At 64.2% G+C, this 54525-nt stretch carries 64 protein-coding genes (2 of these 64 cut by a window edge); 34 read left to right on the top strand and 30 right to left on the bottom strand.

Features of this window, described 5'->3' with window-relative positions:
• The 7 genes from parC to flgA form a co-directional block, all read right to left on the bottom strand.
• Positions 1-759: the 5' end (the start) of a DNA topoisomerase IV subunit A gene (gene parC, locus FHP91_RS10570; RefSeq protein WP_144309556.1), read on the bottom strand. The gene continues 1614 nt to the left of window position 1, outside the view; 759 of the gene's 2373 nt are visible here — the first part of the coding sequence; it begins with the start codon at positions 757-759; its stop codon lies beyond the left edge, outside the window.
• Between the two features lie 15 nt (positions 760-774).
• Positions 775-1911: an ABC transporter substrate-binding protein gene (locus FHP91_RS10565; protein WP_144309555.1), complete on the bottom strand. Its 1137-nt coding sequence runs from the start codon at positions 1909-1911 to the stop codon at positions 775-777.
• A 30-nt stretch (positions 1912-1941) separates the two neighbouring features.
• Positions 1942-3921 carry a DNA topoisomerase IV subunit B gene (locus tag FHP91_RS10560; protein WP_144309554.1) on the bottom strand — a complete coding sequence of 660 codons (1980 nt, stop codon included), beginning with the start codon at positions 3919-3921 and terminating at the stop codon, positions 1942-1944.
• Positions 3922-4002: 81 nt separating this feature from the next.
• Complete coding sequence (locus tag FHP91_RS10555) at positions 4003-4689, bottom strand: HD domain-containing protein (protein WP_222105166.1); 687 nt, start codon at positions 4687-4689, stop codon at positions 4003-4005.
• On the bottom strand, positions 4682-5158 hold the full coding sequence (locus FHP91_RS10550; protein ID WP_144309553.1) for a flagella synthesis protein FlgN: 477 nt from the start codon (positions 5156-5158) through the stop codon (positions 4682-4684). The genes FHP91_RS10555 and FHP91_RS10550 overlap by 8 nt, the downstream gene beginning before the upstream one ends.
• Positions 5155-5451, bottom strand: coding sequence for a flagellar biosynthesis anti-sigma factor FlgM (gene flgM, locus FHP91_RS10545; protein WP_144309552.1), 297 nt, complete (start codon positions 5449-5451; stop codon positions 5155-5157). The genes FHP91_RS10550 and flgM overlap by 4 nt, the downstream gene beginning before the upstream one ends.
• 125 nt (positions 5452-5576) lie before the next feature.
• Positions 5577-6260, bottom strand: a complete 684-nt coding sequence (gene flgA, locus FHP91_RS10540; protein WP_144309551.1) for a flagellar basal body P-ring formation chaperone FlgA — start codon at positions 6258-6260, stop codon at positions 5577-5579.
• A gap of 263 nt (positions 6261-6523) precedes the next feature.
• On the opposite strand from flgA, the gene flgB reads away from it, so the two are divergent.
• From flgB to FHP91_RS10465, 15 genes are all read left to right on the top strand, one after another.
• Positions 6524-6928, top strand: coding sequence for a flagellar basal body rod protein FlgB (flgB, locus tag FHP91_RS10535; RefSeq protein ID WP_144309550.1), 405 nt, complete (start codon positions 6524-6526; stop codon positions 6926-6928).
• 14 nt (positions 6929-6942) lie between these two features.
• On the top strand, positions 6943-7347 hold the full coding sequence (gene flgC / locus FHP91_RS10530; protein ID WP_144178941.1) for a flagellar basal body rod protein FlgC: 405 nt from the start codon (positions 6943-6945) through the stop codon (positions 7345-7347).
• Between the two features lie 14 nt (positions 7348-7361).
• Entirely contained in the window at positions 7362-8033 is a 672-nt protein-coding gene (locus FHP91_RS10525; protein ID WP_144309549.1) for a flagellar hook assembly protein FlgD, read from the top strand.
• Between the two features lie 15 nt (positions 8034-8048).
• On the top strand, positions 8049-9272 hold the full coding sequence (flgE, locus tag FHP91_RS10520) for a flagellar hook protein FlgE (RefSeq protein ID WP_144309548.1): 1224 nt from the start codon (positions 8049-8051) through the stop codon (positions 9270-9272).
• A gap of 21 nt (positions 9273-9293) precedes the next feature.
• The gene (gene flgF, locus FHP91_RS10515) at positions 9294-10034 is read left to right on the top strand and encodes a flagellar basal-body rod protein FlgF (protein ID WP_144309547.1); all 741 of its coding nucleotides are present in this window, start codon (positions 9294-9296) and stop codon (positions 10032-10034) included.
• Between the two features lie 136 nt (positions 10035-10170).
• Positions 10171-10953, top strand: a complete 783-nt coding sequence (flgG, locus tag FHP91_RS10510; protein WP_144309546.1) for a flagellar basal-body rod protein FlgG — start codon at positions 10171-10173, stop codon at positions 10951-10953.
• A gap of 21 nt (positions 10954-10974) precedes the next feature.
• On the top strand, positions 10975-11643 hold the full coding sequence (locus FHP91_RS10505; RefSeq protein ID WP_144309545.1) for a flagellar basal body L-ring protein FlgH: 669 nt from the start codon (positions 10975-10977) through the stop codon (positions 11641-11643).
• A gap of 109 nt (positions 11644-11752) precedes the next feature.
• Positions 11753-12826, top strand: a complete 1074-nt coding sequence (locus tag FHP91_RS10500) for a flagellar basal body P-ring protein FlgI (RefSeq protein WP_144309589.1) — start codon at positions 11753-11755, stop codon at positions 12824-12826.
• Positions 12826-13785, top strand: a complete 960-nt coding sequence (flgJ, locus tag FHP91_RS10495; RefSeq protein WP_144309544.1) for a flagellar assembly peptidoglycan hydrolase FlgJ — start codon at positions 12826-12828, stop codon at positions 13783-13785. The genes FHP91_RS10500 and flgJ overlap by 1 nt, the downstream gene beginning before the upstream one ends.
• Before the next feature lie 302 nt (positions 13786-14087).
• Positions 14088-16025: a flagellar hook-associated protein FlgK gene (gene flgK / locus FHP91_RS10490; RefSeq protein ID WP_144309543.1), complete on the top strand. Its 1938-nt coding sequence runs from the start codon at positions 14088-14090 to the stop codon at positions 16023-16025.
• Positions 16026-16050: 25 nt separating this feature from the next.
• Positions 16051-17214: a flagellar hook-associated protein FlgL gene (flgL, locus tag FHP91_RS10485; RefSeq protein ID WP_144309542.1), complete on the top strand. Its 1164-nt coding sequence runs from the start codon at positions 16051-16053 to the stop codon at positions 17212-17214.
• A 1-nt stretch (position 17215) separates the two neighbouring features.
• A complete protein-coding gene (locus FHP91_RS10480) occupies positions 17216-17686 on the top strand; it encodes a hypothetical protein (RefSeq protein ID WP_144309541.1) in 471 nt (156 codons plus the stop codon).
• 123 nt (positions 17687-17809) lie between these two features.
• On the top strand, positions 17810-18211 hold the full coding sequence (locus FHP91_RS10475; RefSeq protein ID WP_144309540.1) for a hypothetical protein: 402 nt from the start codon (positions 17810-17812) through the stop codon (positions 18209-18211).
• Between the two features lie 33 nt (positions 18212-18244).
• Positions 18245-18460, top strand: coding sequence for an RNA-binding S4 domain-containing protein (locus FHP91_RS10470; RefSeq protein ID WP_246116276.1), 216 nt, complete (start codon positions 18245-18247; stop codon positions 18458-18460).
• Positions 18461-18469: 9 nt separating this feature from the next.
• The gene (locus tag FHP91_RS10465; RefSeq protein ID WP_144309539.1) at positions 18470-18925 is read left to right on the top strand and encodes a YaiI/YqxD family protein; all 456 of its coding nucleotides are present in this window, start codon (positions 18470-18472) and stop codon (positions 18923-18925) included.
• Positions 18926-18927: 2 nt separating this feature from the next.
• Here the strand turns inward: FHP91_RS10465 and FHP91_RS10460 are convergent, their stop codons facing one another.
• Positions 18928-21537, bottom strand: a complete 2610-nt coding sequence (locus FHP91_RS10460; RefSeq protein ID WP_186301509.1) for a TRAP transporter permease — start codon at positions 21535-21537, stop codon at positions 18928-18930.
• A gap of 300 nt (positions 21538-21837) precedes the next feature.
• Here FHP91_RS10460 and FHP91_RS10455 point away from each other — a divergent pair, with 300 nt between their 5' ends.
• The 3 genes from FHP91_RS10455 to FHP91_RS10445 are packed head-to-tail and all read left to right on the top strand — an operon-like array spanning position 21838 to position 23766.
• Entirely contained in the window at positions 21838-22332 is a 495-nt protein-coding gene (locus FHP91_RS10455) for a DUF302 domain-containing protein (protein ID WP_186301508.1), read from the top strand.
• Positions 22316-23491, top strand: a complete 1176-nt coding sequence (locus FHP91_RS10450) for a YeeE/YedE family protein (protein WP_144309537.1) — start codon at positions 22316-22318, stop codon at positions 23489-23491. The genes FHP91_RS10455 and FHP91_RS10450 overlap by 17 nt, the downstream gene beginning before the upstream one ends.
• Positions 23488-23766, top strand: coding sequence for a putative signal transducing protein (locus FHP91_RS10445; RefSeq protein ID WP_144309536.1), 279 nt, complete (start codon positions 23488-23490; stop codon positions 23764-23766). Before FHP91_RS10450 ends, FHP91_RS10445 begins: the two co-directional genes overlap by 4 nt.
• Positions 23767-23769: 3 nt before the next feature.
• Here FHP91_RS10445 and FHP91_RS10440 read toward each other — a convergent pair whose 3' ends face one another.
• Entirely contained in the window at positions 23770-24966 is a 1197-nt protein-coding gene (locus FHP91_RS10440; protein WP_144309535.1) for a YbfB/YjiJ family MFS transporter, read from the bottom strand.
• 103 nt (positions 24967-25069) lie between these two features.
• Between FHP91_RS10440 and FHP91_RS10435 the strand changes: the two genes are divergently transcribed.
• Positions 25070-25921, top strand: a complete 852-nt coding sequence (locus FHP91_RS10435) for a LysR family transcriptional regulator (protein WP_144309534.1) — start codon at positions 25070-25072, stop codon at positions 25919-25921.
• A gap of 6 nt (positions 25922-25927) precedes the next feature.
• On the opposite strand, the gene fliR is transcribed toward FHP91_RS10435, so the two are convergent.
• The 5 genes from fliR to FHP91_RS10410 form a co-directional block, all read right to left on the bottom strand.
• Complete coding sequence (gene fliR, locus FHP91_RS10430; protein WP_144309533.1) at positions 25928-26719, bottom strand: flagellar biosynthetic protein FliR; 792 nt, start codon at positions 26717-26719, stop codon at positions 25928-25930.
• A gap of 14 nt (positions 26720-26733) precedes the next feature.
• Positions 26734-27003: a flagellar biosynthesis protein FliQ gene (gene fliQ, locus FHP91_RS10425; protein ID WP_144178923.1), complete on the bottom strand. Its 270-nt coding sequence runs from the start codon at positions 27001-27003 to the stop codon at positions 26734-26736.
• A 34-nt stretch (positions 27004-27037) separates the two neighbouring features.
• A complete protein-coding gene (gene fliP / locus FHP91_RS10420; RefSeq protein ID WP_144309532.1) occupies positions 27038-27793 on the bottom strand; it encodes a flagellar type III secretion system pore protein FliP in 756 nt (251 codons plus the stop codon).
• On the bottom strand, positions 27790-28224 hold the full coding sequence (gene fliO / locus FHP91_RS10415; protein ID WP_246116275.1) for a flagellar biosynthetic protein FliO: 435 nt from the start codon (positions 28222-28224) through the stop codon (positions 27790-27792). Before fliO ends, fliP begins: the two co-directional genes overlap by 4 nt.
• Positions 28225-28339: 115 nt before the next feature.
• Positions 28340-28894 carry a DUF1415 domain-containing protein gene (locus FHP91_RS10410; RefSeq protein WP_246116274.1) on the bottom strand — a complete coding sequence of 185 codons (555 nt, stop codon included), beginning with the start codon at positions 28892-28894 and terminating at the stop codon, positions 28340-28342.
• Positions 28895-29208: 314 nt separating this feature from the next.
• Here FHP91_RS10410 and FHP91_RS10405 point away from each other — a divergent pair, with 314 nt between their 5' ends.
• Together FHP91_RS10405 and FHP91_RS10400 are read left to right on the top strand one after the other, a co-directional pair.
• Positions 29209-29748: a phasin family protein gene (locus FHP91_RS10405; RefSeq protein ID WP_144309530.1), complete on the top strand. Its 540-nt coding sequence runs from the start codon at positions 29209-29211 to the stop codon at positions 29746-29748.
• A gap of 169 nt (positions 29749-29917) precedes the next feature.
• Positions 29918-30424, top strand: a complete 507-nt coding sequence (locus tag FHP91_RS10400) for a hypothetical protein (protein WP_144309529.1) — start codon at positions 29918-29920, stop codon at positions 30422-30424.
• Between the two features lie 62 nt (positions 30425-30486).
• On the opposite strand, the gene FHP91_RS10395 is transcribed toward FHP91_RS10400, so the two are convergent.
• A complete protein-coding gene (locus FHP91_RS10395; protein WP_222105165.1) occupies positions 30487-31824 on the bottom strand; it encodes a mechanosensitive ion channel family protein in 1338 nt (445 codons plus the stop codon).
• A 193-nt stretch (positions 31825-32017) separates the two neighbouring features.
• Here FHP91_RS10395 and FHP91_RS10390 point away from each other — a divergent pair, with 193 nt between their 5' ends.
• The 3 genes from FHP91_RS10390 to FHP91_RS10380 all read left to right on the top strand — a co-directional run bounded on the left by FHP91_RS10390 (position 32018) and on the right by FHP91_RS10380 (position 34252).
• Positions 32018-32713 carry a hypothetical protein gene (locus tag FHP91_RS10390; RefSeq protein ID WP_144309528.1) on the top strand — a complete coding sequence of 232 codons (696 nt, stop codon included), beginning with the start codon at positions 32018-32020 and terminating at the stop codon, positions 32711-32713.
• Between the two features lie 18 nt (positions 32714-32731).
• A complete protein-coding gene (locus tag FHP91_RS10385; RefSeq protein WP_144309527.1) occupies positions 32732-33706 on the top strand; it encodes a DUF6976 family protein in 975 nt (324 codons plus the stop codon).
• Positions 33707-33823: 117 nt separating this feature from the next.
• Positions 33824-34252 (top strand): GFA family protein, encoded by a 429-nt coding sequence (locus tag FHP91_RS10380; RefSeq protein WP_144309526.1) that lies wholly within the window; start codon positions 33824-33826, stop codon positions 34250-34252.
• A gap of 48 nt (positions 34253-34300) precedes the next feature.
• Here the strand turns inward: FHP91_RS10380 and FHP91_RS10375 are convergent, their stop codons facing one another.
• Positions 34301-36130 carry a gamma-glutamyltransferase family protein gene (locus FHP91_RS10375; protein ID WP_144309525.1) on the bottom strand — a complete coding sequence of 610 codons (1830 nt, stop codon included), beginning with the start codon at positions 36128-36130 and terminating at the stop codon, positions 34301-34303.
• Positions 36131-36197: 67 nt separating this feature from the next.
• Entirely contained in the window at positions 36198-37739 is a 1542-nt protein-coding gene (norR, locus tag FHP91_RS10370; RefSeq protein WP_144309524.1) for a nitric oxide reductase transcriptional regulator NorR, read from the bottom strand.
• Positions 37740-37893: 154 nt separating this feature from the next.
• Between norR and FHP91_RS10365 the strand changes: the two genes are divergently transcribed.
• From FHP91_RS10365 to FHP91_RS10350, 4 genes are all read left to right on the top strand, one after another.
• Positions 37894-38835 carry a multicopper oxidase domain-containing protein gene (locus FHP91_RS10365; RefSeq protein WP_144309523.1) on the top strand — a complete coding sequence of 314 codons (942 nt, stop codon included), beginning with the start codon at positions 37894-37896 and terminating at the stop codon, positions 38833-38835.
• Positions 38836-38872: 37 nt separating this feature from the next.
• Positions 38873-39565 (top strand): c-type cytochrome, encoded by a 693-nt coding sequence (locus tag FHP91_RS10360; RefSeq protein ID WP_186301507.1) that lies wholly within the window; start codon positions 38873-38875, stop codon positions 39563-39565.
• Positions 39562-39909: a c-type cytochrome gene (locus FHP91_RS10355; protein ID WP_144309521.1), complete on the top strand. Its 348-nt coding sequence runs from the start codon at positions 39562-39564 to the stop codon at positions 39907-39909. Before FHP91_RS10360 ends, FHP91_RS10355 begins: the two co-directional genes overlap by 4 nt.
• An 86-nt stretch (positions 39910-39995) precedes the next feature.
• A complete protein-coding gene (locus tag FHP91_RS10350) occupies positions 39996-41060 on the top strand; it encodes a multicopper oxidase domain-containing protein (RefSeq protein ID WP_222105164.1) in 1065 nt (354 codons plus the stop codon).
• Positions 41061-41102: 42 nt separating this feature from the next.
• On the opposite strand, the gene FHP91_RS10345 is transcribed toward FHP91_RS10350, so the two are convergent.
• From FHP91_RS10345 to FHP91_RS10330, 4 genes are read right to left on the bottom strand one after another with little or no spacing between them, the layout of a single operon-like run.
• Positions 41103-41906 carry an ABC transporter permease gene (locus FHP91_RS10345; protein WP_144309519.1) on the bottom strand — a complete coding sequence of 268 codons (804 nt, stop codon included), beginning with the start codon at positions 41904-41906 and terminating at the stop codon, positions 41103-41105.
• Positions 41897-42526 (bottom strand): ABC transporter ATP-binding protein, encoded by a 630-nt coding sequence (locus FHP91_RS10340; RefSeq protein ID WP_222105163.1) that lies wholly within the window; start codon positions 42524-42526, stop codon positions 41897-41899. Before FHP91_RS10340 ends, FHP91_RS10345 begins: the two co-directional genes overlap by 10 nt.
• 56 nt (positions 42527-42582) lie before the next feature.
• Positions 42583-42948, bottom strand: coding sequence for an antibiotic biosynthesis monooxygenase family protein (locus FHP91_RS10335; RefSeq protein ID WP_144309518.1), 366 nt, complete (start codon positions 42946-42948; stop codon positions 42583-42585).
• A gap of 2 nt (positions 42949-42950) precedes the next feature.
• Positions 42951-43286, bottom strand: coding sequence for an NIPSNAP family protein (locus tag FHP91_RS10330; RefSeq protein WP_144309517.1), 336 nt, complete (start codon positions 43284-43286; stop codon positions 42951-42953).
• A 76-nt stretch (positions 43287-43362) separates the two neighbouring features.
• On the opposite strand from FHP91_RS10330, the gene FHP91_RS10325 reads away from it, so the two are divergent.
• Positions 43363-44046 carry an ArsR/SmtB family transcription factor gene (locus FHP91_RS10325; RefSeq protein ID WP_144309516.1) on the top strand — a complete coding sequence of 228 codons (684 nt, stop codon included), beginning with the start codon at positions 43363-43365 and terminating at the stop codon, positions 44044-44046.
• Here FHP91_RS10325 and FHP91_RS10320 read toward each other — a convergent pair whose 3' ends face one another.
• The 6 genes from FHP91_RS10320 to FHP91_RS10290 all read right to left on the bottom strand — a co-directional run bounded on the left by FHP91_RS10320 (position 44047) and on the right by FHP91_RS10290 (position 47947).
• The gene (locus tag FHP91_RS10320) at positions 44047-44289 is read right to left on the bottom strand and encodes a hypothetical protein (RefSeq protein ID WP_144309515.1); all 243 of its coding nucleotides are present in this window, start codon (positions 44287-44289) and stop codon (positions 44047-44049) included. It lies immediately after the preceding gene.
• Between the two features lie 229 nt (positions 44290-44518).
• The gene (locus FHP91_RS10315) at positions 44519-44896 is read right to left on the bottom strand and encodes a hypothetical protein (RefSeq protein WP_246116273.1); all 378 of its coding nucleotides are present in this window, start codon (positions 44894-44896) and stop codon (positions 44519-44521) included.
• A gap of 183 nt (positions 44897-45079) precedes the next feature.
• Positions 45080-45439: a hypothetical protein gene (locus tag FHP91_RS10310; protein ID WP_186301506.1), complete on the bottom strand. Its 360-nt coding sequence runs from the start codon at positions 45437-45439 to the stop codon at positions 45080-45082.
• 185 nt (positions 45440-45624) lie between these two features.
• The gene (locus tag FHP91_RS10305; protein WP_144309513.1) at positions 45625-46059 is read right to left on the bottom strand and encodes a hypothetical protein; all 435 of its coding nucleotides are present in this window, start codon (positions 46057-46059) and stop codon (positions 45625-45627) included.
• A gap of 147 nt (positions 46060-46206) precedes the next feature.
• A complete protein-coding gene (locus FHP91_RS10300) occupies positions 46207-46539 on the bottom strand; it encodes a YnfA family protein (RefSeq protein ID WP_144309512.1) in 333 nt (110 codons plus the stop codon).
• Positions 46540-47038: 499 nt separating this feature from the next.
• Positions 47039-47947, bottom strand: a complete 909-nt coding sequence (locus FHP91_RS10290) for a LysR family transcriptional regulator (RefSeq protein ID WP_144309511.1) — start codon at positions 47945-47947, stop codon at positions 47039-47041.
• 130 nt (positions 47948-48077) lie between these two features.
• On the opposite strand from FHP91_RS10290, the gene FHP91_RS10285 reads away from it, so the two are divergent.
• From FHP91_RS10285 to FHP91_RS10265, 5 genes are all read left to right on the top strand, one after another.
• The gene (locus FHP91_RS10285; RefSeq protein ID WP_144309510.1) at positions 48078-48968 is read left to right on the top strand and encodes a pirin family protein; all 891 of its coding nucleotides are present in this window, start codon (positions 48078-48080) and stop codon (positions 48966-48968) included.
• An 87-nt stretch (positions 48969-49055) separates the two neighbouring features.
• Positions 49056-49682, top strand: a complete 627-nt coding sequence (gene ycaC / locus FHP91_RS10280; protein ID WP_144309509.1) for an isochorismate family cysteine hydrolase YcaC — start codon at positions 49056-49058, stop codon at positions 49680-49682.
• A gap of 99 nt (positions 49683-49781) precedes the next feature.
• Entirely contained in the window at positions 49782-50360 is a 579-nt protein-coding gene (locus FHP91_RS10275) for an antibiotic biosynthesis monooxygenase (protein ID WP_144309508.1), read from the top strand.
• Positions 50361-50399: 39 nt separating this feature from the next.
• On the top strand, positions 50400-51314 hold the full coding sequence (locus FHP91_RS10270; protein WP_144309507.1) for a pirin family protein: 915 nt from the start codon (positions 50400-50402) through the stop codon (positions 51312-51314).
• 110 nt (positions 51315-51424) lie between these two features.
• Positions 51425-51613: a hypothetical protein gene (locus FHP91_RS10265; RefSeq protein WP_144309506.1), complete on the top strand. Its 189-nt coding sequence runs from the start codon at positions 51425-51427 to the stop codon at positions 51611-51613.
• A 409-nt stretch (positions 51614-52022) separates the two neighbouring features.
• Here the strand turns inward: FHP91_RS10265 and FHP91_RS21455 are convergent, their stop codons facing one another.
• The 3 genes from FHP91_RS21455 to fliM form a co-directional block, all read right to left on the bottom strand.
• Positions 52023-53417 (bottom strand): alkaline phosphatase PhoX, encoded by a 1395-nt coding sequence (locus FHP91_RS21455; protein WP_144309505.1) that lies wholly within the window; start codon positions 53415-53417, stop codon positions 52023-52025.
• A 170-nt stretch (positions 53418-53587) separates the two neighbouring features.
• Entirely contained in the window at positions 53588-54112 is a 525-nt protein-coding gene (gene fliN, locus FHP91_RS10255; RefSeq protein WP_144309504.1) for a flagellar motor switch protein FliN, read from the bottom strand.
• Positions 54105-54525, bottom strand: partial view of a flagellar motor switch protein FliM gene (fliM, locus tag FHP91_RS10250; RefSeq protein ID WP_144309503.1) — the end only. Its footprint extends 590 nt past the window's final position; the window shows 421 of its 1011 coding nt (coding positions 591-1011); its start codon lies beyond the right edge, outside the window; the stop codon is at positions 54105-54107. The genes fliN and fliM overlap by 8 nt, the downstream gene beginning before the upstream one ends.

Here is a 54525-nt window from a genome sequence, read left to right as displayed (position 1 = left end):
GCCGCCGCCGGGGTAGTCCGGGCCGGGCAGCACTTCCAGCACCTCGTCGAGCGTGGCCTCGGGCTGGCGGATCAGCAGGCAGGCGGCCTTGGCGACTTCGCGCAGGTTGTGCGGCGGGATCTCGGTGGCCATGCCCACGGCGATGCCGGAGGCGCCGTTCATCAGCACAAAGGGCAGGCGCGCCGGCAGCAGCGCGGGCTCCTTGAAGGCGCCGTCGTAGTTGGGGCGGAAGTCGACTGTGCCGCGGTCGAGCTCGGACAGCAGTAGATCGGCAATCGGCGTCAGGCGGCATTCGGTGTAACGCATGGCGGCGGCGGAGTCGCCGTCGCGCGAGCCGAAGTTGCCCTGGCCGTCGACCAGCGGGTAGCGCAGCGAGAAGTCCTGCGCGGTGCGCACCATGGCGTCGTACACCGAGCTGTCGCCGTGCGGGTGGTATTTGCCGATCACGTCGCCGACCACGCGGGCCGACTTCACATGCTTGCTGCTGGCCGACAGGCGCATCTCGTTCATGGCGAACAGGATGCGGCGCTGCACCGGTTTCATGCCGTCTTCGACCTGCGGCAGCGCGCGCGACTTGACCACGCTCATCGCGTAGGCCAAGTAGGCGCGCTCGGCGAAGAGGTCGAGCGGCAGGGCGTCGTCGCCCATCGGGGGCGGGGGGGCGGCGGGCGGTGGGGCGGGCGGTGGTGCCTCGGCGGCGGGCGCGGGGGCCTCGTCTACGGGCAGCGGGGCAAACAGATCGAGAGAATCGTTACTCATGAAATCGGGTCGGTCTCAGTACATCATGCGGCCACTGCCACCGATGACGCCAATGTCGCGGTAGGTCGAGCCGTTGTGGCGGGTGGGCGAATAGCTCAGGATAAAGCCGGACAGATTGGCCGGGTTGAGTGCTTCAAGCGCATCGCGCAGCTTGGCCCGGGTCACCGGTGCGCTGGCGTTGTTGGCGGCGAGCAGCATCAGCCGCGCCGAAATGAAGCCTTCCATGGTGTTGGGCGACAGTTGCTCGGCGTTGTCGCCGTGCGCTTCATGCAGCGCGCGCAGCTCTTCGCAGATCTTGAGTGTGCACGAGCCCGGGTCGGGCATGACCGACACCATGCCAAAGCCGCGGGCCGCGTCGATGCCGGCGGTTTTGACGATCTGGGTGGCGTCGTTCACCGAGATGCCGATGCGCGGTGCGAACAGGCCGGCCGCGTGCGTCGCCTTGACGACGACGGCGGTCGGCGCCCCTGCGGTGCCGATCAGCACGCCTTGCGGGTCGGCAGCCATGACGGTGGCCACGGCCGCAGAGACATCGACGCTGCCGCGCGGGCTGATGCCGCGGCCGGCCGCTTCGAGACCGTGCGCCTTCAGTGCCTCGACATAGGCGCTGTGGATCGATTCGCCGAAGGGATCGTCTTCATGCAGGATGCCGATGCGCTTGATGCCTGAGTTGGCAAAGTGCAGCACGATGCGCTCGACCTCCTCGGCATAGCTGGCGCGCACATGGAACACCTGCGGATGCAGCGGCGTGCGCAGATGGTCGGCGCCGGTGTAAGGGCCGATCAAGGGAATTTTGGCCTCGTCGAGCAAGCCGCTCTTGAGCACCGCGGCGGTGTTGGCGGTGCCCAGGATATTGACGATGGCCACAGGACTGTGGGTGTCGATGCCTTCCTTGAGCAGCCGGACGGTGTCCTCGACTTCATAGCGGTCATCGAGCGCGACCAGTTTGATCTTCTGACCATGGACGCCGCCTTTGCGGTTGGCCTCGTCAATGGCCAGACTGGCGCCGTAGCGCACGGCGCGCCCCAGGCTGGCGCGTGAGGCGGAATAGTCGGCCACCTGCAGCACGGTCAAGTCGGCAGCATGCGTGGGGGGTGTTGCCAGGCCCAGGGCGGCGGTGAGGCACAGCGAGCTCAGGATGCGTTGGATCATGGTGCGGTGTCTCAAGTCAAAGTCGTGGGTTTAAAGATCGGCATCGACGGTGTCTCCCTTGGCTTCCATCCAGGCGCGGCGATTGCTCGCCTCACCTTTGCCCATCAACAGGGTAAACATACGCAAGGTGTCGTCGAGCGCGTCGGCGCGAACGTGCACCGGCAAGACGCGCCGGGTGGCCGGGTCCATGGTGGTTTCGCGCAGCTGCTCGGGGTTCATCTCGCCCAGGCCCTTGAAGCGGCCGATCTCCAGCGCCTCGGGCTTGAAGCCCTCCTGGATCATGCGGTCGCGGATTGCGGTCAGCTCGCCGTCGTCGAGCGCATACAGGCGGCGCGCCGGGCGTTTCTTGCCCTGCGCCGGTACGTCCACGCGGTACAGCGGCGGCTGCGCCACATAGATGTGGCCGGCCTCGATCAGCTTGGGGAAATGGCGGAAGAACAGCGTCAGCAGCAGGGTCTGGATGTGGGCGCCGTCGACGTCGGCATCCGACATGATCACCACCTTGCCGTAGCGCAGGCCGGACAGGTCGGGCGTGTCGTTCGGGCCATGGGCATCGACGCCGAGGGCCACGGCGATGTCGTGGATCTCGTTGTTGGCGTAGAGGCGGTCGGGGTCGATCTCCCAGGCGTTCATGACCTTGCCGCGCAGCGGCAGGATGGCCTGAGTTTCCTTGTTGCGGGCGAGCTTGGCGCTGCCACCGGCCGAGTCGCCCTCGACCAGAAAAAGCTCGTTCTGGTCGATATCTTCGCTTTCGCAGTCCGACAGTTTGCCGGGCAGCACCGCGACGCCGGAGGTCTTCTTCTTCTCGACCTTCTTGGCGTTTTTCTGGCGCGCGGTGGCGGCGCGGATGGCCAGTTCGGCGATGGCTTTACCGGCTTCGACATGGTTGTTGAGCCAGATTTCGAAGGGGTCGCGCACCATGCCGGAGACCAGCTTGACCGCTTCGCGCGAGTTGAGCTTTTCCTTCACCTGGCCCTGAAACTGCGGGTCGAGCAGGCGCGCCGAGAGCACGAAGCTGAGCCGGCTGCAGGCGTCGTCCTGTTGCAGCTTGAGGCCGCGCGGCAGCAGTGCGTGATGCTCGATGAAGCTCTTGACCGCCTCGAACACGCCGGCGCGCAGGCCAGACTCGTGGGTGCCGCCGGCGACGGTGGGGATCAGGTTGACATAGGATTCGGCCGGCACGGCGGGGTCGAACCAGCCAAAAGTCCAGGCCGCGCCTTCGCCGCTGGCAAAGGCTTCGTCGTCGCTGGCAGCGTATTTTTCGCCGGTGAACAGCGGCGCGACCGGTTCCTGATCGCCGGCCAGCTCGGACAGATACTGGGCCAGGCCGCCGGGGTAGTGCCATTGCTTGCTGCTGACGCTGCCGTCGGCTTGTTCGACATCGAGCTGCACGGCCACGCCGGGCAGCAGCACAGCCTTGGAGCGCAGCAGGCGCTCCAGTTCGTTCATGGGCACCTTGGGCACGTCGAAATATTTCGGATCGGGCCAGACCTTGACCGTGGTGCCGGTGTTGCGCTGGCCGCAGGTGCCGATCTCTTCGAGCGGGCCGATGCGCTCGCCGCCGTTGGCGAAGACGATGCGATGGACCTTGCCGTCGCGCTTGATCTCGACCTCAATGCTCAGCGACAGCGCATTGGTGACGGCGACGCCGACGCCGTGCAGACCACCCGAGAAAGCGTAGGCGCTGTTGCCTTCGCGCTTGTTGAACTTGCCGCCTGCGTGCAGGCGGGTGTAGGCCAGCACCACGACGGGCACGCCTTCTTCGGGGTGCAGCCCGACGGGGATACCGCGGCCGTCGTCGGCCACGGTGATCGCGCCGTCGCGATGGGCGGTGACCTGGATCTTCTTGGCTGAGCCGGCGAGGGCTTCGTCGGCCGCGTTGTCGATCACTTCCTGGATGATATGCGCGGGCGAATCGGTGCGGGTATACATGCCCGGCCGCTCGCGCACCGGCTCCAGGCCTTTGAGGACGCGGAAGGAGGACTCGTCGTAGTTTGTGGTGCTTGCCATGCGGGTTCCGTTGGATGCCGTCCGCCGCGGGGGCGGAACACGGGTCGAAAGGATAGCGGCTTTGCCGAAGCCTGTGTGTGTCTAGCCGTCAGCCTCGGGTTTGTGGGCGGTTTCGGTGCCAAGCTGGGCCAGAAATGCGCGCATGAATTCGATACGTGCCGCCGCTTCGCACCGGGCGGCGTTGGTGTGCAGCGTCTCGCCGACATGAAACAGCTTGCGGTAGAAGTGGTCGATGGTGAAGCCTTGATCGTCGGGCGCGCGCGACGCGCAGAACGGATCGTCGGTGTGATAGAGCGGCCGGCCCAGTGCGCCGCCGACCATCAGGCAACGGGCGATGCCGATCGCGCCGAGGGCTTCGAGCCGGTCGGCGTCCTGCACGACGCGGGCCTCCAGCGTCTCGGCGGTGATGCCGGCGCTGAAGCTGTGGGCCTCGATGGCATGGCCGATGGCCGGGAGCAAGTCGCTTGACGTGCCTTGTTCGCGCAGCCAGTCGACGGCCAGCGCCGCGGCATGTTGTGATGAGCGCGCGCGGTCGGGGTGATTCTTGGGGTAGCTCACACAGTCGTGCAGCCAGGCCGCGGGAATCACCACGGCCAGATCGGCGCCTTCGGCGTTGGCGATCAGGCGCGCATTGGCGACCACACGCTCGACATGGGTGATGTCATGCGCCGGGTCGGCCGGCAAACGGGTCAGGATGAAGGCGCGCAGCGCCGCTTCGGTGGGCCTCTGCGCGTCGTGGGCGAGGCGGTCGCGACCGGCCTCAGACACTGCCCAGGCTTCTGCCGCCGCCCGTGGGGCGCGATTGCCCGTCCGGGCCGTAGAGTTGAGGCTGGTTGGCCGCCGCCAGCAGGGTGGTCAGGGCGGCCTGGTTGTGTTGCATGCGTTCGATGATCAATACGCCATTGCGCTGGTTGCGATCCCGCGCTTCGCGGGCCAGCTTGAGCACGGTGTCCCAGGCGGCGAGCGCGGCGGGTGCGTCCTGGCACAGCGCGCGGATGATCGCATCGGTCTGCTGCAGCCCAAGGCGGGCGAGCAGGCGGGTGCGATCGTCGTTGATTTTCTGGAGTTGCCGGTAGCGCTGGTTCTTTTCGTCGGCGACCGGCATCAGGGCATCGGCCTGTCCGTCGATGAGCAATTGCTCTTCGTGAACGAGCAGATCGACGAAGCCGCGCAGGCGCGAGGCTTCGTCGATAATCAGTGCATGCAGGCGAAGGCGATCCGGGTTCTGGTTTGTCACGCTTGTCTGGGTTGGTGGGCCAGCATCTGGCGAACGCTTTCGATCAGCCCGTCGGCGACCTTGTTGGCATCCACAGAAAATTGACCATCACTGATGGCTTGTTTGATTTCATCTACGCGTGCCTGGTCAACCACCGGGGTTGCCGCAATGGCTTTTTCCGCCTTCTGCAGCCCCGATGACAGCTGCACCTGGTCGCCTGTTGGGGCGCTCGGTTGCGCTGCGGCAGTCGCTTTGGCACGCTGCTCGCCGGCAGGCGTATTGCCCACCGATTTCACGGAGTTGTCGATTTTCACAGCCTGGTCCTCTTTTTTTATATATGACTACAGGTGCTGTTACGGCGACGCACAACAGAACTTTAGCATCCAGATCAGATACTAAATGTAACGACGCCAACACCGCTGCCACGCTGTGAAACATATCACGGACTCAGCACTACCTCCCCGTTTTCACTGGCAACGCCATGGACCACTTTGCCTGACGGCAGCCGCACACGCACGCCCTGGCCCGCGCGCGCGCTGTTGAGCGCCGTGCCGCTGTTGGCCACGCGAAAACCGCTGCCTTGCACAATCACCGATACCGGTCGGCCGGATTGAATGACTTGCGGCTGGGCCATCATCGTGGCGCGCAGGGGCTGCCCCTGGGCGACCGCGAAGCGCATCTGACTGCCAATGGCCTGGGCGGGGTCGGTAAGGAGCTGACGGCCCATCTCGGTGAGGTCACCTTGCTGTTCGGCCAGATCGCCGGCGGTGAGGATTTCACCGGGGCGCAGGGCTCGGGCGCTGACCAGGTAGGCACCCATCACTTGCACATGGGCGGCCACATACAGCGACCAGTTGGCCGGGCCGGTGCAGCGCACGCCGACCCGGACCCGCCCCCAGGCGCGCGCACCGGCGGGCAGCCACGGCTCGATCCGGTCGCAGGCCGGTAGTGCTTGTGTTTGGGGTGGTGTGACCTCAATGCGTACGTCGCCCGGCGAGCCGGCAGTTTGACCGCGCAGGAATTCGTACACCACCGCGCGGATGGTGTCGGCCGTCTGGGCGCTGGCGCCGGTGCCAGACAGGGCGAGGCCGACAAGTAGCAGGCAGGAGGCGACGTATTTCATGGCGGCATTACACCATGTTCTGGCGCGAAGGCGTGCCGGGAACAAACCGGTGTTTACGCCCCTGTTTGCTGGATCGGCAAAGCTTGCCGCTTGCCGGTTGGATTTGCCGGTGCGGCGGCTGAAATGCCCGTGTTTTGGCGGCTTATTCGGCCGATGGCCACCAATGTACGGTGCGTAGGATGCCTGGCATGAAAGGTGCAATAGGGTTCCTGCCCCCGGCGCCAGCTACTGATGGCCCGAGGCACAGCAAACGAGGTGACACCATGACCAACCGGCTCGATAACGCACTGCAGTTTCATCAGGACGCGCTGAACGCGCGTGCCTACCGCCAGCAGTTGCTATCCACCAATATCGCCAATGCCGATACGCCTAACTATAAGGCGCGCGATGTCGACTTCAGCGCTGCGCTGTCTGGCGCGCTGGGTTCGCGCATGGGGCCGCTGGCACTGGCCACCACGGCCCGTGGTCATCAGTCGGGCAGCACGGCCAATCCGCTTGAAGCGGCGGCGCGGTACCGCACCGAGCAGCAGTCGAGCGTGGATGGCAACACCGTGAATATGGACGTGGAGCGCGCCGCCTTTGCGGAAAACGCGCTGCACTACGAAGCGAGCATCACCTTCATCAACGGCCTGCTGCGCTCAATGCAAAGCGCGGTTCAGGGTCAGTGAGGAGGTAACGAACAATGAGCATGCTCAACGTTTTCAAGATTGCCGGCTCTGCGATGAATGCGCAGTCGGTCCGACTGAACACCACCGCTTCCAATATGGCCAACGCTGACAGCGTGGCCGGGCCGGATGGCCAGCCCTACAAGGCCAAACAGGTGGTGTTCTCGGCCGAGTCGGTCGATGGTGCCAGCTCGGTCGGCGTGAAGGTTGATCAGATTGTCGAGAGCGCCGAGCCGGGGCGCATGGTGTATGACCCGGCCAACCCCGCTGCCAACGGCGAGGGTTATGTCGAAATGCCCAACGTGAACGTGGTGGAGGAGATGGTCAACATGATCTCGGCCTCCCGTTCGTATCAGGCCAACGCGGAGGTGATGAACACCGCCCGCACCTTGCTTCAGCGAACGCTGGGCATCGGCCAGTAAAGGAGAAGTGAGTCATGGCCACCGTCGATAGCGCCTCCAGCGCACAACAGATTCTGAGCAATCTCGCCCGCACCGAGGCGCAAAAGCCGAAGGCGACGGAGGATGCGCAGAGCCGATTTCTGACCTTGCTGACGACGCAGCTGAAAAACCAGGACCCGCTCAGCCCGATGGACAACGCCGCGGTGACCTCTCAGCTTGCACAGATCAGCACGGTCGATGGTATCGAGCGACTCAACGCGACGCTGGGCGAATTGATGGAAGGCCAGCAGTCGTCCGAGGCCTTGCAGGCGGCACAGTTGCTCGGCCGTGGGGTGTTGGTCCCCGGCAAGGGCCTGGTGCTGACCGATCAGGGCTCGCTGGGCGGCTTCAAACTCGACGCCTCAGCCGACAAGGTGATCGTCTCCATCTCCGACGCCAATGGTCTCGAGGTGGCTTCGGTCGACATGGGTGCGCATACCGCTGGCACGCATTCCTTCCAGTGGGATGGCACTGCCACTGATGGCACTCCGGCCGCTGCCGGCGTTTACACGGTGAAAATCACCGCGACTCAAGGCGATGAAAAAGTCGCCGCCACCGCACTTGAACTCGGTCAGGTGTCCAGCGTGATCCGCGGGCCCAAGAGTGTCGATGTGCAGGTGGGTTCGCTGGGCATTTTCCAGCTTAACGAAATTCAGCAAATTCTCTGACGGGAGCATATCGCCATGGCTTTCCAACAAGGTTTGAGCGGACTGAATGCCGCCTCCAAAGCCCTCGACGTGATCAGTAACAACGTGGCCAACGGCAGCAACGTCGGCTTCAAGGGCGGCTCCACCCTCTTTACCGACGTGTATGCCGCGGCGCTCAACGGCGCCGCCGCGGGTGTGCAGATCGGTATTGGTACGGCGGTGGGCGCGGTTGCCCAGCAGTTCTCGCAGGGCAACATCACGCCGACCGGCAATCCGCTGGATATCGCCATCAACGGGCAAGGTTTCTTCCGGGTCAGCGGGCAGGGCGCGATCGCCTACACCCGCAATGGCCAGTTCGATGTGGACAAGAACGGCTACCTGGTCAATTCGTCCGGCTACCGGCTCACCGGTTATGCGGCCGACAACCAGGGCAATATCCTGCCGTCCTCGCCGACCGATTTGCAGATTGACACCTCTGACCTGCAGCCGCAGCCGTCGTCGGCCATTGCCGTGGGTTTGAACCTGGATTCACGTGCGGTGGCGCCGGGTGTGGCCTTTAACGCGGCCAATCCGACCACCTACAACGCATCGACCTCGGTGACGGTGTTCGACTCGCTCGGCAATGACCATATTCTTAATATGTACTTCCAGAAGACCGGCGGCGGCACCTGGGATCTCTATACGCAGCTCAACGGCGGTCCGGCCACGCTCGCTACGGGTAGTCCGTCCATGACCTTCGACGGCGCAGGCGCGCTGACCGCGGGTGCGACACACACCTTGTCGTTGACCATCCCCGCCACCTTCGGTGCAAACACGCCGCAGGCGGTTACGCTCGACTTTTCGGGTAGCTCGCAATATGGCAGCGCCTTCGGGGTGAACCGTCAGGTGCAGGACGGCTACGCCTCCGGCCGTCTGTCCGGCATCACCATCGCCGACGACGGCACCATGCAGGGCCGCTACTCCAACGGCCAGTCGCGCAACCTGGGTCAGGTAGTGCTGGCCAACTTTGCCAGCTCGGGTGGTCTGCTCTCGCTCGGCAGCAACCTGTGGGGTGAGTCGCCGGACTCCGGCCAGCCGCTGATCGGCGCGCCGGGTTCTGGCAGCCTGGGTCAGCTCGCGGCGGGTTCTGTCGAAGAGTCCAACGTGGATATGACCGCCGAACTGGTCAACATGATTACCCAGCAGCGGGCCTACCAGGCCAACGCGCAGTCCATCCGCACCCAGGACCAGATTCTGCAAACCCTGGTCAACCTGCGCTGATAGCCGAGGGAGTCGCACGCCATGGATAAGTTGATCTACACCGCCATGACCGGCGCCAAGCACATCCTGACCCAACAGGCAGCGGTGTCGCACAACATGGCCAACGCGACCTCGACCGGTTTTCGCACCGAGATGCACAAGTTTCGCGCGGTCGATGTGCAGGATTCGCCGCTGGCCAGCCGCAGTTTCGTGGTGGATGCCAGCGTAGCGACCGACTTCCGACCTGGCCCGATGCAGCTGACCGGTCGCACCTACGACGTGGCGGTTGAAGGCAAGGGCTGGTTTGCTGTGCAAGGCGCCGATGGCCGGGAGGCTTATACCCGCAACGGCAGCTTTGAACTTTCCGCCGAAGGCGTGCTGCAGACCCGCGACGGTCGTGCCGTGATCGGCGACGGTGGCCCCATCACGGTGCCGCCGGACAACCAGATCGTGATCGGCAAAGACGGTTCGATCTCGGCCATTCCGACGACGGGCGACAAAAATGCGGTCAACGTGATTGGCCGCCTCAAGCTGGTCAATCCGCCCGAGGCCGAGCTGCGTCGGGGCGAAGACGGCTTGTTTCGCACCGCCGGTGGCGCGCCCGCGCCGGCCGACGAGGCCGTGCAGGTGGCCGGTGGCTATCTGGAAGGCAGCAACGTGAATGTGGTTGATCAGATGGTCAACATGATTTCCCTGGCCCGCCAGTTCGAGATGCAGACCCAGCTGCTGCGCAAGGCCGAGACTAACGACCAGGTCGCCACCAAGCTGCTGACGACCGGCTGAGGCATGAACTGACCGGCATTTTGGCGCCTCTTCCTCGCATCGGGAGGGCGTCGCCCGGCGTACTCTGATCTCAAGGGCCGCCCTGTGTGCTGGCCCACGCGAATGCATAGCGCCCTAGCGCGCGAAGGAGCCCGACATGATCCGCTCACTGTGGATTGCCCGCACCGGCCTGGACGCCCAGCAAACCCAGCTGGACGTGGTGTCCAACAACCTCGCCAACGTCTCCACCACCGGTTTCAAGCGCTCGCGCGCGGTGTTTGAAGACCTGCTGTACCAGACTTTGCGCCAGCCCGGCGCCCAGTCGACCCAGCAAACCCAGATCTCCAGCGGCCTGCAGATCGGCACCGGCGTGCGCCCGGTGGCCACCGAGCGCATCCACACGCAGGGCAATCTGCAGCAGACGGGCAACGGGCTGGATGTGGCGGTGCAGGGCGAGGGCTTCTTCCAGATCCAGCTGCCTGACGGCACCACCGCCTACACCCGCGACGGCTCTTTCCAGCTCGACAACCAGGGCCAGATGGTCACCGCCAGCGGCTATCCGCTGACCCCGGCCATCATCCTGCCGGCCGACACCGTGAGCATGACCATCGGCAAGGACGGCACGGTCAGCGTGCAGCAGTCCGGACAGGTCTCGCCCACGCAGGTCGGCACCATCCAGCTGGCCACGTTTGTGAACAACGGCGGATTGCAAAGCGCAGGCGAGAACCTCTACCTCGAGACCGCCTCCAGCGGCACCCCGACGCCCAACACCCCGGGGTCGAACGGCGCCGGCGTGCTCAACCAGAATTACATCGAAACCTCCAACGTGAACGTGGCTGAAGAGCTGGTGCAGCTGATCACCACCCAGCGTGCCTACGAGCTCAATTCGCGCGCGATTCAGACGTCCGATCAGATGCTCGGTCGCCTGACGCAGCTCTGATTTCGGCTCGGGAGACTCGTCATGCGCGCCCTGATCACCCTGTTGCTGACGACCTTGCTGGTCGGCTGCGCGGCGCTCGAAACCACGCCCCCGACGGCCGTGCATCAACCCATGTCGGCCCGGCCCGAAGTGCGTGCCGGCGTGGCACCGGCCAACGGGGCCATCTTTCAGGCCGTGGGGTCGCGCCCGCTGTTCGAAGACCGCCGCGCCCGGCTGGTGGGCGACACCATCACCATCAACCTGGCCGAGAGCACCACGGCGCGCAAGGCCTCCAATGCCAGTGCGAGCCGCGATGGCAGTCTGAGCGCCGGCATTACCTCGATCAACAAGCTGCCGCTCAAGGGGTTGGCGGGCCTGGGTGTTGAGGCGGAGAGCGAGAGCGACTTCTCGGGGCAGGGCGCGGCCGCCGCCAACAACCTGTTCAACGGCACCATCACCTGCACGGTGATCGAGGTGTATCCGAACGGTAACCTGCTGGTGTCGGGCGAAAAGCAGGTGGCGATCAACCAGGGTAACGAATTCATCCGCTTCTCGGGTGTGGTCAATCCCAACCATGTGACCACCAGCAACACCGTGCAATCGACCCAGGTAGCCGATGCGCGCATCGAGTACAAGGGCAGCGGCTATATCAACGAAAGCCAGGTGATGGGCTGGTTGCAGCGCTTCTTCCTGCTGCTGTTGCCGATCTGAGGTCGCCATGGATACCGTACGCGCATTCTCCGTAGGGCGGATTTCAACCCGCCATCGCTGGCTCGATCGGTTTGGCGGGTTGAAACCCGCCCTGCGGGTGGCGCTGGCCATGCTGTGTGCGCTGTTCGTCGGCGCCGCCCACGCCGAACGCATCAAGGACCTGGCTACCATTGCCGGCGTGCGCAGCAACCAGCTGGTCGGTTACGGTCTTGTTGTCGGCCTGGACGGCAGCGGCGACCAGACCACCCAGACCCCCTTCACCGTGCAGAGCATCATCAACATGCTGGGCAACATGGGCGTGACCATGCCGCCGGGCACCAATTTGCAGCTCAAGAACGTGGCGGCGGTGATGGTTACCGCCGATCTGCCGCCGTTTGCGCGGCCCGGCCAGCGGATCGACATCACCACCTCGTCGATTGGTAACGCCAAGAGTCTGCGCGGCGGCACGCTCATCTTGACGCCGCTGAAGGGCGCCGATGGCCAGATCTACGCTATGGCGCAGGGTAATGTGGTGGTCGGCGGAGCCGGTGCCTCTGGCGGCGGCGCGTCGGTGGTGGTCAATCACCTGTCGGCCGGTCGTGTGCCCAACGGTGCCACGGTCGAGCGCGCGGTGCCCACCGCATTGGGGCAGGGCGACGTGATTCTGCTCGAGCTTGAACAAACCGATTTCGGCACCGCCCAGCGCATGGTCGACGCCATCAACGGCGCCACCTCGCCGGGCCAGGCCCAGGCGCTGGACGGGCGCACGATTCAGGTCCGCGCGCCGTCCGATGCGTCGATGCGGGTCGCTTTCCTCGGCCGAATCGAAAACATCGACGTCACCCCGGCGCTGCAGTCGGCCAAGGTGATCATCAATTCACGCACCGGCTCGGTGGTCATGAACCAGGCGGTGATGCTGCAGCAATGCGCAGTCGCGCACGGCAATCTGTCGGTGTCGGTCACCACCGAGCCGGTGGTCAGCCAGCCCAATCCGTTGTCGGGCGGGCGCACTGTCGTGGGCGAGCGTGGCGATGTGTCGATCGATCAATCCGGTGGTGCATTGATGCGTGTGTCGGCCGGGACCAACCTTGCCGAAGTGGTCAAGGCGCTCAATGCGCTGGGCGCCAACCCGATGGACCTGATCAGCATTCTGCAGGCCATGAAAGCCTCGGGCGCGCTGCGGGCTGATCTGGAAGTGATCTGATGCAAGGCGCCGCGCAACTCAACACCCTCGATCCGAATGCCATGGCCGACCTCAAGCGTCTGGCCAAGGATAACGATCCCAAGGCCATTGAAGCGGCGGCCAAACAATTTGAGTCGCTGTTTCTGGCCATGGTGCTCAAGTCCATGCGCGCGGCGATGCCCACCACCGGTTTGATGGACAACGATCAGAGCCGCATGTATCAATCCATGCTCGACCAGCAACTGGCGGCCAACATGGCGGCCAGCGGCGGCGCGGGTCTGGCCAAGGCATTGATCGCGCAACTCGGCGGCAACCCGATGCAGGCACCCAGCCGTGATGAGATTTCGGCTGGCTTCGACATCGCCTCGGTGCCGCGCCGGCCGGCAAATGCTGCCGCTGCCCCCTTGCCGCCGGTTGATCTTGCCGCCCGCCGTGCCGGGGTGTCGGCCGGTGCGTCGGCCAATGTGAGCACGCCGACCACCATCGAGTCGACGCCGCCGGAGATTTCCTCCGACGCGGCCGCCTTTGTGCGCAAAGTCATGCCGCACGCCCAGGCCGCCAGCCGCGAAACCGGCATCCCGGCGCACTTCATGGTCGCCCAGGCGGCGCTCGAGACCGGTTGGGGCAAGTACCAGCTGCGCGACGCTCACGGCCAGCCCAGCCACAATCTCTTCAACATCAAGGCCGGCAGCAGCTGGGAGGGCAAGACGGTGTCGGTGGGCACCACCGAATACGTCAATGGCCGCCCGGTCACCGAACAGGCCCGCTTCCGCGCCTATGGCTCGTATGCCGAGTCCTTCCGAGACTACGCCCGTCTGATCGGCAACAGCCCGCGCTACGCCGAGGTGGTGGGGCAGCAAGACGCCGCCGCCTTCGCCCGCGAACTGCAAGCCGCCGGCTACGCCACCGATCCGCGTTACGCGGAAAAGCTCACCCAGATCATCAACGGGCCCACGCTGCGCGGCGCACTGCCGGGTTGAGGTTGGGTCGAGGTGGCTGTGCCGCCTGCCTCCCAACGCCAGTTCGGCGATGTCGTAGCCCGGATGCAGCGAAGCGGAATCCGGGAGCATCGTCACGAACCCGTGCATCGCTCGTATCGCCGACCCGAGGCCGGCACACGAGGGCGGTGTACTGCATAGCAAGGACAATCCCGGATTTCGCTTTGCTGCATCCGGGCTACGTATTCTTTTGTTGCTACTCCCGTCCGCTCATCGATTCACCGCAAGCTGGCATAAGTTTTGCGTTGTTCTGGTCGTAGAAGTCTTAGCGACGAGGAACTCCCATGGCAGGCATGCTCAATATTGGCATCACAGGTCTGAACGCCGCCCAGGCGTGGTTGAACACGACCAGCCATAACATCTCCAACGCATCGACGCCCGGCTTCAGCCGGCAGACGGTCGGTCAGAGCACGCTTACGCCGTTGTTTACCGGCGGCGGTTTTATTGGTCAGGGAACTCAGGTCGATTCGATCAAGCGGGTCTATAGTCAGTTTCTGGAAAACCAGGTGCTTACTGCCGATACTCGCCGTGCTTCGCTGGCCGCGTACGAAAGCCAGATTACCCAGATCGACAATCTGCTCGCTGACCCGACGGCGGGCTTGTCGCCCGCGATTCAGAGCTTCTTCAAGGGCGTGCAGGAAGTGGCGGCCAACCCGTCCAGCGTGCCGGCGCGGCAGGCGATGATTGCCTCCGGCGAATCGCTGGCGTCGCGCTTCCAGTATCTCGATGGCCGCTTGCGCGACATCAGTGAAAGTGTCGAAGGCGAAATTGCCAGCACTGTCACCCAGATCAACGCGCACGCCAAGCAGTTGTCGGAGATCAATCAGCGCATTCTGGTCGCCGAATCGGCGGGCTCCGGCACGCCGGCCAATGACCTGCACGACCTGCGCGCCACGGTGTTGAGTGATCTCAACAAGCTCATTCAGGTCAGCACGGTGACCGAAAGCAATGGTTCGCTCAGCGTGTTCATCGGTAGTGGGCAGCCCTTGGTGATAGGCGGACAGGTCACGACGCTCAGCACCACTCCCAGTGTCGACAATCCCGAAAAGCTCGCTGTCGGTTTGCAGTTGATCGGCGGCGGGTCGGTGCAGATGCCCGAGACACTGCTCACCGGCGGCTCGCTCGGTGGCCTGCTGGAGTTTCGTCGTGATTCGCTTGAGAACGCCAAGAGTCAGCTCGGTCTGATTGCCGTTGGCTTGAGCGAGACATTCAATGCCCAGCATCGGCTTGGGCAGGATCTGGATGGCGCGCTCGGGCTCGATTTCTTCAAGCCGCTGAGCCCGAGCATCCGCCCGATCAACAGTGCAACAACCGCTCCGACGGTCGCTTTTGGCAATGTGGCGAACCTCACCGGCGACAACTACCGCCTCACCTACACCAACACGACGGGCGCCTATACGCTGGTCAACGAGCGCACCGGTGCCAGTGTCGCTTCCGCCGCCAGTGTGGGCCTGACGATCACCCCGCCGGCCACGACCGTCAGCGGCGAGCAGTTTGTCATTGAGCCCACCCGTGAGGCGGGGGCCAACATTCGTGTTGGTCTGGGTGATACGCGCCTGGTGGCTGCGGCCGGCCCGGTGCGCGCGCAGGTCGCGGGCAACAACACTGGCACAGGCGCCGTGAGTGGTGTGACCGTGACCAGCACCGCCGGCTTTGCGACTGGCTCACCGCATATCGGCACACACACTCTGCAGTTCAATGGCCTGACCAACCAATACGATGTGCGCGATGCCGGCAATACGCTGATCGGCAGCATTGCCTATGATCCCGCCACCGACTCGTCCGGCGTGACACGAACCCTGCCTGGTGCGCTCGGCGGTATCGATATCAAGCTCGCCGGGGTTCCGGTCACGGGGGATCGCATCACGCTCGAAAGCAATACCGGCGGTGTGGCCGACAATACCAACGCGGTGGCGCTGAGTGCGCTGCAATCGGCCAAGACCTTGTTGGCCGCAGGCGGCACGGCCACGTCGAGTTATCAATCCACATATTCGAATCTGGTCAGCAATGTGGGTAACAAGACCAGCGAGGTCAAGGTCAGTCGTGCCGCGCAAGACACGCTGGTCGGTCAGGCCACGGCCAGCCGCGAAGCCCTGTCCGGCGTGAATCTCGACGAAGAGGCCGCGAACCTCATCCGTTACCAGCAGGCCTATCAGGCCTCGGCGCGGGTGATGTCGATCGCCTCCAGTCTGTTCGACGAAATTCTCTCCATCGCGCGCTAAGGCAGCGAAAAGAAGGAGCCCGATCATGCGAATCAGTACCAGCATGCTTTACCAGACCGGCGTCAACACCATCCAGCAGCAGACCGCGCAAATGCTGCAGACCCAGCAGCAAGTGGCGACCGGTCGGCGCATCATCGCCCCCTCGGACGACCCGATTGCCTCGGCGCGTGCGCTGGAGATCGCTCAGGCAAAGGGCATCAATTCCCAGCAACTGATCAACCAGGGCTACGCCAAGGATTCGCTCGGGCTGCTCGAAAACAAGTTGTCGGCGGTCGAAGAGTTGGTCATTCACACCCGCACTCGCGCGGTCGAAGCCGGCAACGGCACCTACGCGCCGAGTGAGCTCAAGGCACTCGCTACCGATGTGCGCGCCGCATTCGACTCCATGCTGGCCCTGGCCAACAGCCAGAACGGGCAGGGTGAATATCTGTTTTCCGGTTACCAGGCCGATGTCAAACCTTATACCGGCACGATCGACGGTGTCACCTACCAGGGCGATCAGGGGCAGCGTACCTTGCAGGTGTCGCCCTCGCGCCTCATGGCGGTCAACAATGCCGGCAGCGATGTGTTCAATTCCGTCAAGCAAGACGCCGGCAAGTTCTTTGCCGTGCCGGTCGCGCCCAACGGCGGCACCGGCCATATCGCCCAGACCCAGCTTACCGGCGCCTATACCGGCACCCGTTACGACATCCAGTGGGATGGCACCAACTACAACGTCACCGACGCCGATACCGGCGCCGCCGTGGTCAGCCAGAGCGGCCCCACGCTTAGCTTTGGCGCGGTACAGCTGGAAATGGGCGGTACGCCCAATGTGGGTGACAGCTTTGAAGTCGGCCCGCGCGCCAACGTCTTCAATATGTATACCAACATGGTTCGTGCGCTCGAAAACCCGTCGGGCACCGTCGGCATTCAGGGTGCGGTCGCGCAGACGATTGAGGGCATGGACCGCAGCCTCGACCAGGTGCTCACCGTGCGCGCCTCGGTCGGCTCGCGCATGGTTGAGCTCACCACGCTCGAATCTGTCGGGACTGACCTCGACATTCAATACGCCCAGACGCTCTCGCGCCTGCAGGATGTCGACTACGCCGAGGCGGTGAGCAATCTCACCCTGCAGCAGACCTACCTGCAAGCCTCACAGCAGTCTTTCCTGCGCATCAACCAGCTCAGCCTCTTCAATTACCTCAGCTAACATGCGTGCCGCCCGCCCACTCCTCGCCATCACCGTGTTTGTCGTTGCGGGTTGCAGTAGCATCCCCAACCCCAGCCTCGGCGAAGGCCCCAGCACCCAATGGCTGCTCGCGCCGGCTGCCGCCATCACCGTGATCGAGAGCGGCTACACCACCAACCCGCAGCTCGCCACCATGGTCGCCGCCTGGGCGCTGCTCGACCCGCTCGCGCCCAACTGGCAGATCCAGGCCACCCGCATCGACGAGCGTAATGTGCGCTTCCGCCTACAGCACAAGCTCCTGCACACCGGTGGCGAAGGCGAAGCCCGGCAGGTGCTCCGACGCAACGCGGAGCGCATTACGCAGGAAGAAGGCTTCAGCGAATATGAGATTGTTCGTCTTGAAGAAGGCGTTGATTCCACGCGCCCCTTCGCGCGCCGCACGATGGTGGCGGATGTGCGCATGCTCAGGGGCCGGTCGCTGCCGGGACTGTAAGCGCGACACCCAACCGTCTCCACGCCTCAGCCGTCCATGTGGTTCAAGGCGTATCGATAGTGCTTTACTCCGTCGGCGCGAGCGTCGAACATAGCCAGCTTTTGCGGGTAAGGCGCTGCAGCGATGAAAATTCCCCTGATCCTGATGATGTGGCTGACGTTCCTTTGTGCGCCGGTGCAGGCAGCAGATATGGATGCGTTTTTCGCCGACGCGAAGAACGAGAAAGGGTTTGCGGCCTCGACAGCGGCAGGGCAGGTTGTCGCGGGACGTCAGCGCGTCATGGCGGCGTGCGCCGAGGCGAAAGCAAAGAATCCGGCGGCGGATTGCGCGTGTGTCGAGCGCGAGTTGGGTCAGGTGTCCGATCGCACGTTCTATTATGAAAGCGTGCTGGCGTATCAAGAGTACCGAGCGAAGGTCGAGGCGCTTCAGGCGGATGACAAGGCGCGGTATGCGCAACTCAAGCAGCAGCACGCGCAGCGGATGAGTTTGTCGCGCCGTCTCGAGACGGCGTGTGGAAAGTTTTGATCGGCCCGGTGGGCGGCGTTTGATAGGGCGGCGATGATGCGCGATGTGGTGATTACGGTGGAGCCGGTTGAGCTCTACAAAATCCTGAAATTTGAAGGCCTGGTGGGCAGCGGCGGCGAGGCGAAGACGGCCGTGGCCGAGGGGCGGGTGCGGGTCAATGGCGAGGTCGAAACCCGCAAGCGCCGACAGATCGTGGCCGGCGATGTGCTGGGCTTTGCCGGCGAGACGATTCGCATTGTGCGGGCTTGAGGCGTGGCGATGCAGATATGGGTCGATGCCGATGCCTGTCCGGTGGTGATTAAGGAGATCCTGTTTCGCGCCGCGGACCGCGCCAAGGTGATGACCACGCTGGTGGCCAACCAGATGGTGCGGGTGCCGCCCTCGCGCTTTATCAAGATGGTGCAGGTGTCGTCGGGCTTTGATGTGGCCGACAACGAGATCGTGAAGCGTCTTGAGCCGGGCGATCTGGTGATTACCGCCGATATTCCGCTGGCGGCGGACGTGATCGAGAAGGGCGGCCATGCGCTGAACCCGCGCGGCGAGTTTTACTCGGCCGAGAATATCCGCTCGCTGCTGAACATGCGCGACTTCATGGATACGCTACGCTCCAGCGGTGTCGATACCGGCGGGCCGCCGGCTTTCAGTCAGGGCGATCGCAAGGCTTTTGCCAGCCATCTGGATCGCTTTCTGGCGCGTTATGCGCCGCGTAGCTGAGCTCAGGCGGCGGGCGCCTCGGCCGCGTGTTCGGCCAGTGCGGCGCGACGCCGTTGTTGCTGGCGCACCACCCAGCCGATGAGCGCCAGCGCAGGCAGGAACATCCACTCCTGTGCCGGGCGGTCGCTCGGCACTTCGACCGCATTGATCCGGAAGCCGCTTTGAATGCCGAGTTTGGCGGCCTGGCTGCCAAATTCGACGCGCGTGATGGTGAAGCCGGTGTCGCTGATCACTGTGCCCACGCCGCTGTCGGCGAGACGGCGGGTGGCGCTGGCGGCCGGTTGGCCCAGCGGTAGCAGCACGCCGCGCTCAACCTCGTCGCCTTCAATGGTGGTACCGCTCAGGAACACCCGCATCCGCGCGTTGGGCGGCGCATTGATGATGGCCGCTTCGGCTTCGGCGCCGATGAGCTGGTCGTAGGGCGCGATGAGCGGGTTCATGAACATGCCCGGGTTGAACAGCATGAACACCGCCAGCAGCATCACCAGCCGTTCGCGCCCGCTACTCTTGATCAGCAGCCAGCCCTGATTCACCGAAATGAAGGCGAAGCCCGCCAGCGTAGCACTGCCGAGGGTGAGCAGCGTATACCCCACGCCGTCGACGCCGATCAGCAGCAGCTTGGGGTTGAGCACGAACATGAAGGGGATCAGCACCATGCGCATGGAGTAGCGGAAGGCTTGCATGCCGGTCTTGATCGGGTCGGTGAGGGCGATGCTCGCCGCCGCGTAAGAGGCCAGCCCCACCGGCGGGGTGATGTCGGCCATCAAACCAAAATAGAACACGAACAGGTGGGCGGCGATGAGCGGCACCAGCAAGCCGTTCTGCGCGCCCAGCGCGACGATCACCGGCGCCATCAAGGACGACACCACGATGTAGTTGGCGGTGGTCGGCAAACCCATGCCGAGCACCAGGCAGATGAGTGCGACCAGCACCAGCATGAGGATGATGTTGCCGCCCGATAGCGCGGTGACCAGATCGGTCATCACCAGGCCGATGCCGGTGAGCGTAACGGTGCCGACGATGATGCCGGCGGTGGCCGTGGCGATGGCCACGGTGACCATGTTGCGCGCCCCGGCAGCCATGCCGTCGACCAGATCCTGTGCGCCGCGCCAGGCCGAGGCACGGACGCTGCCATCGCCCCGAAACCACGTCAGCAGGGGGCGCTGGGTGAGCACGATGAAGGCCAGGAACAGCACGGCCCAGAAGGCCGCCCGGGTGGGCGAGAGTTGTTCGATGACGAGGTTCCACACCAGTGCGCCCACCGGCAGCAGAAAGTGCAGCCCCGAGCGCAGCGTCGGGCCGAAGGCGGGCAGGGCGGTGATCGGCGCGTCGGCCGAGTCGTCGGTGCGGATGTGCGGTGCGCTGATGCGCAGCAGCACCACATAGGCGATCAGCATGAGCGCGGCGACGACAGCAAACGAGATCTGCGGCACCACCGCGTGCACCGCCGCACCGGCGACGGTGACGAAGGCCAGCGTGCCGGCCAGGCCGATCACGCCGAGCGAGATGTTGGCCAGGGTGCGTTGCCAGCGTGGCGAGTGGCGCCGCGGCAGGCCGCGCATGTTGGCTTTTACCGCCTCGAGATGCACGATGTACATCAGTCCCAGGTAGGACACCAAGGCCGAAATGAGCGCGTGCTTGAGCACCTGCACATAGGGCACGCCGACATACTCGACCATCAGGAAGGCCGCCGCGCCCATCACCGGCGGCATCACTTGGCCGTTGACCGAGGCTGCCACTTCGATGGCTGCGGCCTTCTCGGCCGAATAGCCGACACGCTTGATGAGCGGAATCGTGAGTGGCCCGGTGGTCACCACATTGGTGATCGACGAGCCGGAGATCAACCCCGTGGCCGCCGACGCGACCACCGCTGCCTTGGCCGGTCCGCCGCGCAAATGGCCGAGCATGGCCACCGCGCTGCGGATGAAGTAGCTGCCGGCGCCCGCCGTTTCGAGTAGCGCGCCAAACAGCACAAACAAGAAGATGAAGCCGGCCGACACTCCGAGCGCGACGCCGAACACACCCTCGGTGCCCAGCCACAGATGGCCCATGGTGTGGCTGAAGGAGGCGCCTTTGTGGGCGATCAGATCGGGCATCTGCTCGCCAAAGAAGATGTAAATGAGCAGCGTCAGCGCCAGCCCGACCATGGGCAGGCCGAGCACGCGGCGGGTCGCCTCTAGCAGCAACGTGAGGCCGATGGCGGCGGTCCCCACTTCGATTGCCGAGGGATTGCCGACGTGCTCGCTGACCGACTCATAAAACAGCGCCAGATAGCCCGCGCTGAGCGCCGCCAGTGTGGCAAGCACGATGTCGGCCCGCGGAATGTCCGGACGGCGCTCGCGCCGGAGCACCGGGTAGGCGAGTAGCGCCAGAAAGACCGCAAAGGCCAAGTGCAGCGAGCGGATGCGCGCTTCGTTGAATACTCCTGCACCCAGCCATTCGGGCAGCGGTGAGGCCACCCAGAGCTGAAACACCGACCACGCCAGGCCGGTGGACGCGAGCACATGCGCCATGCGCCCCGCCGGCACGCGCAACCCCATGGCGACGTTGGCCGCGCGGAGGCGTGGCGTGGTCGTGCCCGCCTCGGGGGTGTGCTCGTTTGCACCGTTCATTTGCGTGCTTGTCTCCCTCGGTGGGGCGGTCTGCGCCGCTTCCCGGGTGTTGCCTGTCGGCAACATCCTTGTGTCGGACCAGTATCTTTGGCTGATCAGGGGTGGGTCAAGGGGGATATGTCAGAGCCTGTGGCGTCGACGTCCGTCGGGCGGCCGGCCCGCCGGCGTGGCAAGGTGTTGCTCGCCGTGAGCGCAGGTCATGTCGAGGCGCAACACGATGGGCCAAGTGCGTGTAAGCCTGCTGCGTCGGCGCCGGTCTACCGGCAGAGGTGCAAGCCGCACCGAAGAGGAGGCAGGTTCATGGCAGAGTCGATTCGTTGTAGATCTCGGGGGGCAGCATCGCGTGCGAGCGTGATTCTGGCCTTCTGCCTGAGCGTGCTGGCGGCCGGCGCGTCGGCTGCGCCGCCGGCGGTGATGACGACAGCCAGCGGGCATGGCTTCGATACGCTGGTGTCGCGCCTGGAGGCGTCGATCGGTCAGCACAAGATGGGGTTGGTCGCGCAGGCCAGCGCCAGCCGGGGCGCTGCATCGCGCCGGGTGGTCATTCCGGGCAACGCGGTGTTGATGGTGTTTCGCAATGACTACGCGGTGCGCATGCTCGCCGCCAGCGTGGCCGCGGGCATCGAGGCGCCGCTGCGGCTGTATGTGACCGAGCTGCCGGACGGCACAACGCAGGTGCACTACGTGGCGCCGAGCGTGGTGTTCGCGCCCTACGGTAGCGACGCGCTCGATGCCATGGCGCGGGAGCTGGATCCGGTATTCGCACAGATTGTGGCCGATGCCGTTGCGCCCTGACCGCTCTCTGACTGTGCAGTGGCTGGTGGCGGCGCTGGCCTTGCTCGGTGTGCTTGGCCTGATGCCGTTTCTGGCTGGCCGAATGATCGCGCTGCTGGTGATTGGCGTTTTGCTCGGCGTGACGCTGTTTCATGCCACCTTCGGTTTTGCTTCGGCTTATCGGGTGGCGATATTGCGGCGTGAGTCCGCCGGGGTGCGTGCGCAGTTGTGGATGGTCGCCTTGGCGACGGTGTTGTTTGCGCCCGCGCTGGCGACGGGTTCGATGTTCGGTCAGGCGGTCGGCGGGGCGGTGGCGCCGGTGGGCTGGCAGGTGGCGATCGGCGCCTTCGTGTTCGGCGTCGGGATGCAACTGGGTGGCGGCTGCGGCTCGGGCACGCTGTACACCGCCGGCGGTGGCAACCCGCGCATGGGGGTGACCTTGCTGGCGTTTATCGCGGGCTCGTTCTGGGCCAGCCTGCACATGGGCTGGTGGCAGACGCTGCCGGGCATTCCGGGCGTGTCGCTGGGGCACACGCTGGGCTGGCCGCAGGCGGTGGCCTTGCAATTGGCGATGCTGGGTGTGGCGGGGTGGTGGCTCAAGCGCCGCGATGGGGTGTCTGCGCCGCAGGCACGTCGGCACCGGGTCTGGCAAGGGCCGTGGCCCTTGATGGCCGGCGCGGTGGCGCTGGCCGTGCTCAATCTTGCCACGCTGGCGTTGGCCGGGCATCCGTGGAGCATCACCTGGGCGTTTACGCTGTGGGGTGCAAAGGCCGCGAGCTGGGTCGGCTGGGACGCGGCGACGGCGCCCTTCTGGCAGGGCGGGTTTCAGCAGGCCGCGTTGGCGGGCAGCGTGCTGACCGACACCACCTCGGTCATGGACATCGGCTTGCTGCTCGGCGCCATGCTGGCCGCGGCGCTGGCCGGGCGTTATGCCGCCAACCGCCGGTTCTCCGGACGGGCGGTGATGGCCGCCGCCGTCGGTGGATTACTGATGGGCTACGGCGCGCGCATCGCCTTTGGCTGCAACATTGGGGCGTTTGTGTCGGGCGTGGCCTCAACCAGTGTGCATGGCTGGTTGTGGATTGCCTGCGCCATCCCGGGTACGGTGTTGGGTATCTGGCTGCGACCAAAGTTTGGTTTGGTGAATGAACGCCCGCAGGCCACAGGAGGAGACCGATGAGCGAGGATGAAGGCGACTGGTTGTTGGTGGCGCGATGTCTCGACCCGACCGAGGCGTATCTGTTGCGCGCCTGTCTGGAGGCGGCGGGGCTGGATGCGATGGTGGCCGACGCCAACCTGGTTCAGACCCATTCGCTGATTGCGGTGGCCGTGGGCGGCGCGCGGGTGATGGTGCCCGAGGCCCAGCTCGAGCGCGCCAAAGCGGTGCTCGCGGCCTATCATCGGGGCGAGTTCGCGCTCGACGACAACGTTGATGTGGGGGAGCCGCGCGACTGAGGTTCAGACAGCGTGCGCGGCGGCGCTGGCCGCGTCGCGCCGCTCGACCGCCTTGAGCATGATCAGCAAGATCGTGCCGACCACCATCACGCCGGCCGCCAGGTACAGTCCGCCGGCGTAACTGCCCAGGCGAGTGGCGATAAAGCCGGTGATGGCCGGTGCGATGATCTGTGCCACGCCGTAAGAGAGCGTCATCTTGCCCATCATCTTGGCCGGGCGGGTGGGGTAGTAGCGACCGGCCATGGTCAGCACCAGGCTCACCATGCCGATGAAGGTGCCGCCGAACAGGATGGCGCCGGCCATGGCGGGCACCAGGCCGTCGGCCACCACCGGCAGCACGATGCCGACGATTTGCAAGGCCGAGGCGAGAATCAGCGCGTTGAGGTCGCCGGTACGCCGGGCGATCAGATCCCACACCATGCACGACGGGGCGCCGGCCACGCCGATGGTCAGGAACACCAGCCAGCCGCGTCCCGCCAGCCCCGGCAGCTGATCAATGATGGCGACGATGAAGGTCGCGCTGACCACATAGCCCACACCGGCGCAAAAATACGCCGCCATGAACAGACGCATGAAGGCCGGACTCGGCGGGGCGTCGACCAGCTTCTGGCCGGTTTTGGTGACTGCGCTGCTGTCGGGCGGCGGCAGCCAGCGCAGTGCGGGCACCAGCAGTACGCAGCCGATGGCGGTCAGGGCGAACCACTGTTCGCGCCAGTCGAAAAACGGGCTCATCAGCGCGACGGCGGCTGAACAGCCCGCAATGCCCAGGCCGATGCCGGCAAAGTGGATGCCCAGTTCGCTTCGGTGGTTGTGGCGAATCAGCCAGTTGAGGATCAGCCCGGTGCCCAGTAGCATGCCGGCCGCGCTCGACAGCCCAGCGATGAAACGCGAGACGGCCCAGACGGTGACATCGGTGGTCAGCCCCATCATCACGGTACTGAGAATCGCCACCACCAAGCCAATGCGATAGAGCCGGTCCTTGAGTACCAGATCGCTGATCAGTGAGGCAATCAGCGCACCCGACAGGTATCCGGCGTAGTTGACCGCCGCCAGCCAGCCCGCTTCGGCCACGCCCAGCCCGGCCTGCGCCTGCATGATCGGCAACAGCGGCGTATAGGCAAAGCGCGCAACCCCCAAGGCCAGCAAGAGGCTGAAGATGCCGGCACTCAGGACTTTGAATCGTTCGCGTTGATCGCTCATTGGGGCAGATTTTTTTCTGTTTGGTGGACGCACGATAAACGGGCTAATGTATCAATACAAATGATTTGTGAAGAACGGTTCGTTCTCTATTGGAGGTATCAGGATGGAGCTGGTGGCGTTGCGGACCTTTCAGACGGTGGTTGAGGAAGGCGGCGTGCTGGCCGCCTCGCGCAAGCTCAACACGGTGCAATCCAATGTGACAGGCCGAATCCGCCGGCTCGAAGAGGAGCTGGGGGTCGAATTGTTCTTCCGTAAAGGTCGCGGTCTGGAACTGGCGCCTTCGGGCCGCGTGCTGCTGGCCTATGCCCGGCGCCTGCTGCAACTCGAGCGGCAGACGGCGGCGGCCGTCCGCCAGATTGGCGAGAGCAGCGGTGAGTTGCGGGTGGGCACCATGGAGACCTTTGCCGCCCTGCACCTGCCCGGCGCGCTGAAGGCGGTGCGCAGCAAGCACCCCTTGCTGGAGCTTCGGGTCAAGACCAATACCAGCGCGGCATTGGCCGAGGCGGTGCTCGATCACAAGCTCGATTGCGCGTTTGTGGCCGGCCCGGTGACCCACCCCGCGCTGACGTTTCAGGAACTGGTGGTCGAGGAGCTGGTGCAGGTGTCGGCGCCCGGCATCAGCCCGGTCACGCACCCGCTGATCTTTTTCCGCGAGGGCTGTGCCTACCGCACCCGCGCGCTGACCTGGCAGCGCACGATGGGTCATGCGGTGTCCGACGCGATGGAGTTCGGCACGCTGGAGGGCATTCTCGGTTGTGTGTCGGTCGGTCTGGGCTGGACGCTGATGCCGCGCGCGGTGGTCGAGCAATCTGGTCATGCCGACGCGCTGGTGCTCGAAGCGCTGCCCGACGAGGTGGGGCAGGTGCCCACCGGCATGATCACCCTGCGCGATGCACCGCCGATGGCGGCCTTTAAGACGCTCGCCGAGGCGGTCATGGCCGGCGCGGCGCGTTGATTGGCCCTAGGGCGTGCTGCTCAGGGCTTGCACCACCACAGCGATGGCCTCAAAACCTTGCTCATAAAAGTGCGTCATCACCGGGGCGAAGGCGTCCAGCGACAGCATCAGCACCACGAAGCCGGCCGACATGGTGATGGGGAAGCCGACCGCGAAGAGGTTGATTTGCGGTGCGGCGCGCGTCAGCACACCCATGGCGATGTTGGTGATCAGCAAGGCGGCCACCAGTGGCAGCGCCAACAACAGGCCGGAGGCAAACAGCATGGCGCCGGTGCTTGCGGCTTCGCGCCAGCCGATGGCGGCGAAGGGCTCGGGACGGATCGGCAGCCAGTCGAAGCTGCGCACCACCACTTCGATCATCAGCAAATGGCCGTTGAGGGCGAGAAACAGCAAGGAGGCGAGCAAGCCCATGAACTCGGCCAGCACGCCGGTCTGGCCGCCCGACTGCGGGTCGAAGAAGGTGGCGAAGGACAGGCCCATCTGCAGGCCAATGAGCTCGCCCGCCACATCGACCGCGGCGAACACCAGGCGCATCACGAAGCCGATGACCACACCGATCAGTATCTGCTGCACAAACACGGCCAGCCCCAGCCCTGAACCCGGGTCGAGCGCAGGTAGTGGCGGCAGAGCCGGGAGTATGGCCATTGCCGCGATGACGCCGACCGCCAGGCGGATACGCACCGGCACTGCGCCGTTGCTGAACAGCGGGGCGGCCGAAATCATGCCGAGCACACGCGCTAGCGGGAGCATGAGCCCGACGAGCCAGGCGTTGAGTTGGGCGCTGCTGACCTCGATCATTCGTGCGCGCGACCCTAGCCGATGAGGGCAGGGATGGACTCGAACATGCGGGTCATGAAGTCGGTCAGCAGGGTGATCATCCACGGGCCGGCGACAATCAGCGTGACAAAGATGGCGATCACCTTGGGTACAAAGGAGAGCGTCATTTCGTTGATCTGCGTGGCGGCCTGGAAAATGCTGATCAGCAAGCCGGTGACCAGCGCGGCGATGAACAGCGGCGCGGCGACGAGCAGGGTGACTTCGACCGCCTGACGGCCGATGTCGATAACGGTTGCCGGCGTCATGGGCGCGCTCCTGGGAGTTGGGGGGTGGGGGCGTTCACAGCACGAAGCTCTGCACGAGGGAGCCGATCAGCAGCGTCCAGCCATCGACCAGCACGAACAGCATGATCTTGAACGGCAGCGAGACGATCACTGGCGACATCATCATCATGCCCATCGACATCAGCACCGAGGCGACCACCATGTCGATGATCAGAAAGGGGATGAAGACGATGAAGCCGATCTGAAACGCGGTTTTCAACTCCGAGGTGACAAAGGCGGGCACCAGCACTTTCATTGGCAGGTCAGCCGCCGAATCGACCTTGGGTGTGTCGGCCATCTGCGAGAACAGATTCAGGTCGGGTTCGCGCACCTGACGCAGCATGAATTCCTTGACCGGTTCAGCCGCGCGGTTGGCCGCCTCGTCCATTTCGATGGTGCCGGCGGTGAGCGGCAGGTAAGACTCGGTGTACACCTTGTCGATTACCGGCGACATGATGAAAAAGCTGAGGAACAGCGCCAGCCCGACCAGGATCTGATTGGGCGGCGAGGTCTGCGTGCCCAGCGCATGACGCAGCAGCGAGAAGACGATGATGATCCGCGTGAAGCTGGTCATCATCAGCACCACCGCCGGCAGGAAGGTCAGCGAGGTGAGCAGCACCAGCGTCTGCACGCTGAGGCTGTAGGTGGTGCCACCGTTGGCGGAGGGTACGCCGGTGATGGCGGGCACGGCCTGGGCGAGGGCGAGTTCGGGGAGGGCGGCGAGCGCCAGGGTGAGCAGGGCGAGGCCGGCGCGAGCGAGGTGGTGCATCATTTGCGCGCCTCGATCAACGACTTGAGGCGGGCGGCGAATCCGTTGGCGTCTTGCAAGTCGTCGGTGTTGGCGGCAGGAATGGCGAGTGCGTCCGGGTCGACGGTGTGCAGCATGTTGACCCGGCCGGGGGCGACCCCGAGTACCAGCACGGTGTTGCCGACTTCGACCAGCACCACGCGTTCGCGCGGGCCCACCGGTGCAGCACCGAGCACCTTCAAACCACGGGCGCTACCGCGCGGCGCGCCCAGGCGCTTGAGCAGCCACAGGCACACCAGCAACACCGCGACGACGACCACCAGGCCGAAGGCCATCTGCCCCAGGCTGCCGGCCAGCGAACCACTGGTGGCGCCGGCCACGCTCGGCGCCGGCGTGTCGGCCGCTTGGGCGACCAGGGGCAAGCACATCGGGATCCACAGCACACTTCGCAACATCGAGCGCCTCAGGGCGGTTCAAGAACACGCTGGCAGAGTAGCCCGGCTCGAGGCAAGACCAGGGCGGGATAAGGCGGCAAAAATTGCCGCTATTCCGACCCGAGGATGCGGCGGCTTATTTTGGCGTGGCGTCGAAGCAGGCCTTCAACAGTGCCTGCATTTTGTCTGCGCCGAGTTCTTCGACCAGTGCGATGTTGCGCTCGGGGATCTGGTCGGGGTCCGGATAATTCTCGACCGCGCGTGCCAGGCTGTCCTCGCGGATCAGGTGTAGCAGCGGGTAGGGCGAACGGTTGGTGGTGTTCTCGACATCGTCGGGCTCGGTGCCGCCGAACTGATAGTCGGGGTGGAAGCTGGCGATCTGGAAGGTGCCGCGGTAGCCCAGCTGTTTAAGTATCCGCGGCGTGTGGTTGATGAACTGGTTGTACTCAAAGAAGTCTTGCAGCACATGCGGGTGGATCAGCAGCGTGGTTTCGATGGCGTCATTTTCGGCCATCAGATTCAGCTCGGCCTCCAGGTCCATCTGCAACTGCTCGTCGGTGGTGGCCTCCGACACAAAGAAGCGCACCCGGTTCTTCACCAGCTCGCGCTTGGCAAAGGGGCACAGGTTGAGGCCGATGACGAGGGTTTCGAGCCAGCGCCGCACGGGCGCGATGTAGTGTTCGTGATCCAAGAGAATGTCCAGTGGTGTTGGTGGCGTCGAGGTGCACAGCATGCATGAGACGTGTCTTGCGGGGCCCGGCGTTTGTGGGGTTAAGGGGGCAAAGCGTGTGCCTGACGCCGCAGATTGGCTTGCAGCTTAGCGAAAACCACGGCCGCGCGCAGGGGGCAGGGGGCGGGTGCTTGTTGGTTAATGCTGCAATGCAACAAATGTGTTGACATGTTGTTTAATCAGCCTATACTTCGATGCATGTTGCACCGCAGCACAAGTTTCAAAACGCTTTTGCGGGCCACCGATTTTTAAACGATCTCACAAGGAAATTCACCATGAACAAGTTCACCACCCCCGAGCAGTTCGCCGACGCTGGTAAGGCCGGTCTGGAAGCCCTGCTGTCGCAAGCCACCACCGCTTTTGCTCGTGCTGAGCGCCTGGCTGCCCTGAACCTGAACACCAGCCGCGCCATGCTCGAAGACGGCGCCCTGAACACCAAGGCCATCATGGCCATCAAGGACCCGCAAGAGCTGGTCAAGCTGCAGACGACCCTGGCCAAGCCGATGGTCGACAAGGCCGTTGCCTACGCTCGTAGCGTGTATGAAATCGCAACCGAAGGCCAGAACGAAATGGCCCAGGCTTTCGAAACTCAGATCGCTGAAATGAACAAGACCTTCAGCGCCGCGCTGGCTCAAGCCGAGAAGTCCGCCCCGGCCGGTTCCGAGGCGCTGTTTGCTGCTGCCAAGCAGTCGATGGCCGCTGCTTCCAGCGCCTACGATTCGATGAACAAGGTTGCCAAGCAAGCTGCTCAGATGACCGAAGCCAACGTGGCTGCTGCCACCAAGGCCGCGACCAAGGCTGTTAGCGGTAAGTAATGACGGCGCTCGGTTCGGCTTCGGCTGAACCGACCCGGCGCTTCGGCGCAGATGCCGTCCGGTGAAAACCGGGCGGCATTTTTACGTCTACGATCCGGTGTCTTCGTTGGCATGTCTTTGTAATATGTCGGCGCTAGGCTGGCGGCACTATTCAATTTCAGGAGCCGTCATGATTGCCCAACATCTGATCCGCCAGCATCACGCCGAATCGCTCGATCACTTCCATGCCGCCGGCCAGCTTGCGGTCGACACGCTGTCGCGGCTGACCGATGTGTCGCTGCGCCATCTGCGCGGCAGCGTCGGCACCCACGGTCAGCGGGCGCAGGCCCTGAGCGCACGCGAGCAGCCGACGCCGATGGATGTGGAGGCCGCGGTGTCGGTGCTGAGCGAGTCGATGCATGTGCTGACCGAGAGCTACGGTCGCTGGATTGCGCTGGCGGAGGCTCAGCGCCAGCTCATGCACCGCACCACGCATGCCACGCTGGAAGACCTGCAGCGCTGGAGCCCGGCCGGCACCGAGTTTGCCGTCGACACCGCTGAAGTACTTGCCGATGCGCTGGAGTCGGCTGCCGAGATCGCCGCCGACACCAGCGTTGCGATGGCCAATGCCGTCGACGCGAAGCCGGCCCCGGCGCCGCGCCGCAGCCGCCGTGCGGCGACGCCCGACACCGAATGATGGGCCGGGTCTGAGAAAACACGGGGCGCCGCGCGGTGCCCCTTTTTTTGCTGTGCCGGCTTTCAGTCGGGAGCCGCTGCGTCGCACAACGGGCGCATCGGTGGCATCGATTTGAGGTGCAGGTCGCGCTGCGGATACGGAATGGTGATGCCGGCCGTTTTGAACAAACGCCAGATCGCCAGGTTCACATCGGTGCGCACATTGCCGATGCCGTTCTCCGGGTCGCTGATCCAGATGCGCAGTTCGAGTTGAATGCCGCTGTCGGCAAATTCCAGCATGCGTGCCGTCGGCACCGGCTCGGCCAGGATGCGGGGCGAGGCTTTGGCCGCTTCCATCAGCAGGGCCATGGCCTGCTCGGGGTCGTCGTCGTAGCTGATCTGCACCGGAATGCGTACCCGCGTGTTCGGGTCCGAGTAACTCCAGTTCACCACCTCGGAGGTGATCAGGTTTTCGTTCGGGATCAGGCGCTCGACGCCATCGCGATCGCGTACCACCACGTAGCGGGCACGCAGCTCCTGCACCCAGCCGAACTTGGCATCGTTGCCGCCCACCGAGATCACGTCGCCGGGCTTGATGGAGCGGTCGAGCACCAGGATGAAGCCGCTGATGAAGTTGCTGGTGATGCGTTGCAGACCAAAACCGATGCCGACACCCAACGCGCCGCCAAAGACGGTGAGCGTGGTCAGGTCAATGCCGACCGCGTCGATGGCCAGAAAAATGGCCAGCGCGATCAGAAAGAATTTGCTGAACTTGCCGAAGGCCACCTGCAGCGACGGGTTCATGTGCGCAGAGGCGCGCATGCGCCGTTCAAGCACGCCCGAGATCCAGAACGCCAGCGTGAGCAGCAGCGCGATCAGCGCGACAAGCTTGATGGTCGACAGTACCGACACGCGAGAGCTGCCGATGTTGATCGCCAGATCATCCAGCGCCTGCTGCACTGCCGGCAACCAGCCCACCAGATGCAAAGCCACCATCGTCCAGATGCCGAAACCGATGATGTTTTCCCAGGCCTTGAGCGCCGGCGTCGCCCGAAAGCCCTTGCGCAAGGCATACACCAGCAGCCGGATGGTGGCCAACGACAGCAACAAAGGCACGGCGGCATCAAGCAAGCGGGTCGGCGCGTCCAGGGACAGAAACACGCCGCGCCCGATCAGCACCACGACCAGCGTCATCACCGGCCACATCAGACGCTGCACCCCGCGCAGCGCCAGGCGGCGCAGGTCGTCGGGTGGGTAGCGATCGCAGAGCGTGCGCAATGGCCCCTTGAATACCCGGTGCAGCAGCCATGCGCCGACACCGGCGGCAAGAAGAAAGCCGAGTTCGTACAACATGGCCGGCTGGATCAGCGCGTCGACCCATTCCGGTACACGGGCCAGCAACGCCTGAATGTCTGATTCCATTGCGACTCTCATCACCTCGGAAAACCTCCAGTCTATCGCGGCGGCACGCTGGCTCGGTGTTCCAAATCGAAGCACCTGCATCGTGATGATCCATTGGCGCGGCCCGATTTGCAGTATTTCGGGCGTTCAGGTGGTTGCACGCTAATTGCATTCGTCATGGTTCGGACGGCAGCCGCCGCGATGGAGGCAGGATATGAAATATGAAGATCTGCTATGCCAGGCACTCGAAATCGAGCCCCCCTGGCAGATCGTTCGCATGCGCAACGATCTTGGCCGGCGTCAGCTCGACGTCTGGGTAGCCCGGGAGATGCCGCGTCGGGGGTGGATTTTCGGCCCGCGCCACGCGCTGCCGGAGGTGCCGGAGCGAGTGTGGCGGCACATCAATGTCGGCCAGTCGCGTTGCGTAGTGCACGCAGCCACCACGGACGACATGGCACAGATGGCGTTGCCCTGGATTGGCGCCGACGAGCAGGTGTTTACCCGTGCGCTGAGCCGTCAGATCGCGACCTATTTCATGGAAGGGATCAAGTTTCAATCGATCTGCAAACTGCTCGACATCCCGGCAGGTGACCTGTGGAAATTCAAGCACAGTCTCGATAACGGAAAGATCAGTTTGTCCGGCAAGGACACGCTCATGGCGGACAGCGGGCAGGCGAAGTTTGATATTCCCGAGGTCGACCATCCGGTGTGGGGCGCCTTGCTGACGGGTGGGCTGGATATCGAGATCCGTGTGCTCAGTCTCAAGCTGCTGCTGACCAAGTTGCGTGGGCAGATGCAGCTGATCAGCGACCCGGAGGTGCGTCAGATGAAGGCGCATGAGTTGCATCACTACTTTGTCCGCCATGCGATTCAGCTTTCGCATGAGCTGGCACAAATCCGCCAAGACTGACCGCCCCGGAGAGCGCACATGATGCCAAAAGAAGGATTGATGCCCGTGGCCGCTGTGGCCGAGTTGATTCGAGAAGGTCACTATCTGAGCCTTGCCGGTGATGAAGCGGCACTCAGGCAACTGCCTCTGGGCAACTGGATCGGTGGCACGATCCCCTATTTCATGGCGGCGAGCGGCGGCACGGTGAGCCGGGACCAGGTGTTTGTTCAAGCAGTGACCGGGTTCGCGGCCCCCCCGCGTTTGCGTCTGTACGACCCGGGCACGTTGCCGCAACTGTGCCGGAATGCGCCCGACCATGGCTTCAGTTTGCTGATCGTGCCTGCCTTCAGCGCGTGTCATGGCGACTTTGCGCGCAACGCACCGAACTATGAAGACATGTACCTCAAGCCGCTGGCCGGCTGGGTGGCCGGAACGCATCTGGACGATGCCAGCCACGCGACGCCGCAGGTGGTGCTTGGGCCCAGCGGTGAGTTCTCGGCCGAGCACGCTGTGGTCATGGATGTCGAGTTGCCCCCCGAGCGTTTTGCCCAGATCGACATCATCAACCCGTTCAAACCCGGCGACGGCGATGCCATCAGCTTTGCGGAGACCGGCTTTTCGGTGGATACCTGCTACGTCAATGGTGAGGCGATGCCTCTGGCCGACTACCTCAGCAATCTGGGGGTCGATACTCGGCTGCCACTGGTGGCCGATTACTGCGGCGCATCGGTCAATGTCAGCTTCAAGCACATTGACACGGCAGCACGACGAGTCGAGTTTTACGCGCCGGTATTTCCAGGGCTGACCTATCGGCTCGCCACCCCCTCTGGCGAAGTTGCCCCGCCGTCGGTCGGCGGCGATGCGCCTGCCACCTTTGCGTGCAACTGTATTCTCAACTTTCTCTATGAGGGTCTGGAGGGCCAGCGCGCGGGGGCATTGACCGGCCCGGCCACCTTCGGCGAGATTGGCTACCAGTTGCTCAATCAGACGCAGGTGGTGCTCACCGTTCGCTGATCCCGGCTGCCTCCTGTCGTCCGGTGGCGCGATCGACAAAATGACGTTGTCAATCCGGCGCCGGTTTTGTAGGCTGCGTCGGTAATCGTCTTTTTCGCGGCGACGGAGGAACGTGTGATGTCAGAGCCAAATCCAGCCCAGGGGCGTTGTCTGTGTGGCGCCGTGACGCTGAGCGTGGCCCGCCCGGCCAGCAGCGTGGGCGCCTGCCACTGCAGCATGTGTCGCAAGTGGGGCGGCGGGCCCTTGCTGGCGGTGGAGTGCGGTACCGAGGTAAGGATTGCCGGCGAGCAAAACGTGTCGGTGTTCGACTCCTCGCCCTGGGCGCAGCGCGGCTTTTGCAAGCACTGTGGCACGCATCTGTTCTACCGGCTGAAAGAGGCGCAGCAGTATCACTTGCCGGTCGGACTGTTCGACGAGGCGCCCGAGTTCAGCTTCGATCAGCAGATCTTCATCGACGAGAAGCCGGCCTACTATCGTTTTGCGAACGACACCAGAAACATGACCGGCGCCGAGGTGTTTGCGCTGTACGCACCACCGCCGGACTGAGCGCCACCGTGGCGAGTCATGCTCGCCACGGACGATTTTCAACGCCGGTCATTCGCCCATCACCACGCCTTCGCGCCGCGGATCGGCGCCGCCGAGCAGGCGCTGCTTGCTGCCGTCGCCTTCCACCCGAATGGCCTGCAGGCCGCTCGTCATGTCCATCTCCTTGACCTGATGGCCTCGGGCCTTGAGCCCGTCGATGGTCCTTGCGTCAAAGCGCCCGGCTTCGAGTAGCACCGGCACCTTGCCGCCCACCGAGGCAAAGTTGGGCAGATCGATGGCCTGCTGCGGCGTGAGCCCCCGGTTGAGCGTGCCGTAGAGGGTTTTTGCGGTGTAGTGGATGATCAGTGCGCCGCCCGGGCTGCCGCCGCTCATCACGAGTTTTCCGGTGGTCTTGTCGAATACCAACGTCGGCGCCATCGACGAGCGCGGGCGTTTGCCGGGCTCGACCCGGTTGGCGATCGGGCTGCCGCCGGCGGCTCGGGGCGCGAAGCTGAAGTCCGTCAGTTCGTTGTTGAGCAGAAAGCCTTTGACCATCTGCCGCGCGCCAAATGCGTCTTCAATGGTGGTGGTCATGGCCACCGCGTGCCCGTTGGCGTCGACGATGCTGATGTGGCTGGTGCCGTATTCGGGTTGATCCGGCATGGGCGCATAGCTGGTTTTCATGGGGCCGGGCGTGCCGGCCGGGGCGTCCGGCATCGCCATCTGGCCGATCAGGCGACTGCGTTCCGCGAGGTAGGCCGGGTCGAGCAGCGAGGCCCAACTGCCGCCCGGTGCGGCCACGAAGTCGGGGTCGGCGAGGTATTGCGCGCGGTCCGCAAAGGTCAGCCGCGAGGCCTCGACATAGCGATGCAGCCACTCGGCCGACGCCATGTCTGCGGGGGGTTCGGTGGCGCCGGTTTCGAGCGAAGTCGTGCGGGTCTCCGTGTGGCCAAGAATGCCCAGAATCTGCCCAACGGCGATGGCGCCCGAGCTCGGCGGCGGGAAGCCGCAGATACGGTAGTCGGTGCCGAGGCCGCGGTGGTCGTGGCACATCGGGTCGCGACGTTTGGCCTTGTAGTTGGCCAGGTCGGACAGGGTGAGCAGCCCCGGATTGGTCGGGTGCGCGCCGACCTTGTCGACGATGGCGCGCGCGACCTCGCCTTCGAGCAGGCCGGTCGCACCGCGTTGCGCGATGGTTCGCAGCACGGCGGCGAGTTCGGGGTTTTTCAGCACATGGCCCACTGGCCACGGCCTGCCTTCAGCATCAAAAAAGTAGGCCCGCGCGGCGGGGTCCCTGGCGATGAATTTGTCCTTGCCGAGCATGGTGTTCAAACGCGGACTCACCTTGAAGCCTTGTTCCGCGAGCTGGATGGCCGGCGCGAACAGCGTGGCCCAGGGCAGCTTGCCGTGCTCGGCGTGCGCCATCTCGAGCATGGCCACCGTGCCCGGGGTGCCGACCGAACGGCCGCCCACCTTGGCCTCGTCGAAGGCCATCGGCTTGCCGTCCTTGCCCAGAAAAAGTGCCTCGGTGGCGGCGGCGGGGGCGGTCTCCCGGCCGTCGTAGGCGGCCACATCCTGGCCATTGAAATACATCAGGAAGGCCCCGCCGCCGATGCCGCTCGATTGCGGTTCGACCAGCGCCAGTACCATCTGGACGGCAATGGCCGCGTCAATGGCCGAGCCGCCCGCCTTGAGAATCTGAAAGCCGGCGTCGGTGGCCAGCGGGTTGGCGGCCGCGACGGCAAAGTGCTGATGCGTCCAGCCCGGCTTGGCGGTGTAGCCGGAGGCGGCTTCGGGTTGGTCGGGGCGGGTGTAGGTGAAGCTGGGCGCGCTGGCGCAGCCGGCCAGCAGGGCGGCGCCGAGCAGGGCGCCGAGCCTGGGGATCAAAACCGTTCGCATGTCGATCTCTCCGCGGATATGAATGCTCACTATAGATGACAAGCGTCTGGGCGGCAGCGGGTGGCGCTCAGGATAGATTCAGTTTGCGCAGCAGGCGGTGGAAGTTGCCGCGGTCGATGCCGAGCGAGCGGGCCGCAGCGGCCTTGTTGCCGTCATGGTGCTTGAGGCGGGTCAGGATGATCTTGCGCCGGCAGTGGTCGATGACTTCGTCCAGCGGCCGGGGCGTCGGGTCTGTGGTCTCGGTGGCGGCGACGACTTCTTCGGGCATCGGCAGGGCCTCGGTGCCAAGGTGCTGGATGCCCAGTTCGATCACCCGCTCGCGCGATGGTGCGGCGCTGAGCGCGCGAATCATGGCGCGCGACAGGGTGTGTTCAAGCTCACGTACGTTGCCAGGCCAGTCATAGTGGGTCAGCCACTGGCGGGCCCGACGGCTCAGTCGTACGCCGTGCAGCCCAAGGCGGCGTTGGTTGCGTTCGATGAAGTAGCCGGCCAGCAGCAACACGTCATCGCCGCGTTCGCGTAGCGGCGGCACCAATAGGGGATAGACGCTGAGGCGATGGTAGAGGTCGGCGCGGAAACGCCCGGCGGCCACTTCGCTTTTCAGATCGCGGTTGGTGGCGGCGATCACGCGCACGTCGACGCGATGGTGCCGGTCGCTGCCGATGCGCTGGATCTCGCCATTTTGCAGCGCCCTCAGCAGCTTGGCCTGCACTGTCAGCGGCAACTCGCCGACCTCGTCGAGAAAGAGCGTGCCTTCGTGCGCCAGTTCGAACTTGCCGATCCGGTCGTCGGTGGCGCCGGAGAAGGCGCCGCGCTGGTGGCCGAAGAGTTCGCTCTCGGCGATTGTTTCTGGCAGCGCGGCACAGTTGAGATAGACCATCGGCTCCTTTCCCCGGGTCGAGTGGCGGTGGATCATTCGTGCCACCAGCTCTTTGCCGACGCCGGTCTCTCCCAGGATCAGGGTTGGCAGATCGGATGGCGCAACGGTCTGCGCTTCACGCTTGAGCTGGTCGATGATCACGCTCTGGCCGATCAGTTCGTCGACCGTGCCGTCGTGAGGCTCGGCGCGCTGGATGCGGTGATGGCGCTCGAGCTGCTCCTCAAGACGCACGATCCAGTCGGCCGCCCGCACGGTGGCGGCGGCCACGGCCACGAAGGCGCGGAAGACGTCTGCGTCGATGGCATCGAAGCTGCCCGGCGTCATCGCGTCGAGGGTGACCACGCCCCAGGGCTGGCCGTCGATGTACAGCGAGGCGCCCATGCAGTCATGGACGTAGAGGTGGTCGCCCGCCTTGTCGACCAGACCGTCGTAGGGGTCAGGCAGGGCGGAGTCGGCCGGAAAGCGCACCGGCTCGGCGCTGTGCACGATTTGCGCCAGTCGCGGCTGGTCGCGAATGACGAAACGCCGGCCCATGGTGTCGGGGCTGAGCCCGTGCACGGCGCGCGGCACCAGCTGATCGCCGTCGCGTTCGAGCAGGGCGATGGCATCGCACGGAAAGCTGTTGAAGAAGGCTTCTAGCAGGCGCGCATAGCGTTGCTCCCGGGGCATGGCCTTGGACAGGTCGGCCACGGCGCCAGCCAGGTTGAGGAAAGTTGCGTGCGTTGTCATTTAGATATCGATGTTGTCATTAATACAACTTTCGTTGTGCTGTCATTCTGACGGCATTGAATAATAACTTCATGAAATATAAGGAGAAATTATTCTGGTCCGAATATTGATATAGGTCAAGTGGCATTTGAGCCACAACCTCTGGAGAACCGATATGAGACAACGTCCCCTGACTGCCATGGTGCTGCTGACCGCGGCCCTGGCAAGCGCCAATGTTCTGGCAGCTACCCACAAGGTGGAGATCCCGGTACGCGAACTCGATCTGGCGATCGACAACGCCGGCAACACGGCCCCGATGTGGACATTCGGCGGCACCATTCCCGGTCCGCTGGTGCGGGTCACGGAAGGCGATGAGGTCGACTTCACCTTGCTTAACGAAGCCGGCAACAAGAACAGTCACTCGATGGATTTCCATGCCGGCCGTCTTGATGTGCTGGCCGACTTCGAGGCGATCAAACCGGGGCAGAAGAAGCAGTTTTCGTTCAAGGCTGAGTACCCCGGCGTGTGGATCTACCACTGTGGCGCCGATTCGATGTCCGAGCACATCTCGCGCGGCATGTACGGCGTGGTGATCGTCGATCCGAAGGCTGGCTACAGCGACAAGTACCCCAAGCCGGACCGTGAATACGTGCTGGTGCACGGCGATCTGTACGAGACCGGCGCCTCGGCCGAGGAACGCACGGCGGGCGAGAAATGGAAGGGCGTGCTGGTCAACGGCAAGGTCTTCCACTACGACCCGGTGCATGACGCCAACGCCAGCATCGCGCTTGAGTCCAAGCCCGGCGAGCGTGTGCGTATCTACTTTGTGAACGCCATGATCAACGAGTGGGCTGCCTTTCACCCGATCGCCGGCATCTGGGATCGGGTGTGGGACAACGGCAACCCGCAGAACGTGTTGCATGGCATGCAGACCATGTCGGTGCCGCCGGCGCATGCGGTGGTGGTCGACCTGATCAGTCCGGCTGACCGCCCGACCAACAACGCCCTGGTCGACCACAGCATGAAGCACGCGCTCAAGGGCGGTATCACGGTGCTGATGAACAGCAAGGACGCCAACCCCGACAAAGGGCGGGGCGATCAGTTGATCCTGCGTTGAGCCGCGGATCGACCAGACCATGACGAAAGGAATTCCCGTGAAACTACGACTGACTCTCGGCATTGCCGCGGTGCTGGCGGTCGGCGTGCCCTTGGCTGTGCACGCCGACACTGCCGCTGACGTGAAACAGCAGTGCGGTAGCTGCCATGCGCTCGATCACGACTACGCCAAGGCAGCCAAACACGAAAGGGCTGAACGCAAGGCCCCGCCGCTTGATTTTGCCGGTAACAAGTTCCGGCGTGAATGGCTGTACAGCTGGCTGCAGAATCCGGTGCGCCTGCGCCCGGCCGGTGTTTTCCCGCCGGCACATGCCAAACCCTCGGCCGACGGCGATGTGGTCGATACCGCCACGCTGGCCAAGCACCCGGCGCTCGATGCCGCGCAGGCGGGCAAGGTGGCCGACTACCTGATGACGCTGACGCCCTTCGACGCACTGATCGCGGCCGAAACCTACCAGCCCGGCAGCATCGCTCAGCGCATGGGGCAGATGAACTTCGGCAAGTTCAAGGGCTGTGACGGTTGCCATCAGGATGCCCCCGACAAGGGCGGCGTGTCTGGGCCAGAGCTGTATACCGCCTGGCAGCGCCTGCAGCCGGCGTTCATCAGTGCCTATATCACCCAGCCCGCGGCCTGGGACCCGCACACCATGATGCCGGTGGGCGACGCCAACGCGGCCGCGGTGCACAAGCTGGCCAACTATCTCAAGCTCATCGGGGAGAAACAGCCATGAAGACCCTGCTACTCGCAGCGACCCTGTCGCTAGTCAGTACCACCGCGCTGGCCGAGGCCGGCTCGGGCAAGCAGCTGTACTCGATCTACTGCACGCAGTGCCACGGGGTGGCGGGCGACGGCAAAGGCATCAACGCTGCCCAGATGGCAGTCCAGCCGCGCGACCACACCGATACCAAGGAGATGTCCGCACGCACCGACGAGGAATTGTTCAAGGTGATCGAGCACGGCGGCAAGTCGATCAACAAATCGGTGCTGATGCCGCCCTGGGGCGACAACCTGAACGATGACGAGATCCACGCACTGGTCGGCCACCTGCGCGAGCTGTGCTGTCAGAAAAACTGAGCCGATGAGGGCGTGCCCCTCGTCGAAACCGGACGGCCGCCTTCGGTGGCCTGTCCGGCCTGTTCTCAATGCAATGGAGTACCACCATGACGAAGAAACAAACCCTGCTGGCGCTGTGCCTGGCGCTTGGCCTGAGCGCCAGCGCGCAGGCCGAACTGCGCAAATTCGAAATGACCATCGAAGAGGTCGACCTGCAGGTCGCGCCGAATCTGGCGGTGAAGGTGTGGGCCTATAACGGCCAGGTTCCCGGTCCGCTGATCCATGTGAAGGAGGGCGATGAGGTCGAGGTGCTGCTGCACAACAACACCACCCTCAGCCACACCATCCACTGGCATGGCGTGTACCAGACCAACAGCTGGCAGTCCGATGGCGTACCCAACGTGACGCAGGAGGCCATCGAGCCGGGCGACAGCTACACCTACCGCTTCATCGCCGACAAGCCCGGCAGCCTTTGGTATCACTGCCATGTGAACGTGGCCGAGCATGTTGCCCTGCGCGGCATGTGGGGGCCGCTGATCGTCGATCCCAAAGCGCCGACCGCGCTCGAGAAGACCGTGACCAAGGACGCGGTGCTGATGTTCTCGGGCTGGAACTCCGAGGTGGCGCAGGAATACGGCAAGGGCGGCCACCCAAGGGAGGTGAGTGACTACTTCTCGATCAACGGCAAGTCCTTCCCCGACACCCAGCCGATCCGTGTCAAGAAGGGCGACGTGTTGCGATTGCGCCTGTTTGCGCCGACCTCGCCGACGGCTTTCCACCTGCATGGCCACGACGCGCTGGTGACTCACAAGGACGGCTTGCCGCTGGAGACCCCGTATGCCGTGGATGTGCTGCCGATGATGCCGGGCGAGCGCTACGACCTGATCGTGAAGATGAACAATCCGGGCATCTGGATGACGCACGACCATATCGAGCATCACACCAGCAATGCCGGCAAGGACCACACTGGTTCGATGCTGGTGGTCGAGTACGAGGATATCGAAAAGCCGGACTACTACATGTGGAAGGACAAGCAGTTCGACCCGGACTTCTACTGGATCGAGTCGATGAAGAAACCCCACGGCCTGCATGAAAACCCGGCCTTCAAGGGCTTCGACCCCAGCCAGCCGCCGCCCGCGACGGCCAGCAAGACGATGCACCACGGCAAGTGACGTCGTGACCGGCCGACGGGGGAAACCCCGCCGGTCGGTGTGCTATTTGGGCGGTGCCGACAGCCGGTCCAGCCGCAGCCGCTCGCGCTCATCGAACAGGCGCCGACTGGCGGCGAGGACGGCGGCGAGTGTGCCGAAGCCGGTGCCGACGGTGATCGTGAACATGATCAGGATCTGGTATTTCACCGCCAGCGTGGGTGCGGCGCCGGCCAGGATCTGGCCTGTCATCATGCCTGGCAGGCTGACGATGCCGGCGGCGGCCATGCCGTTGATGATCGGGATCATGCCGCTGCGCATGGCGTCGCGACGCGCCTCGCCAATGGCCTCTTGCCAGCGATGGCCGAGCATCAGCCGGTTTTCAATCAGCGCGCGCTGGCGCCACACCGCGTCGGTGAGCCGGTCGAGGCCGACGGCGATGCCGGTCATGGTGTTGCCGAGCATCATGCCGAGCAGCGGAATGGCGTATTGCGGTGCATACCAGGGTTCGGGGCCGATGATGGCGACCAGCGTGAGCACGGTGACGCTGAAGGCCGAGATGAACATCGACAGCGTACCAATGCCGAAGGCCCAGCCGCCGGTGAGCCGACGCTTTTGCCGGGCGGTGACTTCGCGGCCGGCCATCAGCAGCATCACCACCGCCATCAGCGTAATCCAGGGCAGGGCGGCGACCGAGAACAGCGCTTCGAGCACCAGGCCGATCAGGCTCAGTTGCACCACGGTGCGAACCGCCGCGACGAGCATGGTCTTGCCGATGTCCAGCCGGGCGAGCTGGGTGCACACGGCCAGCGCCAGCACCAGTCCGGCCGCGAGAGCAAGTTGCCACCATGCGAGGTCGATCAGCTGCATGGCACCGCTTCCAGTTGCTTGCCGGCAATGCGCAGATGCGCGTTGGCCACGCGTTGGATCTGGGCCGGGTCGTGCGCCACCCAAAGCACCGGCCAGCGGTGGTGCCGGGCCAGCCCGGTGAGCCAGGCTTCGACGATGGCGGTGGTGTCGGGGTCGAGGTTGGCGGTGGGTTCGTCCAGCAAGAGCGCGCGCGGCTGGTGTGCAACGGCACGCAGCAGGGCGAGGCGCTGCTTTTCGCCGGATGACAGCCGGCTCACCTGCCAGTCCATCACTTCCGGGCCAAAGCCGAGTGTGTCCAGGTCGTTGGGCGCGCCGGCGGGGAAGTGTTCGCCCACCGTGTCGGCCCACCACTGGCTGTCGGCCGGCACCATCATCACCGTTTGCCGCCAACGGTGGCCTGTGACCCCGGTTTGCGTGAGCTCGCCCAGCGCGACGCTCCCATCATGCGGGTCGAGATCGGCCAGCGCGCGCAGCAGTCGGCTTTTGCCCGAACCGGACGGGCCGGACAGGGCGAGGATGCACCCCGGCTCGATGGTGAAATCGATGGCCGATAGCGCGCCAACGCTCAGGGCTTGGGCGCGCAGGGCGGCAGGCGCGTCGGCTTGGGTGTCAGGCTTCAATCGGTACGCTCGGCGATGGGCGGAGGTTTCATGATACCCGCCGCCGGGCGGGGTGATCAGCGCCCGGTGGCGGCCCTGCCGTCGTGATGCGCGCGTGAGTCGGCGGGCGCTTCGGCACGGGCGCGCATGCCATAGTCGCGCACCACCTCGGCGACCCGCAGCCGGTAGTCGGCAAACACTTGCTGCCTACCCGCGACCTGCGCCGCGCGATGTGTTTCGAGAGTGCGCCAGCACTGTATGGCGGCTTCGTCGCGCCAGAAGGACAGCGACAGCAGCCTGCCGGGCTGGGTCAGGCTTTCGAAGCGTTTGATCGAGATGAACCCGTCGATGGTTTCAAGCAGCGGACGCAGCGCCGCGGCGGTGTCGAGGTAGGCGTCGCGCTGGCCGGGGGCGGGTTCGACTTCAAAGATCACGGCAAGCATGGTCAAGTCCTCATCTGCGGCACTTGGCAGAAGGTGCCGCCTACGGTGTCGACAAAGCTGCGTTCCTCGCGGAGGATGAAGCGCGCGTCCTGCGCGAAGGCAAAGTTGGCGCGGCCTTCGGCATCGTCGCGTAGCCGCGCACGGTAGCGTTCGTAGGCCGCCAGGTTGTCGAAGCCGATCAACCCCCAGGCGATGTCGTTGGTTCCCTCGTGCGGCAGAAAATAGCCAAGCAGATGCCCGCCGCAGCGCGGGATGATGCGGCCCCAGTTTTCCGCGTAGGTCTTGAAGGCCTCACGCTGGAAGGGGTCGATCTGATAGCGGATGAAACAGGTGACCATGGTCGGGGCTCCGGCGTGAATGACGGAACCACAATAGCGAATTGAAGTGGCTGCATGGTTCGGCTAGGATCGAACCATGAAAGACGGCCCCCACATCGCCCGCGTCGCCGCGCTGATCGGCGACAACGCCCGCGCCGACATCCTTACCGCGCTGATGGCCGATCGCGCGCTCACCGCCACCGAGCTGGCGGGTATTGCCGGGGTGACCAAGCAAACCATCAGCGGTCACCTCGCCAAGTTGCTTGATGCCGGGCTGATCGAGGTGGATGCACAAGGCCGGCATCGTTACTTTCGCCTCGCCGGGCGTGACGTCGCGCACTTGCTGGAATCTCTAATGGGCGTGGCATTTCGCACCGGCGCCGTGCGCCTGCGCTCGAGTCCGCGCGAGCCGGCGCTGCGCAAGGCGCGCGTGTGCTACGACCACCTCGCCGGCGAACTGGCCGTGGCCGCCTTCGAAGCCATGCTGATGCGGGGTTGGTTTGCCGCCCGGGTTGGCGAGTTGAGTCTGACCGGCGCCGGTCGCGCCGCGTTCGAGGCCATTGGTGTGGATGTTTCCGTGCCGGGTTCGAGTCGCCGTCCGGTGTGCCGCATGTGTCTGGACTGGGGGGAGCGGCGGCACCATCTCGCCGGTGGCGTGGGCGCCGCCTTGCTGCAGCGGATGTATGCCGCCGGGTGGGCCCACCGACAGAAAGATTCGCGGGTGGTGGTGTTCAGCGCCGAGGGCGAAAAAGCGTTTCGAGAGGTCTTCTTGCTGGACTGATCAGCGCCGCCGGACAATGACCTCGATGATCCACCACACAACCCCGACGGCGGCACCAAAGGCACCGGCAATGGTGCCGAACATGGCGGTCAGCGCCAGCCCGGTGGGCGTGACATCGGTCGAGCCAAACTGAGTGAACAGCCACAGGGGCACTGCGGTCAGTGTGCCGAGGATGAGGCTGGTCAGCACAATCTTGATGCCGGTGCGCACATCGCTGCGGTAGAAATCGAGAATCGGGTTCACGGCAAGGTTCCGGAGAAATCGTGGTGCAGACAATACCGGAGCGCGAGCCACCGCGGATTGATCGAAGTCGAGAATCGGTGTCGCACCGTTCAGCGTTTGAACCGGCGGGCCGGGGCACAGCATTGACTTCATCGTGTCTCGGGGGACGCAGTGCGTCGTCCGGGGGCTGTGCCTGATCAAACGACGGTGCCGGGGCGCACCCCGGCACGCAAGTTTTGAGCGACGCGGACTAGCCTCGCGTGCCTTTCACGAACGCCAGCGACGCCTGAAACACCTCAACATCAAGCGCGTAATCCGCCGCGTCAGCGTGGTCGATCTGCACCCACTCTTTCGAACTCGGCATGCCACCGGGTTGAAAGGGCACGACGTCGCCCCGCGAAAACTGCAGCTCGATCGCCATGGCCGCCGACACGCGTATACCGACGCCGTTGCCGCTAATGCAGGCGAACATCTTGTCGGACACAAGATAGGCGTCAAGCCCGCCAATTTTTTTCGCCTTCACGCCCGGCAGCTTGAGAAGAACGTCGTCGATTTGTTGCTTTCGGGTGTCGGGGATGCTGGTAGCCAAGGGAACTCCGTGGGGTGTCGCTGAAAAGGGTTGGAACACCTGCTTTGATACGCGAGAGACGCCGCGACTGCAAGGAAATCATGCCGAGGTCGGGTGATGTTGTGAGGCACGGGGCAGGTCAGTGCCGGTGTGGGTTTCCGGTTTCGACCCAAGGCCGCCTTTGGCGCTGATTGAGGTTGAGAGATGCGACACAGAGGGACTCAAGTGTCTTGCCGCTCGGCCTTACCTGTGTCCAAAGAGTCGTTGCCAGAAGCTCGGCTTGCGACGTTTTCCCAAGGGGCGGGCGTTCGGGGGATACGTCAAGGTGACTGGCACCAGTTGCATACCATGCTCCGCCAGCGCCTCGGCATACTCTTTGTGCTTCTCGGGCTCCTGCGCGGCCCATACGCTGAGCGTGTGTTCAATGATGCGGCGGAACTCTTCTTCGGAGTAGGTGTGCCAATAGTGCTCCCCGAAATCGTCCGGGTCGCAGATGGCGATAAAGTCGGCGTTTGCGATCTCGCTGGGCACGACGAATTTCGTAGGGCCGATCGATGCCGGTGCCATGAGCTCGGCGATTTCGTCATGATCGCGGCTAGACACTCGAAAGAGATCGCATGGATAGGGATCTCCAACCGCCAGACCGTCGCCACCTAGCAGGTGGCCTACGGCATCACGGATTCTTCCCGAACGGAAGTGGACGTGCATATGTGCGAGGCAAGTTGCTAGAGCCCAATATTCAGGAGAGCTTTCGACATTCGCAGTTACGTCAGTGGGGAAGAGAGCCACTATTGCTTACCCGGGAACGCGTAGAGCTTGCCTTTGTCGCTGGTCACGACAAATGGGACACCATTGAGTTCGACCTGAACAGGTTTGCCATGAGTTGGTAGTGAGCCCAGCCCCCGATTCGCTTCACTTTCGACCTTGACCACTGCCTGCCGCGACATGCTTTGCATCTGGGCATCACTCCAAACCTTGGAATCATAGGTCGTTTTCACCGCCGACCTCCCTTTCGCGTCAAGATAATGATTCTCGTAAACACCAGGCGCTATTTCCAGTCGTTTGTCGGAAAGCAGCGTCCAACCATTCTCTGAGATTATTTGCTTGAATGCCTCATCATTGTGCGCGCCATAAACCCGTCCCTTGAGAGCCCGCGTAGGGCGCAATAACCGAAGGGCATTGCGCCGGATGACGGTCGCGACGCGCCCGTGAGGTGAACTCATCATCGCGCCTCGCACATCTCAAACAGCTTGGGAAAACGCTCCCATGGTGCCTTGGTGCAACGTTCGGCGCAATGCCCTTCGGTTATTGCGCCCTACATCCGAACGACCGCTCCTGGCCGTTGTCTGCCTCTCACGTACCAATTGGAATCAGGCAGCAGCGGGTTGAAGAGCAATTACCGCCATGCCGGTCAGGGCGAGGCCTGCGCCGAGCATGTCCCATCGCGTCAGGGCTATACCATCCACGAAGTGAAGCCAGAGCAACGCGACAGCGATATACATTCCGCCGTATGCGGCATAGGTGCGACCCGCCGCTGTCGGATGCAGGGTCAGCAGCCAGGCGAACAGCGCTAGGGAAAGCGCGGCTGGAAACAGCAGGAGCAGACTCTTGCCTTGCTTCAGAACCAGCCATGGCAGGTAGCAGCCAACGATTTCGGCAACAGCAGTAGCGGCAAACAGGAGACTCAGGCGCAGCAGTTCCATGAGTATTCTCGACGCGAAGAGTCCCGGATTTTGCCTCAAACAATCGGCCGTTGGCTAAAGGGGGCCATTGCCGTAGGACCGCAAGCTGAAGGACTACAGCCGTTTTGCTTGGGCGGGCTGTCCGATTGCCCCTGGCTGATAGCACGATTTCATCTGCCTTCCGTAAAGTCGCCGGACGGTCTGGTAAACAATCAGACTCCGATTAACAGCCAAGGAGTCTGGCATGGAGTCCTACGAGCATAGGGAACCCTGAAGCAGGGGAAAGTTGGTGGGTTAGAGGGCGCCGCTGAAGCCCAAGGACATCTGGGCGATCTGCATTCACCCTCCGAACGCCCATCACGTGCGCGATCTGGCGATGGTCAACCTCGCCATCGACAGCAAGCTGCGCGAGTGCGATCTTGTCTGCCTGCGCGTTCGCGACGTAACCCACGGCAACCAGGTGCTGTCCATCGATCCGCAAGCGCAACCCGTACCGGACGACGAGTTCGCATTGAAATTCCTATCCGTCATTCTCCAGTGCCTGGAACCGCTCGGCGAGGTAGTCGATCAGCGAGCGTACGGCGGGCAGCAGGCAGCGGCGCGACGGATACACGACGTGAATGATCTGGCGTGGCGGGGACCAATCGGGCAGGAGGGAAACGAGGGTGCCGGTGTTCAGATCGTCGCGCAGCATCAAGGTCGGAAGCTGAACGACGCCGACACCGGCGCGCGCTGCACTGCGTAGCGCGACCATGTCGCCCGTGACAAGGCGGGGTCGGTAGTGCAGCGATACCTCGGTGCTGTCCGGGCCGATTAGCGTCCAGCGGTGTTCATCCTGCGGCGGGCCGAGCGACAGGCTGGGAAAGGAAGCAAGATCGGTCGGTTCGACAGGACGGCCGATCGACTCGACGAGCGCGGGGCTTGCGACGATGCACTGGGCGCTGTCGGCAAGCACGCGCAGCACGAGGTCGCTGTCGGGTAGTGGTGGCGGGCGGACGCGAATCGCCAGATCGACGCCGTCGCTGACTGGCGAAATCTTGCGGTTGGTGGCGTCCAGATGCACCGACACGCGCGGATGTGCAGCGAGAAAGTCCGCGAGCATGGTGCCGACGTGCACGTGAAGAAGCGTGATCGGGCAGCTGATACGCACCGTGCCGGCCGGTTCGGCGCGGGTGGCTTCGACCGCCTCGAGCGCGGCATCAGCCTCGACCAGCATGGCGCGGCAGTGCTCGTAGAAGGTCTGGCCCAATTCGGTGACCGAGAAGTGGCGGGTCGAGCGGTGCAACAGCCGGGCACCGAGACGCTCTTCCATCAGTGCGATGCGGCGGCTGAGCTTGGACTTCGGTACCCCGGTGGCGCGCCCGGCGGCGGCGAAGCCGCCATGTTCGACCACGCGGGCGAAGTAGTACAGATCGTTCAGGTCGTTCATACAAGTCTCCCTGCGCTGCCGCCTATTGTCCTGCTGGTAGGACGCTGAAGCCGAATTTTACCGTCTTCTCCTCTTCACGTTCCATGCCTAAAGTGACGTTACGCAATACGAACGTGACAAGGAGGCGAACATGAAACGAGTCCAGGGCATTTACAGCACGCCGCGCACCCATTGGGTCGGCGACGGGTTTCCGGTGCGCTCGCTGTTCAGCTACCAGAGCCATGGCAAGGCATTGAGCCCGTTCCTGCTGCTCGATCATGCTGGTCCGGCGCAGTTCGATCCGACCGAGCGCCGCCGCGGTGTCGGCCAGCATCCGCACCGTGGCTTCGAGACGGTGACCATCGTCTACGCCGGTGAAGTGTCGCACCGCGATTCCACCGGGCAGGGTGGTGTGATCGGGCCGGGCGACGTGCAGTGGATGACGGCTGGTGCCGGCATATTGCATGAAGAGTTTCACGGCGACGGTTTCGCGCGTTCGGGCGGCGAACTGGAGATGGTTCAACTATGGGTGAATCTGCCGGCGCGCGACAAGTACGCGCCGCCGGGCTACCAGGCCATCACCTCGGCCGGAATTCCGGTCGTGAAACTGGCGGATGGTGCCGGTACGGCACGCATCATTGCCGGTGAGCTCGACGGCAAACGCGGCCCGGCGAAGACCTTTACGCCAATGAACGTGTGGGACCTGCGTCTGGTGCGCGACGGCGTGGCGGAGCTGCCTTTGCCTGACGGTTGGACAGCTGCGGTCGTTGTGCTTCGCGGCACGGTGCTGGTGAACGGCCACGCGCTGGCGCGCGACGGTCAGCTTGTGGTGCTCGACCGGGCCGGTGTCAGCGTCTCGATCGAGGCGAACAACGATGCTGTCGTTCTGTTGCTCGCCGGAGAGCCGATCGACGAGTCCATCGTCGGCTACGGACCGTTCGTCATGAACAGCGAGGCCGAGATCGCACAGGCTATCGAAGACTTCAACAGCGGCCGATTTGGCGGCATCCCGCGCGCGGAAACCACCGAGACAGCCGGTTGATACCGACTCCCGGCCCTTCCGGGCCGGGGGCAAACCCTGCCGCGCAAGCGGCATCCCGACCCCGAGAGAGCAAACAAGGAGAACACCATGACTCAGCCCTACGTGAAACTCGACAAGAACAACGCCGCCATGCTGCTGGTCGATCACCAGGCCGGCCTGCTGTCGCTGGTGCGCGATATCGATCCCGACCGCTTCAACAACAACGTGCTGGCGCTGGCCGATGCGGCCAAGTACTTTGACCTGCCGACCATCCTCACCACCAGCTTCGAAGACGGCCCGAACGGCCCGCTGATGCCGGAGCTAAAGGCGTTGTTCCCGGATGCGCCTTACATCGCGCGCCCCGGTCAGATCAACGCCTGGGACAACGACGACTTCGTCAAGGCGGTGAAGGCCACTGGCAAGAAGCAGCTCATCATTGCCGGCGTCGTGACTGAAGTGTGTGTGGCCTTCCCTGCGCTGGCCGCAATCGAGGAAGGCTTCGACGTCTTCGTCGTCACCGACGCCTCGGGCACCTTCAACGAGCTTGCCCGCAACTCCGCGTGGGATCGCATGACGGCAGCCGGGGTACAGTTGATGACGTGGTTCGGCCTGGCGTGCGAACTGCACCGCGACTGGCGCAACGACGTCGAGGGGCTGGGGACGCTGTTCGCGAACCACATTCCCGACTACAAGAACCTGATGACCAGCTACGCTACCGTCAAGGGCAGAGCGTAAGGTGCTGGGCGTGTGCTTGCTTTCCCCGCGCTCCGCCGGTGCAGACGACTGCGCGCCCGGTCTGTGGCGTCCGAAATCCCATCTATCCGGGAGCCAGCCGTGACAACCCCTTCGCCATCGGAGACGACGTTCGCACCGCCCGGCGAGACGGTGACCGGTATCATCGTCCACCAGCCGCGCCGCGATGCCTATGACGAATATGAACGCTGGCTGCTCGAGATACGCGAGGCCTGCAAGCGCTTCCCTGGCTACCTGTCCACCGACGTGATCCGCCCGGTCGACGGTCAGGAGACATACACGGTGATCATCCGTTTCGCCGGTGTCGAGCAGCTCAAGGCCTGGATCGAGTCCGAGGTTCGGAGAGAATTCCTTCAGCGTATCGAGCATGCGCTGGAAAAAGGCGACCGCTACGTGATCAAGACCGGGCTGGACTTCTGGTTTGCGCCGCCGGCCGCGATACCACCAAATAGGTGGAAGCAGTTCCAGTTCACGCTTTCGGCGATTTTCCCGCTTACGGTGATCGTGCCATGGGCGCTGTCGCCGCTGCTTGGGGGATGGCAGGGTGTGCCAGCAATGCTGCTCGGAAAGCTGCTTGTTGCGACAGTGATCGTGTATCTCATGGTTTACCTGATCATGCCGCGTTATACCCGGCTGGTCGCGAAATGGCTTTACCGTTGACGCTACAGCCCGATTTTGACAACAAGGAGAACCCCAGCGATGAGCAATCTGACGAAAGAGCTGAATTCCGACTGTTCCGAAACCAAGGGCCGTGATGCCGTCGAACTCGTGCTGCGTCCGCGCGAGAAGGACCTTGGCGGATTCTCGGTCCGGCGTTTGCTACCGACCGCGCAGCGCAAGACGGTCGGCCCATGGATCTTCTTCGATCATATGGGTCCGGCGGACTTCCCGGCCGGCGAAGGCATCAACGTGCGCCCGCACCCCCACGTGAACCTCGCAACGGTTACCTATTTGTTTGAAGGGGAGATTCTTCACCGTGATTCGCTCGGCAGCCTCCAGCCGATCAGGCCCGGCGACATCAACCTGATGGTGGCCGGCCGTGGCATCGTCCATTCCGAGCGCGAGCAACCGGAGGTCAACAGCGTGCCGCACCGCTTGCACGGCCTGCAGTTGTGGCTGGCGCTGCCGGAGGCGGACGAGGAAGTCGAGCCGGCCTTCCATCACTATCCGTCGGCGGACATTCCTGCGGTGGAGGTCGGCGGTGTACCGGTGCGCGTGATGATGGGCACAGCCTACGGCGCGACCTCGCCGGTGCGGGTGTTCGCCAGCACGCTGTATGTCGAAGCACATCTGCAGCCGGGCCAGAAGTTGTTGTTGCCGGATGCCGATGAGCGCGCGATCTACGTTGCGCAGGGTGCGCTCAAGGCGCAGGACATTGATATCCCCGAGCATGCGATGGCGATTCTCTCGAATGTGTCCGGTGTCATTGTCGAAGCCGCTGAGGAGTCCCGAATCGCGATCATTGGCGGCGAGCATATGGGCAAGCGCTTCATCGACTGGAACTTCGTCTCCAGTCGCAAGGAACGCATCGAGCAGGCCAAGCGGGACTGGCGTGAACGTCGCTTTCCGGTCGTGGCCGGTGACGAGGTCGAATTCATCCCATTGCCGGAATAGCGCTGGCAGGGAGGTTCACAAGCCTGGCGCCCGGCCCTCGCTGTGTGGGTCGTGGGCCGCACACGGGATTGGCGTCGCCATGGGAAGGCAGCACTTTCGGCGCCTGATCGATGACCGAGACCGTGCGGGCCGTGATGTTGCAGTCGCCGATGATCATCGCCTTCATCACCGAGGGGGCGGTGATCCGGGGGATTCTCGGTCATCTGGGCGAGCCCACTTCACCGCCGTGTCTGATACAGGCACGCGGTCCACCGCTGTGGGAGATGCAGGACAGTGGATCAGACGCGATCGATGCGTAAGCGCAAGTCGTACCGGACTAGGCGTTCGATCAGCGTATCGCGAGGTAGGACACAAGACGGGCAACGGACATTCCGGAGCGGGTTTCGAGGGGCGATCAGGAATCTTGGGTACGAAATTCACGATTGACACGGACGAGATCGGACGGACTCCTTCCAGAAGGTGCATTGAAACTCCTGTTCTTGGTGCCGTCGCGCTTGAAAATGTCACCCGGCAGGCTTGGGTCGGAAGTGTGAGCTCGAGGATGGCGAGACCGGTCGTTGGTTGAGCGTGAGCGCCGGCCGGCAGGACTACGTCGCGGTGCCGCCGCTCGATCGACGCAGGCCGAGCGACAGCAGATGGCCGATAGCCACCCCTCAACGACAAACGCGCCCCGAGGGGCGCGTTCGTTTTTGTTGCCGCTGTTCTTGCTCAGGCGCGGCGGCGACGCGCAAAGGCGCCGACCAGGCCGAGGCCGGCGAGCATCATGGCATAGGTTTCCGGTTCGGGGACGGCGGTGATCATGATGGTGCGATCGATGCCGCTGCTGGGGTGCTGGATGTTAACGTAGGCGACGTTGGGGTTGAAGGCGTCGAAGTACAGGCCGGTGGGTTCGGCGCCGGTGGTGCCCATGCTGGCCCAGCGCGACAGCGACTCGGCCACGCCATCCTTGTCGGCGTCGGTGGCCATCCAGATGTCGGCGACGCCGCCCGGCTGGTCTTCGATGATGTAGAAATTGCCGGCGGCGTCGATGGCCATGTTGTCGGGGCTGGCGAGGGCGGAGCCGACAGCGGTGCCGGTGGCGGCGTCGAGGGTGCTGCGGCTGGCGAAGAGCTTCATTTCGTTGGTGGCGAGGTTCATGGAGTAGACCTCGTGGGTGCCGGTGGCGGTGAAGAGCATCAGCTCGCTGCCGTTGTCCAGGGTGAGGATTTCCATGTCTTCGGGGCGGTTGTAGCCGGTGCCGCCGGCTTTGTCGGCGGAGGCGCGGCCGTCGATTTCGTTGGTGTTCAGACGCGTGGTGACGCCGGCGATGTCACCGCCGTTGACGTCGGTGATGGCTTCCCAGGAGACGATGCCGGTGGTGCCGTTGCCGGCTTTGGCGACAAAGGTCTGGCCTGCGGCGAAGTAGTCGTTGCCAGAGGTGGCGTTGGGGTTGGCGGAGACGTACTTGTAAATGGAGCCGCTGCTGTTTTCATCGACAAAGTAGAAGTTCTTGTTGTTGTCGAAGACCATGCCTTCGTGCGAGATGAGCGGCACGACACTGTTGCGCTGGACGAGGTTGCCGGTGTCCTTGATGGCGCTGACCGGGTTGGTGACTTCGAACAGACGGCCGGTACCGGTGTTGCCGTTGTAGTTTTCTTCGCCGGTCATCCAGCCGCCCCAGGGGGCCCATCGCGAGGCGTCGCCGCGTTGCCAGTTTTGTTCGCCAACGGCGACGATGGTGGTGGTGCGCTTGTTGTAGTCGGTTTCCCACAGGTCGATGCGCTGGGCGCCCGAGGCGGTGTTGGGGCCACCGGAGTTGCTCGGTTCAAAGGGCATGAACAGGTAGCGGCCGGCGTCGGGGCCGGTGTGATTGGTGTCGATCATGTCCCACACGCCGGTGTTGCTGTGGCCGAGGCTGAGCTGGGTGGCGCGGTCGGCGATGGTTTGCTGGGTCCAGTTGGGGTTGGCGAGCTTGAAGGGGGTGGCTTCGAGGGCATCGCCGACCGGAATCGGGGTGCCGTAGGACGAGGCCATGGGGCTGAAGTCGTCGAACTGGGTGGCGGCGGCAAAGGCCTGGGAACACGAGAACGCAGCAAATACGGCGAGGGCGATGGGCTTGACCATGGCTATTCCTTGTTGGCTAGGTATTTTGTCGATGCCGGTTTGAATCCGGCTGAGCGTGATCCTAGCGAGGGTGTATGACGTTTTGGTTATTGCGCCATAGTCAGTTTGATAGTGCGCACACGCAACGGGCCGCCCGAGTGGGGCGGCCCGTTGCGTGTGCGAGGCGGTGTTCAGTGGCGTAGTTTTCGCATGCGCTCGGCCGGGGTGATGATGTCGGTGAGACGGATGCCGAATTTTTCGTTCACTACCACGACTTCGCCCTGGGCGATGAGGGTGCCGTTGACCAGCACGTCCATGGGCTCGCCGGCCAGTCCGTCGAGCTCAACCACCGAGCCGTGTGCGAGTTGCAGCAGGTTGCGGATCGACAGCTTGGTGCGGCCGAGCTCGACAGTGATCTGGACGGGGATGTCGAGAATCATGTCGAGGTCGTTATTGCCCCCGCCGGTACTGCGCTCGGCGCCGAAGTCGGGGAAGACCTGGCTGGCCGGTTTGGCCTGGTAGGGGGATTCGCCTTCGGCGGCGGCAGCGGCCAGATCGGCCGCAGCTTGTTCTTGCATGGCAGCGGCCCATGGGTCGTCTTCACCGTCGGCGGTGGCTTCGGTGTCTGGCTTGGCTTCGGCGTCGGCTTGTTCTTCCATGGCGGAAGCCCAATCGTCGTCGGAGACCTGGTTTTCGTCGGTGTCGGTATCAGCCATTGCGTGCTCCCGATGGCGAGGTGTCAGAGTTGTCGTCGGCGGCAATCATCCGCTCGACCTTGATGGCGTATTGCCCGTTGTGGACGCCGTAGTGGCCTTCCAGTACCGGCACGTTGTCGACGCAGGCCCGGATCGTTTCTTCCACGTCGAGGGGGATCACGTCGCCCACGCGCATGTTGACGATGTCGCGCAGGGATACGGTGGCGTGCCCAAGATTGCAGGTGAGTTTGACCTCGGCTGTCTTGAGCTGCTTGGTCATGGTGCCGATCCAGCGTTTGTCCTGCGTGATGTGATCGCTCTGCATGGTCGAGTAGAGCGTTTCGCGGATCGGCTCAAGCATGGAGTAGGGGAAGCAGATGTGCATGTCGGCCTGCGCGCCGCCCAGTTCGAGCGAGAACACGGTCGACACCACG

The organism is Denitromonas halophila (assembly GCF_007625155.1).
Taxonomy (GTDB): domain Bacteria; phylum Pseudomonadota; class Gammaproteobacteria; order Burkholderiales; family Rhodocyclaceae; genus Nitrogeniibacter; species Nitrogeniibacter halophilus.
Note: the sequence above shows the minus strand (reverse complement) of the source record. Positions and strands in the feature narration are given on the sequence as shown.

Coding starts and splice junctions, on each gene's coding strand:
- FHP91_RS10565 (WP_144309555.1), bottom strand. CDS start 1,911: ATGATCCAACGCATCCTGAGCTCGCTGTGCCTCACCGCCGCCCTGGGC.
- FHP91_RS10560 (WP_144309554.1), bottom strand. CDS start 3,921: ATGGCAAGCACCACAAACTACGACGAGTCCTCCTTCCGCGTCCTCAAA.
- flgA (WP_144309551.1), bottom strand. CDS start 6,260: ATGAAATACGTCGCCTCCTGCCTGCTACTTGTCGGCCTCGCCCTGTCT.
- flgB (WP_144309550.1), top strand. CDS start 6,524: ATGACCAACCGGCTCGATAACGCACTGCAGTTTCATCAGGACGCGCTG.
- flgC (WP_144178941.1), top strand. CDS start 6,943: ATGAGCATGCTCAACGTTTTCAAGATTGCCGGCTCTGCGATGAATGCG.
- FHP91_RS10525 (WP_144309549.1), top strand. CDS start 7,362: ATGGCCACCGTCGATAGCGCCTCCAGCGCACAACAGATTCTGAGCAAT.
- flgE (WP_144309548.1), top strand. CDS start 8,049: ATGGCTTTCCAACAAGGTTTGAGCGGACTGAATGCCGCCTCCAAAGCC.
- flgF (WP_144309547.1), top strand. CDS start 9,294: ATGGATAAGTTGATCTACACCGCCATGACCGGCGCCAAGCACATCCTG.
- flgG (WP_144309546.1), top strand. CDS start 10,171: ATGATCCGCTCACTGTGGATTGCCCGCACCGGCCTGGACGCCCAGCAA.
- FHP91_RS10505 (WP_144309545.1), top strand. CDS start 10,975: ATGCGCGCCCTGATCACCCTGTTGCTGACGACCTTGCTGGTCGGCTGC.
- FHP91_RS10500 (WP_144309589.1), top strand. CDS start 11,753: ATGCTGTGTGCGCTGTTCGTCGGCGCCGCCCACGCCGAACGCATCAAG.
- flgJ (WP_144309544.1), top strand. CDS start 12,826: ATGCAAGGCGCCGCGCAACTCAACACCCTCGATCCGAATGCCATGGCC.
- flgK (WP_144309543.1), top strand. CDS start 14,088: ATGGCAGGCATGCTCAATATTGGCATCACAGGTCTGAACGCCGCCCAG.
- flgL (WP_144309542.1), top strand. CDS start 16,051: ATGCGAATCAGTACCAGCATGCTTTACCAGACCGGCGTCAACACCATC.
- FHP91_RS10480 (WP_144309541.1), top strand. CDS start 17,216: ATGCGTGCCGCCCGCCCACTCCTCGCCATCACCGTGTTTGTCGTTGCG.
- FHP91_RS10475 (WP_144309540.1), top strand. CDS start 17,810: ATGAAAATTCCCCTGATCCTGATGATGTGGCTGACGTTCCTTTGTGCG.
- FHP91_RS10470 (WP_246116276.1), top strand. CDS start 18,245: ATGATGCGCGATGTGGTGATTACGGTGGAGCCGGTTGAGCTCTACAAA.
- FHP91_RS10465 (WP_144309539.1), top strand. CDS start 18,470: ATGCAGATATGGGTCGATGCCGATGCCTGTCCGGTGGTGATTAAGGAG.
- FHP91_RS10460 (WP_186301509.1), bottom strand. CDS start 21,537: ATGAACGGTGCAAACGAGCACACCCCCGAGGCGGGCACGACCACGCCA.
- FHP91_RS10455 (WP_186301508.1), top strand. CDS start 21,838: ATGGCAGAGTCGATTCGTTGTAGATCTCGGGGGGCAGCATCGCGTGCG.
- FHP91_RS10450 (WP_144309537.1), top strand. CDS start 22,316: ATGCCGTTGCGCCCTGACCGCTCTCTGACTGTGCAGTGGCTGGTGGCG.
- FHP91_RS10445 (WP_144309536.1), top strand. CDS start 23,488: ATGAGCGAGGATGAAGGCGACTGGTTGTTGGTGGCGCGATGTCTCGAC.
- FHP91_RS10440 (WP_144309535.1), bottom strand. CDS start 24,966: ATGAGCGATCAACGCGAACGATTCAAAGTCCTGAGTGCCGGCATCTTC.
- FHP91_RS10435 (WP_144309534.1), top strand. CDS start 25,070: ATGGAGCTGGTGGCGTTGCGGACCTTTCAGACGGTGGTTGAGGAAGGC.
- fliR (WP_144309533.1), bottom strand. CDS start 26,719: ATGATCGAGGTCAGCAGCGCCCAACTCAACGCCTGGCTCGTCGGGCTC.
- fliQ (WP_144178923.1), bottom strand. CDS start 27,003: ATGACGCCGGCAACCGTTATCGACATCGGCCGTCAGGCGGTCGAAGTC.
- fliP (WP_144309532.1), bottom strand. CDS start 27,793: ATGATGCACCACCTCGCTCGCGCCGGCCTCGCCCTGCTCACCCTGGCG.
- fliO (WP_246116275.1), bottom strand. CDS start 28,224: ATGTTGCGAAGTGTGCTGTGGATCCCGATGTGCTTGCCCCTGGTCGCC.
- FHP91_RS10405 (WP_144309530.1), top strand. CDS start 29,209: ATGAACAAGTTCACCACCCCCGAGCAGTTCGCCGACGCTGGTAAGGCC.
- FHP91_RS10400 (WP_144309529.1), top strand. CDS start 29,918: ATGATTGCCCAACATCTGATCCGCCAGCATCACGCCGAATCGCTCGAT.
- FHP91_RS10395 (WP_222105165.1), bottom strand. CDS start 31,824: ATGGAATCAGACATTCAGGCGTTGCTGGCCCGTGTACCGGAATGGGTC.
- FHP91_RS10390 (WP_144309528.1), top strand. CDS start 32,018: ATGAAATATGAAGATCTGCTATGCCAGGCACTCGAAATCGAGCCCCCC.
- FHP91_RS10385 (WP_144309527.1), top strand. CDS start 32,732: ATGATGCCAAAAGAAGGATTGATGCCCGTGGCCGCTGTGGCCGAGTTG.
- FHP91_RS10380 (WP_144309526.1), top strand. CDS start 33,824: ATGTCAGAGCCAAATCCAGCCCAGGGGCGTTGTCTGTGTGGCGCCGTG.
- FHP91_RS10375 (WP_144309525.1), bottom strand. CDS start 36,130: ATGCGAACGGTTTTGATCCCCAGGCTCGGCGCCCTGCTCGGCGCCGCC.
- norR (WP_144309524.1), bottom strand. CDS start 37,739: ATGACAACGCACGCAACTTTCCTCAACCTGGCTGGCGCCGTGGCCGAC.
- FHP91_RS10365 (WP_144309523.1), top strand. CDS start 37,894: ATGAGACAACGTCCCCTGACTGCCATGGTGCTGCTGACCGCGGCCCTG.
- FHP91_RS10355 (WP_144309521.1), top strand. CDS start 39,562: ATGAAGACCCTGCTACTCGCAGCGACCCTGTCGCTAGTCAGTACCACC.
- FHP91_RS10350 (WP_222105164.1), top strand. CDS start 39,996: ATGACGAAGAAACAAACCCTGCTGGCGCTGTGCCTGGCGCTTGGCCTG.
- FHP91_RS10345 (WP_144309519.1), bottom strand. CDS start 41,906: ATGCAGCTGATCGACCTCGCATGGTGGCAACTTGCTCTCGCGGCCGGA.
- FHP91_RS10335 (WP_144309518.1), bottom strand. CDS start 42,948: ATGCTTGCCGTGATCTTTGAAGTCGAACCCGCCCCCGGCCAGCGCGAC.
- FHP91_RS10330 (WP_144309517.1), bottom strand. CDS start 43,286: ATGGTCACCTGTTTCATCCGCTATCAGATCGACCCCTTCCAGCGTGAG.
- FHP91_RS10325 (WP_144309516.1), top strand. CDS start 43,363: ATGAAAGACGGCCCCCACATCGCCCGCGTCGCCGCGCTGATCGGCGAC.
- FHP91_RS10305 (WP_144309513.1), bottom strand. CDS start 46,059: ATGAGTTCACCTCACGGGCGCGTCGCGACCGTCATCCGGCGCAATGCC.
- FHP91_RS10300 (WP_144309512.1), bottom strand. CDS start 46,539: ATGGAACTGCTGCGCCTGAGTCTCCTGTTTGCCGCTACTGCTGTTGCC.
- FHP91_RS10290 (WP_144309511.1), bottom strand. CDS start 47,947: ATGAACGACCTGAACGATCTGTACTACTTCGCCCGCGTGGTCGAACAT.
- FHP91_RS10285 (WP_144309510.1), top strand. CDS start 48,078: ATGAAACGAGTCCAGGGCATTTACAGCACGCCGCGCACCCATTGGGTC.
- ycaC (WP_144309509.1), top strand. CDS start 49,056: ATGACTCAGCCCTACGTGAAACTCGACAAGAACAACGCCGCCATGCTG.
- FHP91_RS10270 (WP_144309507.1), top strand. CDS start 50,400: ATGAGCAATCTGACGAAAGAGCTGAATTCCGACTGTTCCGAAACCAAG.
- FHP91_RS10265 (WP_144309506.1), top strand. CDS start 51,425: ATGACCGAGACCGTGCGGGCCGTGATGTTGCAGTCGCCGATGATCATC.
- FHP91_RS21455 (WP_144309505.1), bottom strand. CDS start 53,417: ATGGTCAAGCCCATCGCCCTCGCCGTATTTGCTGCGTTCTCGTGTTCC.
- fliN (WP_144309504.1), bottom strand. CDS start 54,112: ATGGCTGATACCGACACCGACGAAAACCAGGTCTCCGACGACGATTGG.